This is a genomic window from Candidatus Accumulibacter sp. ACC005, assembly GCF_907163215.1.
GTDB classification, from domain to species: domain Bacteria; phylum Pseudomonadota; class Gammaproteobacteria; order Burkholderiales; family Rhodocyclaceae; genus Accumulibacter; species Accumulibacter regalis.
Window position 1 is genome coordinate 458842 of record NZ_CAJQUB010000006.1, and the last position, 56837, is coordinate 515678.

Here is a 56837-nt window from a genome sequence, read left to right on the forward strand (position 1 = left end):
GTCAGCCTGCCGTCGCCGCTGCCGGGACGCGGCGCGTCTTTCGTCGCCACGCCGGCGACGCTGGTGCCGTCGCCACGCGGCGGCCGCGCCGCTTTGAACATGTCGACGATCAGTTCGGCGGTAATCGGCTTGATCTTGACGTTCGACGGTACCAGTGCGTCCCCCTGCTGGACCGGTAACATCACCGCGGACTCCTCGCGGTTGCTGTAGCTCTGGTTGCCCGGAACAAGGCTACAGCCAGTCATAGCAATGGCGGCAAGACCAATCAGGAGGCGCCGGATTCGATCCGGCACCGCAAGCGACAATTTCATGGGTAGCTCCTCGTTTCTATTCGTACGTGCTCTCGCCGACGCGTCCGGGCAACAAAGCGCCGCGAAGTGTACCTCGCGAGCGAAGGCGCCGCAAACGCAGCCGCCAGCTCTGCGCCGTGTCTTCCGATCCGACAGGTCAGAACGCAGCGCAAAACACGGCGCCGATGCTCTTGGTGATGGGGGAATCTCTGAATCACGCCCGCAGGATAACGCCGTTCGGGGTGATTCCGCGTGCTCTATTTCACGTCCCTAGGCAATGGCGGACGCCACTGCTCGGCCTGTTCAGCCGAGTTTCGTGACCCAGGGCTCGACAGCGGCTTCGATCAGACGCAGCGCTTCCGCGTGCGCTTCGTCCCCACGCCGATAGGGATCGGGGATTTCGGTATTTGTCCAGTGCCCGAGCAGGAAGGTCTTCCCGCGCGCAGCGGGGTCCAGCGCCAGAACCGCGTCGCGATGATGTGGTTCCATTACCAGCACCAGTTCGGCCCAGCGCAGGAGTTCGCGGGTCAACTGGCTCGCCCGGTGCGCGCTGAGGTCAACGCCGCGCGATTGCATCATCGAGCAGGTCGTCTCCTCGGCGGGATGATTGACCAGCGCACCGATACCTGCTGACTGAGCCTCAACGGGTCGACCGACCTGCTCGATGCGTTGGCGGAGAAAAAATTCGGCCGCCGGGCTGCGGCAGATGTTGCCGGTGCAAACGGTAAGAATTCGATTGAACACCTCAGCCCCCCATCACGCCGGAGGAATGCTGACTTCGAACCCCACTCCGCTGGGGCCCAAGGTCCCACCACCGCGCTCCATCGAGTAGAGAAGGGTGCTGCGCGCAGAGCGCCGTTCGCGGCCACGTTGGCCAACCGTGGTGCCGCCTGCCGGAGGACTGCTGCGCAGGTCGTTCTCGCTCTGGCGGCAAATGAACAGGCGAACCTCGACATCGCGCTGCCCAAGCAGGTGTTTCTTGATTGCCGATGCGTCACGCTGAACTTTGCCGATCAGGCGCTCATCGCCATTCACCGGAACGTGCACCACGCAGTAAACGTTGCGGCCGTCGCTCGCGGCGCGGTCTGTCTGGTAGACGCTCAACTGGTAGTCATAGCTGGTGGCACTCAACTGCTCACCGATCAAGGCAAGCAGCTCGGGGAACTTCTCCTTGCCAACGTAGCCGACAAAAATGCCGCGGACCTGAACCGAAGGAAGGCCAAAGGCACGATTGATCCGGCGCAGTCCGGGCACCAGCCGCCATGGGCGCAGGATGACCAGGAAGTAAGCGACAAAGACACCCACGAATAGCCAGAACATCAGATACTCGGGAACCTCCAGCAGCAGGCCACCGACGCCCACCAGACCCAGGAAAAGCTGCGCGAAAGCGGCAAACGCGACGACATCGCAGACCCGGTAGCCGGCACGAACGAAGAGGTGGTGCAAGTGATGACGGTCGGGTCGGAACGGCGACTTGCGCAGCCAGATGCGGCGCAGCATGACGCCAACCGTATCCATCAGCGGCAGCGCAAACAGCCACAGAGCGGTCACCGGGGTCATCGCTGGCGAGTCGCCCTGCGACAGGGCGATGAACAGCCACGCAAACAAGAAACCGAGCACCATGCTGCCGTTATCACCGAGAAACACCCGCGCCCGACTGTTCCCCGGATAGCGCAGGTTGTAGTACAGGAAGCCGGCAAGGCCGGCGATCAGCGCGACGATGAGAACCGCATAGGCGCTTTGGCCCGCGATAAGGGCCACCATCCCGGCAAGCACCAGGCTGACCAGGCTTATCGAGCCCGACAACCCGTCGATCCCGTCGATCATATTGACGGCATTGATCAAGCCGACGGTGGCGAAAACGGTCAGTGGGATGGACAGCAAACCAAGCTCGAACTGCACGCCGGGAAGAAGCTCTCCGAAAGACAGCAGTTCGACCCCACCAAAAAACACCATTGACAGGGCGACGGCCGCCTGAACGACAAAGCGCAGCTTGAAGCTGAGGTGCACAATGTCATCGGCAAAGCCGGTCAGAAAGAGGATCAGCGCACCAATCAAAATGCCCTGCAGGGGGGAAAGGGCAAGACCGCCGAACAAGGGGTCAAGGAGAAGGAACAGGCTGAGCAGGACGGCAACGATGCCCACCCCACCGACGAATGGCGTGCTCGCCTCGTGCTGCTTGTGCCCCCCCGGGCGGTCCACGATCCCCAGGCGATCGGCCAGGTCCGCACCCAGCCGGATGGCCACACCGGAAATCAATAAACAGGCGCAAAACAACAGGGCCAGTTCCATGGCCACCTCCACGACTCACTATTTCCTGCCTGCGCCTTGGCCCTGCGTCAAAATCAGCATGCCCAGGCGGGGACGTCACAAACCGATCAGCCCCAGACAAGAAGAGCCCTTGCGGGCTCTTCGACCACAATCAAAGAACACTCTCTCACCGAGAAGCGTTCAACCGTTATCACACACGGCGACGACGGCTCAGGCACAGACCGAGCAGACCGATGCCGAGCAGAGCCAGCGACTCGGGCTCGGGAACCTGCAAGCGGTATGAACCGCTGAAGGAGTGGAACGGGTCCGGCGCAGAATAGCCCGTCGGCGTCGCCGAGAAGCCATACAGGTACTGCCACGATGCGCCATCGACTTGCACCTTGACCACCTCACTGACCTGTGCGCCATCGGCAACCGGCGCGAGATCGTCAGCCGTTCCGGGAAGCGCCGCATTGACGGCAGCGACCAGCGCGTTCAGGACCGGACTCGCATTGAGAAAGCCATCGAGGCCGACGTAGATCGTTCCGTTGGCAGAGGTATCGACGTACGAAACGTTCGGATCGCTGACGCGTCCGTAGCCCGCCGTACTACCGAGGAAGATACCCGTCAGGGCGGTGAGTTGGGTTCCGCTCAGAATCTGCCCGACCGAGGCGAAGGCGTCGGTAATGTAGCGGGTCGCCAGCGCATTGCCGTTCGCGGTCCAGTCGGTCAGAATCAGGCTGCTCATGACCACCTGATGTGCGCCGACCATACCGGTCATGGTCGTGACCGGGCCCCCAAGCTTGGACAGCTCGACGTTTCCGTTGCCATTCAACACAAGCTGTGCGTCAGCCGGGGTCTGAGGGCCGGTGTTGGTGATTACACCCGGTGAGGTCTCACTCCAGACGGTATAGACACCAGGCCCTGCAAATGGGACTGGGTCAAGCACTATTGAGACGGCTGACGCGCCGGCCGACGCCACCAAGGCCGCTACGGCCAGGGCGATCTTTGTCTTGCTGCAAAATGCTTTCATAAGAGACTCCTTTGACATCGAGTACCAGCCCTTGTCGGAAACCGGTTGATGAGGGTTGAATGGACTTAACAAGTCTTGGTTTCTGGGATGCCACACAGGCCCGCGCCTGCTTCCCTCGACAAAACCTGACTCGGTACACATAAAGCAAATTTCATGCCAAAAAACGAATGTCTATAAAATCCACCACTTAGCCTGTCCCCGATCGGAGACCAAGAGAATCGTGTAAAAAAACTCGACACTTGGCGTGTCGCGACGACCCTCTCTTCAGGTGAAGTATAGCAGGCGACAGGGAATGCCCTGGCCGGAGGCGGTCTTCCGGTCGCCCGCTCGCGGCGCGCCGGCAATCGGACACGGCATTGCGCGCTTGCCGCGACTGCCGACGCGATCAGTGGGTGGCCATGATGCCATTGCGGCTCGCCGCACGCCCTTGCGCGCTGTCCGCAGCGCACTTGCGAGCACGCCGGACAGCGCGCTATAGTTGCGGCGCGAAGGGGAGAGGGCGGCAAGGCAGCCGCCGCCGAAGGCGCAATCCACCCGGAAACGCTCAGGCAAAAAGGACCGTTCGTGCAAGGAACTCTGGAGAGCGGCGCGCGCCTGTCGGTGCAGCGCCCACCGATGGGGCGTGCGGCGGCGACCACCTTGCCACCGCAAAATCTCTCAGGTACATGGACAGGGGGGTGAACTCGATGCGAGTTCGCCCCCTTTTCGTTTCTGGAATCAACCTTAACAATCTCTCACAAGGGTTTGATACGATGCAGAAAACCGTCCTCAACGAAGACCATCTCAGAAGCGGCGCAAGAATGGTCGATTTCGGCGGCTGGGAGATGCCTCTGCACTACGGCTCGCAGATCGAGGAGCACCACGCGGTGCGTCGCGACGCCGGCATGTTCGACGTTTCGCACATGTGCGCGGTCGATATCGGCGGCGCCGACAGCGCGGCTTTCCTGCGCCGCCTGATCGCCAACAACATCGACAAGCTGCAGGTCGCCGGCAAGGCGCTGTACAGCGCGATGCTCAACGAAGCTGGTGGCGTGATCGACGACCTGATCGTCTATTACCTCGACGAGAACCGCTACCGGGTGGTGATCAACGCCGCCACGGCGGCGAAGGATCTGCGCTGGATGGCTGCCCGCCTCGCCGACTGGCAGCTTGCCGCAACGATCACGCCACGCCGCGAGGGTGCCGACGCCCTGGCCATGATCGCCGTGCAGGGACCGAACGCGCGCCAGAAGGTCTGGCAGGTCTTGCCCGACTCGCGTTCGGCGTGCGAATCGCTGAAACCGTTTTTCGCCGCGCGCAGCGGCGACTTCTTCATCGCCCGCACCGGCTACACCGGTGAAGACGGTTACGAGATCACGCTGCCCGCCGGGCAGGCGAGCGAACTGTGGACAAGGCTCGCCGCTGCCGGCGTCCAGCCCTGCGGCCTCGGCGCCCGCGACACGCTACGCCTCGAAGCGGGAATGAATCTTTACGGCCAGGACATGGACGAAAACGTTTCGCCGCTCGACGCCGGCCTGGCGTGGACCGTCGACCTCGTCAACCCACGCGACTTCGTCGGCAAGGCCGCGCTCGTCGCCCGACCACAGCAGCAGCAATTTCTCGGCCTGGTGCTCGCGGAGCGCGGCGTCCTGCGTGCGCACCAGAAGGTTATTGCCAGGCAGGGTGCTGGTGAAGTCACCAGCGGCAGCTTCTCGCCAACGATGCAGAAAGCGATCGCCCTGGCCCGCCTGCCGCTCGCCGTCGCCGTTGGCGACAGCGTTGAGGTGGCGATTCGCGACAAGCTGCTCGCGGCCCGGGTCGTCAAGCCTTGCTTTGTGCGAAACGGAAACATTCTTGTTTGATTTCCAATTGTTAGTCGTTAAATTTCATCTAATTTGTCAGGAGTGGAAATGAATACCCCCAGCGACCTCAAGTACACCAGGAATCACGAATGGGTCCGCGTCGAAGCCGACGGAACGATCACCGTCGGCATCACCGACCACGCTCAGGAGCTGCTTGGCGACCTCGTTTTCGTCGAACTTCCGGACGTCGGCGTCGAGTTTTCCGCCGACCAGGAGGTGGCGGTGGTTGAATCGGTCAAGGCCGCATCCGACGTTTACGCACCGGTGACCGGAAGCATCGTCGACATCAACCCGACCGCCGTGGAGACCCCGGAAGTGGTCAACCAGGACGCCTACGCTGCCTGGCTGTTCAAGATGCAGCCCGCCGCTGCCGGTGACCTCGATACGCTGCTCGACGCCGCCACTTACCAGCAACTCGTAGACGCCGCCTAGGCAAATCGCATCGCCACCGGAAAACGCCATGGACGCCACGCCCCCGCAGCAACCCTTTCAGCCCGCCGATTCCCCGACACTCGCCGAACTCGAACAGCGCGACGATTTCGTCGCTCGCCACATCGGTCCCTGTGCCAGCGAAACCGTTGCCATGCTGGCAAGCATCGGCGTGTCCAGCCTCGAGCAGCTCATCGATCAGACGGTCCCGGCAGCGATTCGCCTGCGCGCACCGCTGGCCCTCGCCGAACCACGGCCCGAGCGTGAAGCCCTCGCGGCGCTACGGGCGCTGGCCGGCCGGAACCGTGTCCAGCACGCGATGATCGGCCTTGGCTACGCCGACACCCTGACCCCCGCCGTCGTACTGCGCAACGTGCTGGAGAACCCTGGCTGGTATACCGCGTACACACCCTACCAGGCGGAGGTCGCGCAGGGTCGACTCGAGGCGCTGCTCAACTACCAGCAGATGGTCATCGACCTCACCGGTCTGGAACTGGCCAACGCGTCGCTGCTCGACGAAGCGACCGCCGCTGCCGAAGCGATGAGCATGGCGCGCCGGGTGAGCAAGTCCGGATCGAACCGCTTCTTCGTCGATTCGGGCTGTTTCCCGCAGACGATTGACGTCGTCAGGACCCGTGCCGAGTATTTTGGCTTCGACCTCGTCTTCGGCACGCCGGAAGTGGCCGCGCAACAGGAGGTCTTTGGCGCCCTCTTCCAGTATCCGAACGAACGTGGCGAAGTCAGCGACCTCAGCGGCCCGATCGCGGCCGTCAAGTCGCGCGGCGCCGTCGTGGCCGTCGCTGCCGATCTGATGGCGCTGGTCCTGCTGCGCTCGCCGGGCGAAATGGGTGCCGACGTTGCCCTCGGCTCCTCGCAACGCTTCGGCGTCCCACTCGGCTTCGGCGGTCCGCACGCGGCGTTTTTCGCCACCCGCGACGAATACAAGCGCTCGGTGCCCGGCCGCATCATCGGCGTCTCTATCGACCGCCGTGGCAACAAGGCGCTGCGCATGGCGCTGCAGACGCGCGAGCAGCATATCCGTCGCGAAAAGGCCAACTCCAACATCTGCACCGCGCAGGTCCTGCTGGCCAACATCGCCGGCATGTACGCCGTCTATCACGGTCCGCAAGGCTTGCGCACCATCGCCAGCCGCATTCACCGGCTGACCGCCATCCTCGTCGAAAGCCTTCGCCGTGCCGGAATCAAGGTGGCGACGCGGCATTTCTTCGACACCCTGTGCGTTGACCTCGGCGGACACGCCCTGAGCGCCTACAAGGCGGCCATCGATGCCGGCTACAACCTGCGCCAGGTCGCTCCCGGAATCCTCGGGATCGCGGTCAACGAAAAGACATCGCAAGCCGACATCGCCACGCTGATCAAGCTCCTCGCCGGGATCAACGCCGACCTCGGACCACTCGACGAGCAACTGCGCCACGACGACCCCGGCCTGCCGCCAGCCTTCCTGCGCAGCGACGCCATCCTCACGCACCCGGTGTTCAACACCCACCACACCGAACACGAGATGCTGCGCTATCTCAAGAAGCTGCAGAGCAAGGATCTGGCGCTCGACCACTCGATGATTTCGCTCGGCTCATGCACCATGAAGCTCAACGCCACCAGCGAGATGATTCCGATCACCTGGCCGCAGTTCGCCGACATCCACCCCTTCGCGCCGCTCGACCAGGCTGAAGGCTACCTGCAGATGATTGGCGAACTCGAGGAATGGCTCAAGGTGATCACCGGTTTCGACGCCATCTGCATGCAACCCAATTCAGGCGCACAGGGCGAATACGCCGGTCTGGTGGCCATCGCGCGCTATCACGCCAGCCGCGGCGAGACGCAACGCAAGGTCTGCCTGATCCCGCGCTCGGCACACGGCACCAACCCGGCCACGGCACAGATGTGCGGCATGCGCGTGGTCGTCGTCGATTGCGACGACTCGGGCAACATCGACCTCGGCGACCTCGCTGCCAAGGCGGCGCAGCACGCGACCGCCCTCGCCTGCCTGATGATCACCTATCCGTCGACGCACGGCGTCTTCGAGGAATCCGTCCAGGAGATCTGCGCCACCGTGCACGCCCATGGCGGCCAGGTCTACATGGACGGGGCCAACCTCAATGCCCAGGTCGGCCTGACTTCACCGGCCCTGATCGGCGCCGACGTCAGCCACATGAACCTGCACAAGACCTTCTGCATCCCGCACGGGGGTGGCGGTCCGGGGATGGGGCCGATCGGCCTCAAGGCGCATCTGGCACCGTTCATGGCCAACCACAGCGTGCAGCCAGTCAGCGGACCGCACCAGGGCCAGGGCGCCGTGGCTGCCGCCCCCTGGGGATCGGCGTCGATCCTGCCGATCTCGTGGATGTACATCGCCATGATGGGCGGCAGCGGACTGACGCGCGCAACGCAGGTCGCGATTCTCAACGCCAACTACGTCGCCAGTCGCCTCCGCCAGCACTACCCGGTGCTGTACACCGGCAGCCAGGGCCGCGTGGCGCACGAATGCATCCTCGACATCCGCCCGCTCAAGGCAGCCACCGGCGTTTCCGAGACCGACATCGCCAAGCGCCTGATGGACTACGGTTTTCACGCGCCGACGGTCAGCTTCCCGGTTGCCGGAACGATGATGGTCGAGCCGACCGAGTCGGAGTCGAAAGCCGAACTCGACCGCTTCATCGCCGCGATGATCGCCATCCGCGAAGAAATCCACCAGATCGAACTCGGCCACTGGCCGAGCGACGACAACCCGCTAAAGAATGCGCCACACACCCAGGCCGACATCGTCGACAGTGACTGGAAACGACCGTACAGCCGCCAGCGGGCCGTCCTGCCCCTGCCCTACGTCGCCGAGAACAAGTTCTGGCCGAGCGTCAATCGGGTCGATGACGTTCATGGCGACCGCCACCTGTTCTGTTCCTGCATTCCGATCGACGCGGTGGACGCGGAGGAAGAAGCGACGAGCTGAGGCAGGCAGCCCGAGCCAGGGTCGCCCAACTTCAAGCCGGGCACGGCGACGCCTGATGCTTGCTTCTCAACACGGCAGGCCATCGGGCCACAGGCAGACACCGACTGCCTTCGCGCCGCCGGTCAGCGGTTCGAGTCGCCGCGCCAACTCGGCCGGCGAGGTCCACCAGGTCGCGTCGATGCCCGCGAAAGGCCCGATGCCGGCAAGGGCGTTCTGTACCGCCGCACCACAGAACAGGGGCAGCGCGCTGTCGGCCTCCGGCAGACGCGCGACGACGTCTGAAAACTGCCGCTCGGATAGCGTAAAGCGATAAATCTGTATTCTCAGGCCATCGTCCATTTGATAGGCAACGTAGTCGGCAAGGCTGACCCGCTGCCAATCGGGCGATCTGGCGCGCACGTTCTTGTAGCTCCCGGCCGGATCGCTGAGGCGCTCACCGGCGAAAATCCCGGCGTGATTGCCCAGCGCGGCATTGTTGTTGATGACCACGACCACTTCGTTGGCAGCCGGCTCGGCAAGCTGGATCTCCGTACGCAGGCTGTCCCACGAGCGCTCGCCGAAGCGGTGCCCTGGCTCACCGTTTTCCGCCCTGCTGGCGCAACCGCCGAGCAACAGTGCGAGCACCACGAGCTGCGCCACAAGCACTCGGCGCCCGGCACCAGGAACAACTTTCGCGCTATTCATCGGTCGACTTCGCTTCTCAGAGTTGCCGGATGAGCCAATGGTAAGAAGGGATGGCCCAGGTCGCAACAAGCAAAGGGCGTTACAGCGCAGGGCAGGCGTACGCACGGGTGGCGATTTCTCGGTACACTTCTCTTCCTCCACCGACTTTCAGACTCCGCCACTCCGCCACTCTCCAGGAGACGATGACCATGAGCGCACCGATCTACGAGTTCTCCGCCGAGCGCCTTGAAGGGGGCGTTCAGTCGCTTGCCGACTACGCCGGCAAGGTTCTGCTGATCGTCAACACGGCCAGCAACTGTGGCTTCACGCCGCAGTACGAAGGCCTCGAGGACATCTACCAGCGCTATCACCCGCGCGGCCTCGAGGTGCTGGGCTTCCCGTGCAACCAGTTCGGTGCACAGGAACCCGGCGAAGCCGACGAAATCGCCAGCTTCTGTCAGAAGAACTACGGCGTCGCCTTCCCGATGTTTGCCAAGATCGACGTCAACGGCGAGCACGCCCACCCGCTCTACCAGTATCTCAAGAAGGCCGCTCCCGGCCTGCTCGGCAGCGAAGGCATCAAATGGAACTTCACCAAGTTCCTGGTCAACCGCCAGGGCGAGGTGATCGAGCGCTACGCGTCGGCGACCGCGCCGGAGAGCATCGCCAAGGACATCGAAGCCCTCCTGTGAAACCTGCGCAAGCGACCTCGGAGCCCGGCCAGGCCTGCGTCCGGCAAGCGCTTCCGCCCCCGGTGACGCAAGCCGCCAGTGCCGACGCCTGACTTCAGCGCCATGCTGCGCTGGCCGAACGTACCGGCCTGCTACGGCTGGCTGTCGCTCGACCCGCGCGGGCGCTGGCGGATGCGCGGCGAAGCGCTCAGCCATCGCGGCCTCACCGATTTCCTCAATCGGCAGTACGCGCACGACGAGAACGGCAACTACTTCGTCCAGAACGGCCCGCAACGCGTTTTCGTCGCTCTCGACTACACGCCATGGGTTGTGCACCTGCCGGCACCGAATCGCCTCGAAACGCAGGTCGGCGAGACGGTCAGCGAACTGCGCGGCGCCGCCATTGACGAGGAAGGCAATCTGCTGCTCGAAATACCGCCCGGGATCGCGCTGCTCTGCGACCGCGACCTGCCGGCCCTGCTCCCCTGCCTGCGCCTGGCGGACGGCGCCGTCGCCGACGACGACGCCCTGCTCGCGGCCATCGCGCAAGAGCCTGGCGAGATCAGCGCGCTGACCCTCGTTTGGCAAGGGCAACGCGTTCCCGTGCGAACGGTGCGCCGCTGTGAAGTCGCGCAACGCTACGGCTTCATTGCCTCACCGCAGGAAGCACCGCCCGGAGCTGCGCCTTGACCCTGCGGCAGCTCGCGCTCGACGCGCTGCTGTTACCGGTCGCCGACGAAAAGTGCCAGGCGGTCGACAGTATCTTGCTGACGCCACCCTCTGCGCTGGGCGACGACGGCCAGATCGTCGCCGTGCCCGACACGCGCCGACTGGCGGTGGAGACGCTTCCCGGCCGCACGGCCCGGCCAGCGCTGGTGCCACCCGCACAACTCGCCAGGCGGCCGGTGAACAGCGTCGAAGGACGTGCCGCGCTGATCCATTCGCTGGCTCACATCGAACTCAATGCCGTCAATCTGGCGCTCGACATCGTCTGGCGCTTCGACGCCATGCCGGCCGACTTCTATCGCCAGTGGATCGGCGTCGCTGGCGAAGAGGCCCGCCACTTCTCTCTGCTCAGCGAACATCTGCAAGCGATGGGCTACGCCTACGGCGACTTTCCCGCCCACGACGGCCTTTGGGAAATGGCCGAGCGGACCAGCAACGATGTCCTGGCCCGGCTGGCGCTGGTGCCGCGAACGCTCGAAGCGCGCGGCCTCGACGCGGCACCGCCGATTCGCGACAAGCTGAAAAACGTCGGCGACCAGCGCGGCGCGGCGATCCTGGCCATCATCCTCGCCGACGAGATCGGCCACGTCGCCATCGGCAACCGCTGGTACCGCTGGCTGTGCACAGAACGCGGGCTGGACCCGGTGACCTGCTACGCCGAGCTCGCGCAGCGTTATCGTGCGCCTCGCCTGCGCGGACCTTTCAACCTTGAAGCGCGCCGCGCAGCGGGCTTCGACGAACGGGAGCTGGCAGCCTTGCAGGCGCCATGACGCGCCAACCGGGCGAGGCAGAATGACTGCCCCGGCGCCCTCTTTCGGCCTCGCGCTGCTGCTCACGACCCTGGTCGCCCTCGGCCCCCTGTCCACCGACCTCTACCTGCCCGCGCTGCCGACGCTCGCGCGCGTCTTCGGCAGCGACGCGGCCGGCGTGCAGCTGACGCTGTCGGTCTTCCTGGCCGGTTTTGCCGTCGGCCAGTTGTTCTACGGACCGCTCTCCGATCGCTTCGGTCGCCGGCCGCTGATGCTCGGCGGGCTGGCCATCTACGGCCTGGCCACCATCGCCTGCATCCTGGCACCGAGCATCGAGATGCTCATCGCCGCGCGCTTCGTACAGGCGATAGGCGCCTGCGCCGGACCGGTCCTCGGCCGTGCCGTCGTCCGCGACGTCTGGGGGGCTGCCGAGTCGGCGCGCATCATCGCCTACATGGGCGGGGCGATGGCCATCGCGCCGCTGCTCGGGCCGACGCTGGGCGGCTTTCTGACGGTACTCTTCGGCTGGCAGTCGAATTTCGTCATCCTGCTGCTGGTTTGTGCCGTCCAGGTCATTGCCGTCGCCCACCTGCTCCGCGAAAGCAACGTCCAGCGCAACCCGGGAGCGACGCATCCCCGTCAGCTGCTCGCCAACTTCCGCCTGCTGCTCGCCAACCGCAGCTACCTTGGCTACGTCCTCACCTTTTCCTTTTCGTACAGCGCGCTGTTCGCCTTCATCTCGGCGTCGTCGTTCGTGCTCAGCGAGAGGTACGGCCTGACGCCGGAGGTCTACGGGATGTGTTTCGGACTGGTCGTCGCCGGCTATGTCGTCGGATCTCTCGCTTCCGGCCGACTGGTCCGGCGCTTCGGAGGCGATACCTTGCTCGCTTTCGGCGCCTGCCTCGGCGCCGTCGCCGGCGCGAGCATGGCGGCCCTGGAGTTCTCGGGAGCAACGAGCATTGCCGCCATCCTCGCGCCGATGTTCTTCTGTACCGTGGCCACCGGACTGGTCATGCCGAACGCGATTGCCAAGGCACTGGCCCCGTATCCGGCCATGGCCGGGTCGGCGTCGGCGCTGATGGGTTGCGTGCAGATGACCCTCGCCGCCGTGGTCGGCATCGCCGTCGGACACGCGCTTCCGGGCGGTGGCGGGGCGCTGGCGGCGGGGGTGGCCATGTGCACGGCACTCGCGCCGCTGTCCTACCTGATGCTCATCCGGCCCCAGCGCAGCGCGTGAGTTGAGCCGCTTCGCCAGCCGGACGCCAGGACCGGTTTCGGCATAAGATAAGCGCCTGCCGCAACCCTTCGTCGACCTTTGGGACCACCCGCTTGCTAGCCAGAGAAACCACCCCCAGCGCAATCGTCAAGTATCTCGATCAGTACGTCATCGGCCAGGAAGACGCCAAGAAGGTCCTCGCCGTGGCCGTCTACTCGCACTATCGGAAGATCGCCACTTTCGCGCACGACAAGGGCGCGATCGCCAAGAGCAATGTCCTTCTCGTCGGTCCTTCGGGAACCGGCAAGACCTTGCTCTGCGACACCCTGTCAAGGATTGCTGAAGGTTCCCTTCGTCACCGCCGACGCGACTTCGCTGGCCCAGACCAAATACGTCAATGAAGAAATCGAGGCCATCCTGCAGGCGGCTGCTGGACAGAGCCGACGGCAACATCGAGAATGCCCAGCGCGGCATCGTCTTCATCGACGAAATCGACAAGCTGAAAGCGACCAACGCCCAGTCCGGGGCGATCTCCGGCGAGAGCGTGCAGCACGCGCTGCTGAAGATCATGGAAGGCTCGCCGGTCAAGCTCAAGGACAATCAGTACCTCGACACCAGCAATGTGCTGTTCATCTGCGGCGGCGCCTTTGTCGGCATCGAGAGCATCATGGCCAAGACCCATGGCTTCGGATTCATCGCCACCTCGGCCGACGACAACCAGAACATCCTCGATCGCCTGAACAAGCGGGTGAAACCAACCGACCTCTTCGAGTTCGGCCTGATTCCCGAGTTCACCGGGCGCCTGCCGGTGATCGCCAACCTGCATCAGCTGAGCAAGGCGATGCTGGTGCGCATCATGAGCGTGCCGAAGAACTCCATCTATCGCCAGTACATCGAGATCTTTCGTGGCGAAGGCGTCGACCTGCGCATCGGCCCCAAGGTCTTCGAGCAGATCGCCGAAATCGCCATCGAGTACAAGACCGGCGCGCGCAGCCTGCGCGGCATCTTCGAGGAGCTGATCACACCGATTCTCTACGTCGTTCCCGACCACCCGGAGATTGCCCGGGTTGAGATCGCCTCGCTCTTCGAAGACCCCCGCCTTGTCGGCAGGAAGTAGGCCTGCGCTGGCCGCTTCGTCGCTGCCGCCCGCCGGATCGCCTGGCGACACGCGTACGCAGGGCGGTGCCGCCTTGCCGCTGGTGCGTATCGTGCGTACTGCGCGCATGGTGCTTCTCGTCTATCTGATTGTTTTGGCAGGAATCAGCATGTTCCAGGACCAGCTCCTCTACTTCCCCGAGCGCGCCAGCGTTGCCGACATGGAGCGCGCGTCCGGCGGCCTGTCGCCGTGGCCGACGGCGTCCGACTTCCGCGGCCTGCTCGCCGAGCCCGACGGCGCGGTGCGCGCCACGGCGATCATTTTCCACGGCAACGCCGGCCATGCCGGCCGCCGTCAGTTCTACGTCGGCGCACTGAAGCGGCTCGGTCTGCGCGTCATTCTCGCCGAGTATCCGGCTTACGGCCCGCGCAGCGGCGACCTGGGCGAGAAGAGCCTGGTCGCCGACGCAGAACGGACGATTGCTCTCGCCCAGCGCAGCTACGGTGGACCGTTGCTGGTCATTGGCGAATCGCTGGGTGCCGGCGTGGCAGCGGCCGCCAGCGCCGCCCAGCGGGAGAGGGTCGATGGCCTCTTGCTGATCACGCCGTGGGACCGGCTCGAAGAGGTTGCCGCCCACCACTACCCGCTGCTGCCCGTGCGCTGGCTGCTGCGCGACCGTTACGACAGCGTCGCCCACCTGGCATCGTTCGGGCGCCCGGTCCTGGTCGCCGTCGCTGCCGGCGACACCATCGTCCCGCCCCAGTTCGGGCGCGCGCTCTACGCCGCACTCGCCGAACCGAAACGACTGGCGGTCATCGCCGGTGCCGAGCATAACGACTGGTTTTCTCGCCTCGACGACGCCTGGTGGCGACAGGCGGTCGACTTCCTGCTGGCGGACAAGGCGCCCTGACCAGGGCGCCATCAACGATCTGCGGTGGCCCTCGGTTTCAAGGCGGCGAGCAGGTCGAGCGGCAAAGGCAAGACCACCGTCGTTGCCCGGTCGCCGGCGACCTGGGTCATGGTCTGCAAATAGCGCAGTTGCATCGCCTCCGGCCGCTGTGCGAGCATCGTCGCGGCTTCCAGCAGTGCCGCTGCCGCTTCCTTTTCGCCTTCGGCGTGGATCACCTTCGCCCGCCGCTCGCGCTCGGCCTCGGCCTGACGGGCGATGGCCCGGATCATCGACTCGTTGAGGTCGATATGCTTGATCTCGACGTTGGTCACCTTGATTCCCCACGAGTCGGTCTGCGCGTCGAGGATCTTCTGCACATCGAGATTGAGCCGTTCGCGTTCAGCCAGCATCTCGTCGAGTTCGTGCTTGCCGAGAACGACGCGCAGGGTCGTTTGCGCGAGCTGCGAGGTGGCCATGAGGAACTGCTCGACCTGGATGATCGCCTTTTGCGGGTCAACGACGCGGAAGAAGACGACGGCGTTGACCTTCACCGAGACGTTGTCGCGCGAGATCACGTCCTGCGGCTCGACGTCCATGGTCACCACCCGCAGGTCGACGCGCACCATCTGCTGAATGCCGGGGATGACGATCACCAGTCCCGGCCCCTTGACCTTCCAGAAACGGCCGAGCTGGAAGACCACACCGCGCTCGTACTCGCGCAGAATGCGCAGCGAGGCGATGAGCAGAATCAGCAAGATCGGCACCAGGACGCCGCCCAGTCCGAGGTTGAGTTCGAAGATCATGGTGTTTCTCCTTTTGCTGAGGAAGAGTCGTCGTTTGCCTGCACTTCGAGAGTCAGACCATCGATGGCGCTGATGCGCACGTGCTGGCCCGCGCGCAGCGGGCCGCTGGCGCGCACGCGCCAGCGCTCGCCGTGCACCTGCACCCAGACCTCGTCGCCGTCTACCGAGGCGATCTCGCCGCTGGCGCCGATCATCTCCTCGCGGCCGCTGACCACCGGCGCGCGGCGTGCACGCAGGGCCATGCTGCCGCCGAGCAGGATCAACGCCGCGGAACTGGCGGCCAGGCCGAAGAGCAGCGGCAGCGGCACACCCAACCCCGGCACATCACGATCGAAAAGGAGCAGGCCACCGGCGATGAACGCGGCAACGCCACCGACCCCGAGGACGCCAAAGGTCGGCGTCAGTAACTCGGCGGCCATCAAGCCGATACCCAGTACGATCAGCGCCAGGCCGGCGTAGTTGACCGGCAGCATCTGCAGCGCAAACATGGCCAGCAAGAGACAGATCGCGCCGACCGTGCCGGGAACACCGAAACCCGGCGATGAGAACTCGAAGATCAGGCCGTAGATGCCGATCATCATCAGGATCAGCGCAAAGCTCGGGTTGGCGATCACCGACAGCAGCCGGTGCCGCGCATCGGGTAGCACCTCCCGCGTCTCCAGACCGCGCGTGGCCAGCGTCAGCCTGCCGCTCTGCATCTGCACGCTGCGACCGTCGATCTGGCTCAGCAGATCGGGAAGATCGGCGGCAACGGCGTCGATGACCTTCTCGCGCAAGGCTTCGGAAGCGGTCAGGGTGACCGCTTCGCGCACCGCACGCTCGGCCCACTCGGCATTGCGACCGTGCTGCTGCGCGAGGCCGCGGATGAAAGCCGCAGCGTCGTTGACCTGCTTGGTTTTCATCGCGTCGCCGGCGAGCGGTGCTGCCGCCGGAGGGGGTTCGGAGGCCGGAACGGGCCTGGAAGGAGGCTCGGAAGCAGGCTTAGAAGCGGGCGCGGCTGCCGGCGCCGGCAACGAGGGCGGCGGCTCCGGGCGATTCGGCGTGCCTCCCGGCAGTCCGATGGAGACCGGCGTCGCGGCACCCAGGGTCGTCGCTGGCGACATCGCCGCGAGGTGACTGGCGTAGAGGATGTAGGTGCCGGCGCTCGCCGCCCGCGCGCCCTGCGGGCTGACGTAGGACACCACCGGCACCGGCGAGGCGAGAATGGCCTGGACAATCTGGCGCATCGCGCTATCCAGCCCACCCGGCGTATCGATCCGCAGGACGACCAACGGCGCACCCTGGTCGCGCGCGTGCTGCAGACTGCGCACGACGTAATCGGCGCTGGCCGGACCGATCGCGTCCTGGACGGTGAGCACGATCACCGGCGCAGCCGGCGCAACGTCCGGGCCGCTGCCGGCCATACCCGGCAGCCCCGACATCGCCAGCAGCACCAGCAAGCACAGCAGCCGTGGCCAGGTGCCGCGACCGCCAACGATGGACCATCGTCCTGCGGGACGACTGAACAGCGCCTTCATCCGTTTCCCCTTTCAGGATTGGAATGCCGCAATTGCCCTCACCTCAAAGTAGCCCAAACACCTGCCGCACGCTTTCTTTTCTGCATCACGCGAGCGTCGCCAAGCTGCGCTACCATGGCACACAAGCACCCGCCGGGCGCGGTCCGGCCTTGCGCAGGGGTGAGGCTTTCCTTGGCCAGACAGGAGGATGACGAAATGATTCTCGAACAAATCGCCACTGGCGGCTGCCAGTCCTACCTCGTCGGCTGCAGCGACAGCAGCTCGGCGGCCCTGATCGATCCGGAAATCAGCCAGATCGACCACTATCTGGCGCTCGCCGCCCGCGACGGCCTGCGTATCCGTTACCTGATCGACACCCACACCCATGCCGACCATTTCTCGGCAACCCGGCAACTGGCCCGACAGTTGGCGGTACCGGTACTGATGTACCGAACGAGTGCCGCGCCCTTCGTCGATATGCGCATTGGCGACGGCGAAATGGTGATGCTCGGGCGGCTGCGCCTGCAGGTGATGCACACGCCCGGTCACACCAGCGACTCGATGTGTCTGCAGATCGAGGACAGCGTCTTCACCGGCGACACCTTGCTGATCGGAGGAACGGGACGCACCGACCTGCCCAGCGGCGATCCGGAAGCCCTCTACGACAGCCTCTTCCAGCGCCTGCTGAAACTCGAGCCCAAGGTCAGGGTGTTCCCGGCGCACGACTACAAGGGCCGGCAAAGCTCGACCATCGGCGAGGAAATCGCCAGCAACCCGCGCTTGCAGAAGCGTGACCGTGCCGCCTTCGTCGACATGATGCGCGAGCTCAACCTGTCGATGCCCAGGCATGTCACCGAGGCGCTGCGCACCAACATGAGCGGTGGCAAGTCGGTCGCCCAGCTGCTCGCCGAGGCTGCTGCCCGAGTGCCGTTCATGTCCCTGCCCGAGCTCAAGGCGCGCGTCGAAGCCGCCGACGAGGACTTGATCGTCCTCGACGTACGCGAGCGCGAAGCCTACGAGAGCGGCCATGTCCCCGGCGCCCGCCTGCTGCCGCGCGGTCAGCTCGAGTTGCGGGTCAACCAGGAGCTGCCCGACCCGACGCGGCGCATCCTCACCTGCTGCGAACTGGGTCAGGTGTCGACTCTCGCGGCAGCGACCCTGCGCGAGATGGGGTTCCCGCACGTGGTGGCCCTCGACGGCGGCATGAAAGCCTGGCGCGTGGCCGCCTATCCGTTGAACTCGGGAGCGGAGCCGTAGGTCAATCGAGGGTGGCAAGTCGACCACGGGCAAAGGCAGTGGCGCACAGGCGGCCATCGCTGGCGCTTCCCTCCTTGGCTCTTTATTCGCACTGTTACCTCCGCCTTTTTTCCCACGCACAGCAAGAAGGAGCAAACCATGGGCCTACACATAGGCGACGAAGCGCCGGACTTCACTGCCCCGACCACCGAAGGCACGATTCATTTCCACGAATGGATCGGTGACAGCTGGGCCATCCTCTTTTCCCACCCCAAGGATTTCACCCCCGTGTGCACCACCGAGCTCGGCTATCTCGCCCGGCTCAAGCCGGATTTCGACAGCCGCAACACCAAGGTCATCGGCCTGTCGATCGACAGCGTCGAAGATCACCTGCGCTGGGCCGACGACATCGCCGAAACCCAGGGCACGGCGCTGAACTACCCGCTGATCGGCGATACCGAGCTGGTCGTCGCCAAGCTCTACGACATGATTCACCCCAACGCCAGCGGCAACGCGGCGGGGCGCACGGCGGTCGATAACGCCACCGTTCGGTCGGTATTCCTGATCGGCCCGGACAAGAAGATAAAAATGACCATGACCTATCCGATGAGCGCCGGACGCAACTTTTCCGAAGTCCTGCGAGCGCTCGATGCGATCCAGCTAAACGCCAAGCACACGGTGGCCACGCCGGTGAACTGGCGTCCGGGCGAAGACGTGATCATCCCGACGTCGGTGTCGGACGAAGCCGCCAGGGCCAAGTATCCAAGCGGCTGGAAAACGCTCAAGCCTTACCTGCGCGTCGTCACCCAGCCCAAATAGGCCGGGCGTAGGCGACTTGGCGGCCGGGAACGCCGAAGACGCGACCGCGCTGCCGGCAAGCACCGGCAAAGCCGTCAGGCGCCCGGCGCAGCCAGCCAGCGACGCAGCCAGGCACTGCCGGCGTCAACGGCAACCGAAAGGACGAGCATGGCGGCAATCACCGTGCTCGCCTGCGCGTAGTGAAAGAGCGACAGCTCGACGTAGAGCAGTTGCCCCAGGCCACCGGCGCCGACGAAACCGAGAATGGCGGCCATTCGGATATTCATTTCCCAGCGGTAGAGGGAGTAGGCGATGAGCTGCGCCGATACCTCCGGCAGAGTGCCGTAGAGGAAGGCGGCAGCGGACGGCGCGCCGGCTTCGAGCAGGGCGTCGCGAGGCCGTGGCGGCGCGTTCTGCAAGGCCTCAGCGAACAGGCGCCCGAGCACGCCACTGGTATGCAGCGCCAAGGCCAGAATGCCGGCAAACGGACCCAGCCCGGCCGCCAGCGCCATCAGCGTCGCCCACACCAGTTCCGGCACCGAGCGCAGGGCGTTGAGCAGAAAACGCGTCAGCTGCTCCAGGCCCTGCCCGTAGCGCCCCGACGCCGGCAAGGCCAGGAGCAGGCCGGCTAGCGCCGCGAGCAGCGTCCCCAGGGCGGAAATGGCGACCGTTTCCAGGGACCCCCAGGCGACTTTCGCCAACCAGCCGGACGAGAGATCGAGCGGGAAGAAGGCACGAAAGTAGTCGGCCATCGACGCCAGCGCCGCGCGGCTGAGCAAGGCGGCAAGGCCCAGGTCAAGCCAGACATAGCTGGCCAGCAACGCACTGCCGAGCAGCAGCAACCACGCCAGCGCCCGTGGGCCGACGGCCAGAGCGCCGGCGCGGGCAGCGCCGTCGCCCAGTTGCCGGCGCAAGAGGCCGGAGAGCGCGTCTGCGGCGAGCACCAGGAGCAGGAAGGTGAGCAGGATGCTTGCCGCCTCGCCGCCGTTGAGCATGCGCATCGACTGATCCATGAGCTGGCCGAGCCCGCCGGCGCCGACAAAGCCCATGACCACCGAAGCACGCACCGCGCACTCCCAGCGATAGACGGTGTAGGAAGTCAGTTCCTGCGCAGCACCAGGGAGCAGGCCGTAGCACAGCGCCTGCAGGCGGCTGCCGCCGGCTTCGAGCAGCGCCCGCGCCGGCCGGCTGTCGCCGGACTCGAGAATTTCGGCATAGACCTTGGCCAGCATGCCGCCGTAGGTCAGCCCCAGCGCGAGAACGCCGGCGGCCGGCCCAAGGCCGAAGACGCGTACGAAAAGCAGCGCCCAGACCAGCTCGGGGAGGCCACGCAGGACGACCAGCAACATGCGCAGGGCCGCCCGCAGCCACTCGCCACGGCGCCGCCCCGCTCCCGGACCGAGGCGTGAAATCGACAGGGCCTGCGTCGTGGCCATGGCCAGCGGCACGGCGAGGACGAAGGCCAGCGCCATGCCCGCGCTGGCGATGGCCAGCGTTTCGAGCGTCGCGCGGCCGAGATAGGCAAGAAACTCGCTTCCGCTTGCAGGCGGCAAAAAAGCGGCGAGAAAGCCGCCCATGACGCGCAGGTTCTGCGCTTCGAAGAGGATCCACGGCCGAAATTCGCCGACCACCGCCAGCGGCCAGAGGATGACCAACGCCAGCAACGCAGCGGCGACCCGCCCGGGCGCTGCCGGGTCGCGCGGGTGCTTCACCGCCAGCAGGTGCCGCGCCGTGGCCCACCCGCGGCAAGCGGCAACGCAGGCGTTGCCGGCTCGCCAGCGAGCAGCGGCAAGCCGCCGCCTTCGGTGGCGTAGAGCGCGCTCAGCAGCGTTTCGTCGACCTCGGCGACCGGGCGGTCGAAAGCGATCCGCCCGTCGCGCATGCCGACGATGCGCGGAAAACACGACAGCGCCAGGTCGACGGCGTGCAGACTGGCGACCAGCGTCGCCCCGCGCGCCGCGGCGTCACTGCTCAACACCTGCACGGTGTGCAGCGCCAGCGCCGGGTCGAGGGCAGAGACCGGCTCGTCGGCAAGGACCAGCTGCGCTTGCTGATAAAGCACGCGGGCAATGCCGACGCGCTGCAGTTGACCGCCCGAGAGGCGGTCACAGCGATCGAAAATCCGTTCGCCGAGGTCGAGTCGCGCCAGCGCCGCGCGTGCGCCGACGATATCGACGGGATAAGCCAGCGAGGCGATTCCCTTCCACCACGGCCACTGCCCGAGGCGGCCGGCGAGAACCGCGGTCACCACGCGCTGCCGCAGGGGCAGCGGGGGTGCCTGATGCGCCACGCCGATGCGCGCGCGCAAGCGACGCAGCTCGGCCGCCGACAGCGTCCACGGATCGTCGCCGTGCAGATCGATGGACCCCCTGCTCGGACGCAGGGCGGCACCGATCAGGCGCAGCAGGGTGGTCTTGCCCGCCCCCGAAGGACCGACGATGGCGAGCTGTTCGCCGGCCTGAACCGCCATGGCGACCTCGCGCAGGGCGACGAAGCCGTTGCCGTGCGTCAGGCCGACGTCATGCAGGCGAAACAAGCGGACTACTTCAGCAGGCCAGCCGCTTTCGCTGCCTGCTCGATGCCGGCGTAGTTCTCCTTTTTCGTCGGGATGAACTTCGTCGCCCTCTGCAGGGCGAGAATCTCGGCGTGCTCCGGGTTACTGGCGTCAAGCTTCAGGAAAGCCGCCTCGATCTTCCTGATCAGCGCCGGATCGAGATCGCCGCGCACGGTCCAGTTGTAGTCGAAGTACGGCGGCGTCGTGGCGATCACGCGCACCTTCGCATCGACCTTCTGCTGCTCGACCAGCTTCGCCCAGACCGATGCATTGAGCACCCCGGCGTCGGCCTTTCCCGAAGCGACGAACGCCACCGTCGCGTCATGCGCGCCCGAGAAGGCGACGTTCTTGAAGTCGCTGTCGGCATTGATGCCGTCCTGCATCAGGAAGTAGCGCGGCATCAGGTGGCCGGAAGTCGACGACGGCGAGCCAAAGGCGAAGACCTTGCCCCGGGTGTCGGCCAGTGTCTTGATGTTCGGGTCGGCGGTAATGAACTTGGAGGTGAACCTGGCGTCTTCCTCGCGCTGCACGATCGGGAGGGCCGTTCCCTTGGTGCGGATGTTGGCCTGCACGAAGGTAAAACCGCCAAGCCACGCCAGATCGAGCTTGTCGCTGGCCAGCGCTTCGACGACGGCCGCGTAGTCGGACACCGGAACGAAGGAGACCTTCATCCCCAGCTCCTTCTCGAGATACTTGCCGAGCGGCGCGAACTTGCGCTGCAGTTCGGTCGGCGCCTCGTCGGGAATCGCCGAGACGCGCAGCACGGCGTCAGCAGCCGCAGCGGTGTTGAAAAATAAGCTGACGAGGGCGCAGACAAGCGCGCTCTTGAGCGCCAGGCGGCGCGAGAAGTGGACCATTGGAACTCCCTGTAAAGACCCGCCACGGCACGGAGTGGGCCGCAGCTTGAACGCGGCCGGCGTCGAAGCGCGGCCGCTAGCAAGAATCAAAGCGGTACCTGGACCGCCGGCGGACTATAGCCGGGCGCACACGATCAGGCAAGCGAGGACGTCCGTCCCCTCACCGACGAACTTCCACGGTCGACGCGCCGGCGAGCGCGACGCAGCGGGCGGCCAGGATTTCCGTGGGGTCGAGAAGTACGATCGATCGCCGTACGGCGACATCGATGGCAATCAGCGGTAGTTCGGTACAGCCGAGAATGATCACTTCGGCACCCTTGCTGGCCAGGTGGTCGATCGCCGTCGCCAGATGGTCGCTGCACACGCCGGAGGTGAATCCCGCCTTGACCCCCCGCTCGCCGTAGATCGCCGCCATGACCAGATCCTGGACCGCGTCGTCGGGAACCAGCAGGCGCAGCCCTGCCGCCTCGGCAACGTCGCGATACACGCCGCTGCTCACCGTTCCCGAAGTCGCCAGCAACCCCACTCGGCCGACGGCAGGCATCTGCGAGCGGATATGCTGAACCACTTCGGACAGCATGTTCACGATCGGAATTTCGAGGTAGGGCTGGATGCGGTCGACGAAGGCGTGCGCCGTGTTGCAGGGGATGGCCACGGCGTTTGCGCCACCCGCTTCGAGCTGCTTGCAGGTGGCCAGCAGCGAGATCGTCGGGTCAGCGCCGCTGCCGATCAAGTTGGCGGTCCGATCGGGAATCTGCGGATTCTGCTCGACCATCATCTTGATGTGGTCCTGGTCGCGCGCAGCGCCGGTCAGGCGCACGACCTTGTGCATGAAATCGACCGTCGCTGCCGGCCCGACGCCACCCACCACCCCGAGTTTGAACTCGCGCACCGGCGGCGCCGCTTCGCAGCCCAGCGCATACTCGGCATAGACGAGATTGGAATCGACGACCGGAACGGCAAGCAGCGGGCGCAGCGAGTCGATCAGGACCGACACTTCGGTCAGACCGGGGACGATGATCTGCGCACCGCTGGCAACCAGGCAATGACAGGCCTCGGCGAGGAGTTCGACGCACTCGCCGCCGTGGTGTCCCGCCCTGACCCCGCTGGGGCCGTAGATGGCACGCATCAGCTTGTCGGACTGCACTGCCGGATGCGGGTAGACGATCTGGTATCGGGAGCCCAACTGGCGCTCGAAGATTGCCGATTTCTGCACGTAGGTCGAAGTCAATACGCCAATCGTCTGCAGCGCCGGATGCTCGCGCGCCAGCCACTCACGCAGGGCGTCAAAGAGGCTGATCACGCGCATGTCGAGCTCGGGCGTGATCTCGCTCAGGAAGGTGTGCGACACAAAGCACGGCACCAGGGCGGTGTCGATGCCGCGCGCCTCCATGTCCTTGAGCGTGTTGTAGACGTAGAACTTGCGCCGGCCTGGATTGTAGTTCTCGTCAGCAATGCTTGGCCCGCTATCGAAGTGCCGCTGCTCGAAAGCGATGTCGACGTCACGCATGTCCGGCCTGCGCTGAGTCGCGCCAATCATCTTCAGCAGCAGGTCGGCGCCAGCGACGACCCCCAGGCCGCCGACCACGCCATAGCGGTGTTTACCCAGGGTCTTGCTGTCATTGGTCGCCGCGAATCGCCGCTTGCTCATCTCGTACCTGAAAAAGGAAGGCTGGAGCGCGCAGAGGGAGCGGAGACTACCGGTGCCCCCTCCGGCCGCTCAATTGGTGGATTGTGAGGACGGCGCCGCGACCGCTTCCCTGCCCGCTTCCGGGGCGCCGACGACATCGGCGTCGGCGCGCAGAACATGTGCTCGGTTGAAGACCGTCTCATCGAGTTGGCCCTCGCTGCGGGCAACCACGCAAGCGACTGCGCAGTCGCCGGTCACGTTCAGCGCCGTACGGGCCATGTCGAGGATGCGGTCGATACCGGCAATGATCGCCACCCCCTCCAGCGGCAAGCCGACCGAGGTCAGCACCAGAGAAAGCATGATCAGGCCGGCGCCGGGGACCCCGGCCGTCCCGATCGACGCCAGGGTGGCCGTAAGGATGATCGTCAGGTACTGGCTGGAATTCAGGTCCAGGCCGTAGGCTTGCGCGATGAACACGGCGCAAACTCCCTGATACAGGGCCGTACCGTCCATGTTGATGGTCGCGCCGAGGGGCAACACGAAGCTTGAAACGCTACGCGAGACCCCGAGGTTGCGCTCGCAGGACATCATCGTCACCGGCAGCGTTCCCGAACTCGAAGTGCTCGTGAAGGCGACCATCATCGGTTCGACGGCGCCCTGGAAATAGCGTACCGGATTGAGGCCGGCGACGAACCTGATCAGTCCGGCATAGACGACCACGGCGTGGATGACACAGCCGACGTAGACCATGGCAATCACTTTTGCCAGCGGGGCAAGAACGTCCATCCCGTAGGTACCGGCAACCCAGGTCATCAGTGCGAAGACGCCGTAGGGGGCGAAGGAAATGACGATCGACGTCAGCTTGTAGATCACCTCGGCGGCCGATTCGAAGAAGTTGCGCACATGCTTGGCAGCGTCTCCGGCGAGCGTGATCGATATACCGACAAAGATGGCGAAAACGATGATCTGCAGGACGTTGCCTTCGGCAAAGGCCGCCATCGGATTCGTCGGTATGAGGCCGAGAATCGTATCCACTGCCGTGGGCGCCTCCTTGGCCACGACGGCCTTGCCAGCGCCGAGGTCGATTCCCACACCCGGCTCGAAGACCGTCGCCAGAACGAGGCCGATGGTGATTGCCACCGCCGTCGTGCCGAGATAGAGAGCGATGGTCTTCAGGCTCAGGCGGCCCATGGTCGACAAATCGCGCAGCGACGCCACGCCGGTGACCAGGGAAACGAAGATCAGCGGCACGATCAGCATCTTGATGCCACGGATGAACAGGTCGCCAACCGGCTTGATGCTTTTGGCAAGGTCCGCGTTGCCCGTCTGATTGAGCACCACGCCAAAGACCAGGCCCAGTGTCAAGGCGATGAAAATCTGTTTCCAGAGCTGCATGCCCGTCCAGAATGCGAACATCCCGCTGCGGGCGCGTGTCGGTGAATTCCCCATCGTTTCCTCCTGATCTGGGCTCGGGACGTCCGAGCCATGGTTAAGTTGCCGTATCAGCTGACCCAAAACGCTGCCGGACCCGCAGGGCCCAGGCGGGCAGCAGCTCAGTCACGGGACTCTGGCCCCGCTCATCGACCTCGACCGCACGTTATACGGAGCGCTCGACGCCTCGTCCAGTTCCATTCTTGAACAGCCCATGCAAACTTTGCATGGGACCGGCGCTTCCCGGTTAACATGGAGAAAACTGATCTCGGATGTGACGCCAAGAGCGGCGGAGAATAAACGGAGAATTGCATGGAAATAAACTGGCTGGAAGATTTCCTGACCCTGTCGATTACCCGCAATTTCTCGCGCGCGGCCGAGTTGCGCAACGTCACTCAGCCAGCGTTCAGTCGGCGAATCCGCAATCTCGAATACTGGGTCGGCGCCGTGCTCATCGATCGAAGCCTCTTTCCGATCAGCCTTACTCCGGCCGGAGACGCCTTCCGCAAGACGGCCCAGGAGACTCTGGACAACCTGCGCAACGGGCGCGAGGAGGCGCAAGGGCTGATGCCAAAGTCCGGGGAAATCGTCTCCATCGCTGCCTCACACACCATCGCCGTCAGCTTCTTCGCTGACTGGCACGCCGGGTTGCAGGCCAGCACAGGGGCAATCAAGGCGCGGGTCATTGCCGATAACGTCGCCGGCTGCATCGAAGCCTTGCTCACCGGACACTGCGACCTGATGCTGGCGTACAGCAGTGCTGCACTGCCGACGCTGGCCCAGATGAACCGCTACCCCTCCGCGCCGCTGGCCAGCGAGCGGCTGGTACCCGTCAGTGCGCCGGAAAGTAATGGCTCTGCGCGTTATGCCCTGACCGGCAAGGCGACACTCCCGTATCTCTGCTATCCGAGCAGCAGCTACCTCGGCCGCCTTACGGCGTCGGTGATCGATCGCGAGGATCTCGCAGCAAGGCTGGATTTTCGCTACGAGTGCTCGATGTCCGACGTGCTCAAGAGCGGCGTCCTGGCCGGCGCAGGAATCGCCTGGATCCCCGAACTCGCCGTGCGTAACGAACTTGCCGCCGGCTCCCTTGTGCACGCGGGCGACGACCGCCACACGGCGCAACTGGGGATCTCGCTCTATCGCCAGGCCGAGCTCAGCCGTCCCGAGGTCGAACGCATCTGGAACGTCTGCGTCGGCGCGGCGGCGCGCTGATGGCCGAACCGGCCGGACATTTCCCTGTCGAACGCCCCATGCAGATGCAGCATCGACAATTCGCAAACAGCATCACCCCGAGGCGCTCTGCAGACGACAATAACCCGTTCTCTCAACCGGAACCCTACCATGCCCTCTTCCATGACTCGCACCGAACACGATCTGCTCGGTGACCGTGAAGTCCCCGCCGACGTCTATTGGGGTATCCATACGCTGCGCGCCATTGAAAACTTCCCGATCAGCGGCCGGACGATCAGCAGCTATCCCGAACTCATACGCGCCATAGCGCTCGTCAAGCGCGCGGCCGCGCGCGCCAACCAGAAACTCGGCCACCTCGACGACCGGCGCGCCGACGTCATCATGGCCGCGTGCAAGGATATCGAGGCCGGAAAGCACCACGATCAGTTCGTTGTCGATGTCATTCAGGGCGGCGCGGGCACCTCGACCAACATGAACGCCAACGAGGTCATCGCCAACCTCGCCCTTGAGAAACTGGGCCGCGCCAAGGGCGACTACGAAGAGCTGCACCCGCTCAACCACGTCAACATGGCGCAGAGCACCAACGACGTGTACCCGACCACCCTCAAGCTGGCCATCGTCTTTGCCATCAAGGACCTGCTGGACGCCATGAGCGCGCTGCGCGACGCTTTCGAGGCCAAGGCCAACGAGTTCGCCGACGTGCTGAAAATGGGACGCACCCAGCTGCAGGACGCCGTGCCGATGACCCTCGGCCAGGAATTCATGACCTATGCGGTGATGATCGCGGAAGACAGTACGCGCCTGCACGAGGCCATCGCGCTGGTGCAGGAGGTCAACCTCGGGGCAACGGCGATCGGTACGGGGATCAACACCGACATCCGCTATGCCAAGCTGGCGACCAAACTGCTCTCCGAATTCGCCGGCGTACGCCTGGTTCCCGCGCACAACCTCATCGAGGCGACCCAGGACACCGGCTCCTTCGTGCAGCTCTCAGGCGTTCTGAAACGCGTCGCCTGCAAGCTCTCGAAAGTGTGCAACGACCTGCGCCTGCTCTCCAGCGGACCGCAAGCCGGGCTGAACGAAATCAACCTTCCCGAGCGGGCCGCCGGCTCGTCGATCATGCCGGGCAAGGTCAACCCGATCATCCCCGAGGTGGTCAACCAGATTGCCTTCGAAGTCATCGGTAACGATGTCACCATCACCATGGCTTCCGAAGGCGGGCAACTGCAGCTCAACGCCTTCGAACCGATCATCGGCCACTCGCTGTTCAAGAGCATCGAGCACCTCGCCGCCGGCTGCCGGACGCTCACCGAGAACTGCATCAAGGGGATTACCGCCAACCGCGAACTGCTCGCCGAGCGGGTACGCAGTTCGGCCGGACTGGCCACCGCGCTGAATCCCCACATTGGCTACCAGAACGCCACCTGGGTGGCGCGCGAGGCCCTGCGCAGCGGTCGCAGCGTCACCGAGCTGGTGCTGGAGAAAGGCCTGATGACGCGCGAGGAACTCGAAAGGGCCTTGCGCCCCGACGTCCTTACCGCACCCCGCGTCAGCGGCGACTGAAAGCGGCGCACCCGGTGCGCCCGCGCCTCTGATCATCGCCCGCGATCGCGGCGGCACCCGGAGATTCCGGCAGCGGGGCGATGCTCGCCTCGTTCCGGCGCCGGCCCTGTGCTCGCCGCCACCCTGCCGACCGCTCCGCAGCCGCCGCTTTCGCGCCGCTCTGGCCGAGTAGCGGCGCCTGCTCGTTCCCGCCCTGGCCGCCCTGGCCGCACGCCGCCACCTTCGCGCGCAAAAAAACAGGAAATCTTTCACGCCCCGCCCGAAAAATGCCGTGCCGTGCACGCGACCTGAGTCGATTATTTTCCCTGATTTGTCGGAAAATTTTACAGCCCGCGGTACACGACCACGGGCGGATTCCCACACGCACCTTTCAAGACCTTGTTTTTCAATGAATAGTGAATCTCGACATAAACTGGCACGACTTATGCTTTGTATTCTCATGCAGAAACTGCGTTTATGCCCCGCCCGCGGAGCATCCACCTCAGAAAATCACCACCGCTGAAGACCCGTTTCGGCGTTGCCCATGATCCAGCCAAGGAGGCACCATGAAAACCCCAAGCATCAAGAAACTCGCCATTGCAGCCCTGCTGATGGCGGCCGGAACGCAAGGCGCACTCGCCGTGCCGCTGTTGAACGGCTTCGGCGGCGATCGCAATTACGGCGATCTCGCCATGCTGGCCAACGATGACGGCTCGTCGAACTTGATCAACCTGCCCTTCGACGTCAATTTCTTCGGCAATAATTACAACCAGTTCTATATCAACAACAACGGCAACATCACCTTCAATTCTCAGGTAGGCTCATTCACCCCCCAGGCCTTCCCGATCTCGAACCAGCCGATGATCGCGCCGTTTTGGGCAGACGTTGACACCCGCGGCCAGACCGGCGGCCCTCCTTTCAGCAACAACGTTTATGTCGCTTCGCCCAATGCGAATACCGTGGTCGTCACCTGGGACCAGGTGGGCTACTACAACCGGAACGTCGACAAGATCAATGACTTCCAGCTCGTCCTGCGCAACCGGGCCGAGACGGGCGCCGGCAATTTCGATGCCGACTTCCGCTACAACATCCTGCAATGGACCACCGGCAGCGCGAGCGGCGGCGTCGCCGGACTCGGCGGTACCCCGGCACAGGCGGGCTTTGACGCCGGCGACGGCACCAACTTCTTCGCCTTGCCGGGTTCGTTCACCAACGACGTTCTGCAACTGGTCAACACCAGCAACGTTGCTCTCGCCTCGCCGGGATTGTGGACCTTCGCTTTTCGCGATGGCGGCACGCCGCCCAACGGATCAAGCGCCAGCAACCCGCTCTTGCCGGTGGCCACTGCGAACGGCTGGGACTTCAACTTCAACATCGTCTTGAATCAGCGCATCTTCATTGACCCGATCGTCGCCACCGGCTACGACTACCTGGTCAGCTCCGGCCCGCTGTTCGCGTCGGTCTTGCTGCCAAATATCGGCGATGGCCTCTTTGACCTCTATCTGTGGGACGGCAGCAACTGGTTGCTCGACGGGGTCCTCGCCGCCGGAATCGAGCATTTCTTCGGCGGTCTCGGTGTCGATCGCTTCCGTATTCTCGGGATCGAAACCAGCGCCATGCTCGACCCCCTGGATCCCCTGGCTTTCGTCACCGGCCTGACCTTCGCCAGTACCGGCAACGTTCAGATGAGCCAGAACGCCGTGACGACCAACATCCCGGGTACCCAGATTCCGGAGCCGGCTTCACTCGCCTTGCTGGGCCTTGCCCTGGCGGGTCTGGGTGCCTCGCGCCGCCGCAAGACTGCCTGATCGCTTCATCGCAACACGGAAAAGCCGACGCCCAGCGTCGGCTTTTTTTCGCCTGACGGAAAGCAAGCGAACGAAGCGCAAGCGAAACGGGCGAAGGGCGCTGATGTAGTGTTGCACGCTGGGTGGAACATGGACATCCCAGCCACCACAGGGGTTGCGCGCTGCTGTCTGGCTTGCTGAGAGTCTCGTCGGGAAAGGCGGCAACACGTCAGCCCGCTCGTCATTGCGAGGAGGCGCAGCCGACGCGGCAATCCAGTTCCATCCTCTTGCTATCTTCCACCGCATCGACCACGCGAACAGCAAAACCTCTGGATTACCGCGTCGGCTTCGCCTCCTCGCAATGGCGGTGTGTGGGGCATGAGCGCCGGGGGTGGCGACGAGGGCCGCCCCGGCGGAGCATGCGAATTTCAGCCACCACGGGGTTTTCGCCCTGCTTTCAGCAGTCGCAAAAGTCGCATCAAGAATGAAACACTACACCAGCGCCTTCGCTCAAACCGCCGTCAGCGGCCAGAAAATGGGGATCAGCACGCTCGCCGTAAGCCAGACCAGCAGATTGAGCGGGATGCCGAGGCGGGCGAAATCGGTGAAGCGGTAATTGCCGGCGGTGTAGACCAGGGTATTGGTTTGGTAACCGATCGGCGTTGCGAAGCTGGCGCTGGCGGCAAACATCACGGCGACGACGAAGGGGCGCGGATCGACGCCCAGATGCTCGGCGATGCCGATCACGATCGGCGTGAACAACACCGCCACGGCATTATTGCTGATGAACTCGGTGGCTATCGAGGTGATCAGAAACACCAGCGAGAGCATCATCCACGGCGACAAACCACCGCCGACGTCGACCAGCGCGCTGGCCAGCAATCGGTCGAGCCCGGAACCGTGCATGGCGATGCTCAATGCCAACATGCCGAAAATGAGCACCAGAATCGGCCACTCGATCGACTTGTAGGCCTCGTCGGCGCGCAGGCAACCGGTCGCCACGACGACCACCGCGCCGATGATCGCCAGCCCTTCGATCGGCATCACGTTGAACGCCGCCAGCGTCATCACGCCAACGATGGTGGCCAGCGCAATCGGTGCCTGGCGATGATTGTTCGCCGGTGCGTGCCCCTCGGTGATGGCAAACAGATCGCCGTTCTCGCAGAAGCGCTTGACCTGAGCCAGCGTTCCTTCGACGAGCAGGACATCGCCGAACTGCAGTTGAAAGTCGTCGCCGATGTCGGCAATCGAGGCGTTCTTGCGATGCACGGCGACCAGGTGGATGCCGTAGCGGGCGGCGAGGTCGAGGTCGCGGATCGGGCGCAGGACATAGCGTGAGGTCTGGCCGACGATCGCCTCGACCATCAACACGCCACGCCGGCGCAGCGTTTCCAGGTCATGCCGATCGGTCACCTGCGCCTGTACCCCCATCAGATCGGTACTGCTGCGCAGATCCATCATCGCACTGCTGCGGCTGTGAACCACCAGGCGGTCGCCGACCATCAGTGCGGTCTCTGGCGATGGCGCGGAGCACTCGTCGTCGCCGCGAAACAGCTTCAGCACCTTGATCGTGCCGTTGGCCAGGCGCGCCTCGTGCAGGGTTTGTCCGGCCAGGTGCGAGCCCTCGGGCACGAACAGCTCGCTCATGAACAGGCGGTCGCCGCTGCCGGTGAACTGCTGCGTCAGCGTTTCGCGCGCGGGCAGGAAGCGCGGCGCCAGCCAGAGAATCAAGGCACAGGCGATCAAGGCAATGACGATGGCCGGAGCACTGACCTCGAACATCCGGAACGGCGCGAGCCCCTGCTGACGCGCAACGCCATCGACGAGGATGTTGGTCGAGGTCCCGACCATGGTGATCATGCCGCCGAGAATGGTCGCGTACGAGAGCGGAATGAGCAGCCGCGATGGCGCGACGCCGTATCGCCCGGCGATCGAGATCACCGCCGGAATCATCACCATCACCACCGGCGTATTGTTGATGAACGGCGACACCAGCAAACCCACGGCGAGCATGGCCAACAGCAGCCGACGCTCGCTGCGGCCGGCCATCGCCCCCAGCCAGTCACCGAGACGATCGACGCAACCGGTCTTGCTCAGCGCCCCGCTGATGATGAACAGGCAGGCAATGGTAATCGGCGCGCTGTTGCTGAAGACGCTGAGCACCTGCTTCGGAGACAGCAGGCCGAGGGCCATGAGCAGGGCCACTGCGCTCATCACCGCGATATCCGGCTTCAGCCATTCGCGTACGAAACACGCAAACAGGGCGATCAGGGTCAGGCCGACGATCACGGCGTGGAGGGACTCGGGAAGCGGCATCGACGGGTCTTTGCAATAGATGGAGACGAACCGGGCGCGCCAAGGTAGCGCAAACTCCAAAGACTGCAAAAGAATAAAAAGTTCGCCGGTTATGCGTTCTCAGTCTATTCGCCGCGACCGGAGATCACCGGAGCGGCACCGCCACCGCGCTGTGCGGGCCGCCTGCGCGTGCGCCGGTACATCGGCCGGCGCCGAGCGACCGCGTCACCGTTTTCTTCTCGCCGCCATCAGCTCGTGCAGCGTTCGCGCTGCCGGCTTCATCGGCGTGCGGCTGACTGTCCAGCCGCCCTGCATCGGCGGGGTCAGCGCACGGAAACGCGTCGCCAGCCAGCCGAAGGCCCGATACAGCGCCGGGCGCGTGTACAGGGCTGCCCACCCCGACCACACGGCATCGACCAGGCGGCTCTTGGCGGCGCCCTGACCGCGCAGCGGTGCGTGTCCGGGACGCGCATCGTGCTGCGCCTCCTCGCGCAGGCGGACCAGCAGCTCGGGAATCGGGATGCGCACCGGGCAGACCTCGCCGCAGGCACCGCAGAGACTGGACGCGGTCGGCAGGACGTGGGTGGCATTCAGTCCGAGCATGTGCGGCGAGATGATTTCGCCGATCGGACCGGGATAGGTCGTGCCGTAGGCGTGGCCGCCAATGCGCGTATACACCGGGCAATGGTTCATGCACGCGCCGCAGCGGATGCACTGCAGCGTCGAGCGCAGCTGTTCGTCGCTGTAGGCCTGCGTGCGCCCATTGTCGACCAGCACCAGGTGCATCTCGCCGGGGCCGTCCTTCTCGCCCGGCTTGCGCGGACCACTGATCATGTTGAAGTAGGTGGTGATCGCCTGCCCGGTCGCCGAGCGGGTCAGCAGGCCGAACAGCGGCGGTACGTGGTCGAGCTTGTCGACCACTTTCTCGATGCCGGTGATCGCAATATGCACCTCGGGAACGGTGGTGCACATGCGCCCGTTGCCCTCGTTTTCGACCAGGCACAGGGTACCGGTTTCGGCGACGGCGAAATTGACGCCGGACAGGCCGACCTCGGCGCTCATGAACTTCTCGCGCAGCACGGCGCGGCCGATGCCGATCAGCTCGTCGACCGATTCGGTGTAGCCGGCGCCGGGCACCTTGTCGGCGAACAGGCGGGCGATCTGCTGCTTGGTCTTGTGGATTGCCGGCATGATGATGTGCGAGGGCTTCTCGCCGTCGAGCTGGACGATGTACTCGCCCATGTCGCTCTCCAGCGCGTCGATACCGGCGTCGGCCATGGCGTGGTTGAGCTCGACCTCCTCGCTGACCATCGACTTGCCCTTGACCATCAGCTTCGTCGAGTGACGCTGGGCGATGCCGACGATGATCGCGCAGGCTTCTTCGCCAGTCTCGGCCCAGTGCACCTGCACACCGTTGTCGGTCAGCTTGCGCTCGAGCTGTTCGAGCAGTTCGGGCAGCCGCGCCAGGCTGTACTTGCGGATGTGCTCGGCGAGCGAGCGCTGGCTTTCGAGCGCCGCGGCATCGGGAAACTGGGCGGCACGCTTGCCGATCAGGAAGTCCATCGCGCCGCGGAAGCTCTTGCGCAGGTGGTCGTCGGCGACGGCGTCGGCAGCACGCTGCTTGAACTCGCTGGCCGGGACGAAATCGAGCGGCTGGCTGTTCATTGCATTTCCTCCCCATTGACCAGCAAGAGCACCACCAGCTCCTTCGGACCGTGCGCGCCGTAGGCCAGGGTGACCTGGATGTCGGCGGTCTTCGACGGACCGGAAACGAGCAGCGCATTGGTCGGCATGCCGTCGCTCCAGCGCTGCGCGTGCATGGCGTCGAAGAGCGTGTCGTGAAGCTGGTCGGCGTCGAGCAGCGCGAAATGGATCGGCGGTACCAGCGACATCAACCGCGGCTCGCTGGCGTCCGGCCAAACGATCAGCGTGCCGGTTTCGGCGATACCGCCGCGGGTCGAGGTGAAGCCGGCGTCGGTGTCTTCGAAGAGCTCCTTCTTCCACTCGCCGAGCGGGCGATCGTAAGGCTTGAGCCCGGCGATGCCGGCTGCCTTCAGCGCTTCGGCGTGCACGCTCGCTTCGCCGTGGAGGAGCGAGCGCACGCCCTTTTCTACACAGATCTGGCGCAGCTCTTGCGGCCAGTTGGCGCGTCTCACGCGGACGACCTCGCCGCGCCAGAAAGCCATTTTCTCGCAGAACAGCTCGATTCTCGACGCCCGCGTGCTGGGCGGCGCCGAGGCGTTGACCGCCGCGTAGAAAGCAGACACGTCGGGCGCCAGCGGCGCCTCGCCTTGCGGCGCGGCGCGCAGCCGGCGCAGGATGTTGTCACGCGCGCTCATCGCTGCCCCCCTTCGCCGCCCGTCCTCTGCCACAGGAAAGTCGCCAGGTGCTGGCCTTGAAAACCGTCCCGCCGTTTCTGCAAGGTGTGGTTCAGGCTGAGCATGCAGCCGCAATCGGCGGACAGGAAAGTCTCGGCACCGGTCTCCTTGAGCGCGTCGACCTTGTCGCCAGCCATCGCCGAAGAGATCGCCGGGTGTTTCAGCGAGAAGGTGCCGCCGAAACCGCAACACTCCGATTCGTGTTCGTGGATCACCACTTCCACCGCCGCCAGCTGCGCCAGCAGTTCGCGCCCGTGCTCGTGCGTACCCATCTCGCGCCGCGCCGCGCATGAGGTGTGCAATGCAACACGTGCCGGCCCACCCCGATCAGTCAGACTGACCCTGGCGACCTGCACCAGGAACTCGCTGAGCTCGAAAACCCGCTCGGCGAGCGCGCTGGCCTGCGCGTGCAGGCGCGCATCGTCGGCAAACATCTCCGGATAGTGGTGGCGCATGGTGCCCGCGCAGGAACCGGAGGGAACGATCACTGGCCAGGGTTCCGGAAAGAGCTGCAACTGCGCCAGGGCGACGGCGCGCGCCTGTTCGGGAAAGCCGCTACTGTGCGCCGGCTGCCCGCAGCAGGTCTGGTCGGCCGGAAAAAGCACCTCGATTCCCTCGCGCTCGAGCAGGTGGACGGCATTCATGCCCGCTTCCGGACAAAACATGTCGATCAGACAGGTGCCAAAAAGGTAGACCTTGGCCGGCTTATCCGGATAGTGGCGGCTGCCTGTTGTGTTCATGCTCGTCTCCTCTGCCATTGCCCAACAAAGTGGTAAGACCAATTTCACACCACTCTAATTGCGCCCCGCGCTTTTGTCAATCTACCGCCATTTTCGTGCCGTTGCACACCCCTGCTCCAGCCTTTGACGTTACACTTGCCTGATCTGATTGGCAAAGCGAAGAGGCCAGCAAAATATTCTCAGACTTCGCCAGGGAGAGAATTGGTAAGACCACTGCTCACCTGAAACAATTCTGGCGCGCGCGCCAAGGACCCCGACAAACTAACATGAATTATGCCAAGCTCACACTCCCGCGCATCCCGGATGCCGTCGCCCATCAGATCGAGACGCGCATTCTCGAGGGCTCCCTGAAACCCGGCGACCGCCTGCCCGCCGAACGCGAACTGGCCATCGAACTGGGTGTCTCGCGCCCGTCACTGCGCGAAGCCATCAAGAAGCTCGTCTCGCGCGACCTGCTCGTCAGCCGCCACGGCGGCGGCACCTATGTCACCGACAGGCTCGAAGCCAGCTTCGCGGATCCCTGGCAGCAACTGATCGATCAACACCCCTGCCTGCAGGAAGATGTCCTTGAATTCCGCTACCTGATCGAGGCGTCGGCCGCCGAACTGGCCGCGCGACGGGCAACCGAGAGCGACCTGGAACGTCTCGAACAGGCGTACGCGAAACTTGACGCCGCCTACGGCAGTGACGACCGCCATGCGCAGGTCGCTGCCGATGTCGCTTTTCACCTGACCATTGCCGAGTCGGCGCACAACGTGCTTTTCGGTCATCTGGTGGGGAGTGTCCTGCGACTGCTGCACGAGCATGTACGACGCAATCTTCGCGAGATCGCGGTCAGCGCGGAGACCGGGCGGCAACTGATGGCGCAGCATCTGGCCATCCGCGACGCGATTCGCGCCCGCCAACCGGAAACCGCCCGCCTGGCGGCGCAGACACACATCGCCTTCGTCCGCCAGCGACTCGAGGAAGCTGCCGATTCGGAGCAGCGACAGCAGCGCTCCCTGCGCCACTTCAGTTAAGGTGGCAACACGCTCGTCATCGCGAGGAGGCGCGCCCGACGCGGCAATCCAGTTCCATCCTCTTACTATTTTCCGCCGCATCGACGACGCGAAGAGCAAGACCTCTGGATTGCCGCGTCGGCTTCGCCTCCTCGCAATGACGGGGTGTGGGGCACGAGCGCCAGGGGTGACTACGAGGGCCGCCCCGGCATGGACCCTGCGAATTCCAGCCACCACAGGGTTTTCGCACTGCTTTCAGCAGTTGCCAAGAGCCGCATCAGGAAGGCGGCACGAGACTAGACCTTGGCGCGCATCAGGCGCGCCTTTTCACGCACCCAATCGCGGTCCTTGTCGGCTTCCCGCTTGTCGTATTGCTTCTTGCCCTTGGCGAGACCAATCTCGACCTTGATACGCCCGCGCTGAAAATGCAGGTCGAGCGGCAACAGCGTATATCCCGCCCGCTCGACCTGGCCGATCATCCTGCTGACCTGTTTGGCGTGCAGGAGCAGCTTGCGGGTGCGCACCGCGTCCGGCTTGACGTGGGTCGACGCCTCCATCAGCGGCGTAATGTGCATTCCGAAGAGGAAAACCTCGCCATTGCGGACGACGACATAGGCCTCCTTGATACTCGCCCGGCCAGCGCGAATCGCCTTCACTTCCCAGCCTTCCAGAACCAAGCCCGCCTCGACCTTCTCTTCTATGAAGTAGTCATGAAAAGCCTTCTTGTTGGCGACGATGCTCATGGTGCCTTTTCTCGGGAAATTGAAGGTGTGGAATGCTAGAATGTTTGATTCTACAGGATTGACGGAGTACGGCAGGGGATGGCCATGGTCAAGAAATCGGTGTTGATCGAACGTTCATCGCAGCAGATGTTCGACCTCGTCGACCGCGTCGAGGACTATCCGATGTTTTTGCCGTGGTGTAGCCAGACGCGCTGCGAGTTTCGCGACGAGCAGAAAACGGTCGCCACCCTGCACATCAGCTACCGCAATGTCAGCTCGCACTTCACCACCGAGAACGACAAGGAGTCGCCACAGTGGATGAGAATCCGCCTCGTCGATGGCCCGTTCCGTCGCCTTGACGGTCTGTGGCGCTTCAAGCCGCTGGCCGACTACGCGTGCAAGATCGAGTTCCAGCTGTCGTACGAGTTTTCCAGCAAGATGTTCGAAAAAGTCATTGGTCCGGTGTTCAGCCAGATCGCCAACACCTTCGTCGATGCCTTCGTGAAACGCGCCAACGAAGTTCACGGCTTGCCCCATGCCTGAACTGCTCGCCATCGACGTGATCTACGCCTTGCCGGACAAGCAGCAGCTGGTCAAGCTGCAGCTACCGGCAGGCAGCACCGTGCGGGAGGCGATTGACGCTTCGGGCTTGCTACAAAAGCATCCGGAAATCGACCTCGCCAGGAACAAGATCGGCATTTTCGGCAAACTCAGCAAAGCCGACGCCGTGCTGCGCGATCAGGACCGCGTCGAGATCTACCGGCCGCTGATCGCCGATCCGAAAGAAGTGCGCAAGCAACGCGCCGCCGAAGGCAAGGTCATGAAAAAAGGCGCTGGCGAGGGCGAGTAGCCGTCCTCACTTGCCGTGGTTTTCTGCCGTTTTGTGCGTCTCTTGTGCGTGTTTCGCGCGTCTTTCGCTCAGCGGCAGTTGGCCTGCACGTCCTGGCGCAGCTTGACGATCTCCTGCGCGCGCTGGGCGTCATCCAGGAAGTAGCGTTCGCCCCTGCTGTCACGCATCGCCACGCGCTCGCCCGACTCCAGCATCTGCAGCGAGCGACGCGCCTCGTCGCAGTGTTCCTTCTTCTGCGCAGCGACGAGCCGCTCCTTTTCGGCCTCTTCGGCGCCTTCCCGGGCTTCCTTCTGCCGCTTGCGAAAGTCCATCTCGCGGTCCGCCAGCGTCTTGCCGTTTGCGCCGGCTGCCGCCGGTGCCTCGGCTTCGATTTGCCGCTCGCCCTTGACCTTCCCAAGCGGCGGTCGGTCGGAAATCACCGTCTTGTTGTTTTCATCCTGCCATTGATAGATCTGTGCCTGCGCGGCGAAGGCGGCAAGCAGCGTGGCGGCAGCAAGAGCAATGCGCTTCATGGGCGGTCAGCGGTAAGGGAGCACGCTGTATAATACGTTTTTGTGACCTCGGATCAAAGGCTATGCGTTTAATCCAACGGGCGCTGACGTTCGACGATGTACTCCTCGTTCCCGCCCATTCTTCCGTAATGCCCCGCGACGTGACGCTCAAAACGCGTCTGACGCGCAACATCAGCCTCGATCTGCCGCTCGTCTCGGCGGCCATGGACACGGTCACCGAGGCGCGCCTGGCCATCGCCCTGGCGCAGGAAGGCGGCATCGGAATCGTACACAAGAACCTCACGCCCAAGGCGCAAGCGGCCGAAGTCGCCAAGGTCAAGCGTTTCGAATCGGGAATCCTCAAGGACCCGATTACCGTTTCCCCGAAAATGTCGGTGCGTGACGTGCTCGCGCTCACCAGCCTGCACAAGATCTCTGGCGTGCCGGTGCTCGACGGCCGGGTCGTCGTCGGCATCGTGACCAACCGCGACCTGCGTTTCGAAACCAATCTCGACCAACCGGTGAGCAACATCATGACGCCGCAGAGTCGGCTGGTGACCGTTCCCGAAGGGGCCACCGTCGAGGAAGGCAAGGCGGTGATCCACAAGCATCGTCTCGAACGCGTGGTGGTCGTCAACGACGCTTTCGAACTGCGCGGCCTGATCACCGTCAAGGACATCATCAAGACCACCGAACACCCGAACGCCAGCAAGGACGCCTCCGGGCGTCTGCGTGCCGGCGCCGCCGTCGGGGTCGGCCCGGGCACCGAAGAACGCGTCGAACTGCTCGCCGAAGCGGGCGTCGATGTCCTCGTCGTCGATACCGCGCACGGCCATTCGCAGGGCGTGCTCGACCGCGTCAAGTGGATCAAGAAGAACTTCCCCGACGTCGAGGTCATCGGCGGCAACATCGCCACCGCGGAAGCCGCGCTGGCGATGGTCGACCACGGTGCCGACGGCGTCAAGGTGGGAATCGGCCCGGGCTCGATCTGCACCACGCGCATCGTCGCCGGCGTCGGCGTCCCGCAGATCACCGCCATCCAGAACGTCCACGACGCCCTCAAGGACTGCGGCGTGCCGATGATCGCCGACGGCGGCATACGCTATTCGGGCGACATCTCGAAGGCGATTGCCGCCGGCGGCAACGCCGTCATGCTCGGTGGCCTCTTCGCCGGCACCGAGGAAGCGCCCGGCGAGGTCGAGCTTTTCCAGGGACGATCGTACAAGTCCTACCGCGGCATGGGCTCGATCGGAGCCATGGCCGCCGGCGCTGCCGACCGCTATTTCCAGGAAGAAACCGCCAACGTCGACAAGCTGGTCCCCGAAGGCATCGAGGGCCGCGTTCCCTACAAGGGTTCGGTGCTGGCAGTCATTCATCAGCTGATGGGCGGCCTGCGCTCGTCGATGGGCTACCTCGGCTGCCGGACGATCGCCGAAATGCACGAGCGGGCGACCTTCGTCCAGATCACTTCCGCCGGCGTCCGCGAGTCGCACGTCCATGACGTACAGATCACCAAGGAAGCCCCCAACTACCACGTCGATTGAGCATCGATCGACGATTCACGGGCGGCCACGGGCCGCCCGCTTCATTTGAGGCGCCGCCATGTCCCACCAGAGAATCCTGATCCTCGACTTCGGCTCGCAGGTCGCGCAGCTGATCGCCCGCCGCGTCCGCGAACAGCAGGTCTACTGCGAGCTGCATCCCTACGACGTCTCCGAGGCGTTCATCCGCGACTTTGCGCCGCAGGGAATCATCCTCTCCGGCGGCCCCAATTCGGTCTATGACGTCGACGATTTCAAGGCCCCGCAAGTGGTCTTCGAACTCGGCGTCCCGGTTCTCGGCATCTGCTACGGCATGCACCTGATGGCTGCGCAACTGGGAGGCAGCGTCGAAAGCTCGAGCAAGCGCGAATTCGGCTACGCCGAAATGCGTGCCCGCGGCCACTCGGCGTTGTTCAGGGGAATCGAGGATAGACGCAACGGCGAAGGGCACGGCCTGCTCGATGTCTGGATGAGCCATGGCGACAAGGTCACCACCCTGCCGCCGGGGTTCAAGCTGATCGGCAGCAACGAATCGACGCCGATCGCCGCGATGGCCGACGAGGAGCGCAGGCTCTACGCAGTGCAGTTTCATCCCGAGGTCACGCACACGCTCAAGGGCAAGGACATCCTCGGCCGCTTCGTGCGCGACATCTGCGGCTGTGGCCATGACTGGAACATGCCCGACTACGTCGGCGAGGCGGTGGACAGGATTCGCGCTCAGGTCGGCCACGAGGAGGTCATCCTCGGCCTCTCGGGCGGCGTCGATTCGTCGGTCGCCGCAGCGCTGATCCAGCGCGCGATCGGCGACCAGCTGACCTGCGTTTTCGTCGATAACGGCCTGCTGCGCCTCAACGAGGCCGAGCAGGTCATGCACACCTTTGCCCGCAATCTTGGCGTCAAGGTGGTGCATGTCGACGCCAGCGCGCAGTTCATGGGCCACCTGCAGAGAGTCTCTGATCCCGAGCAGAAGCGCAAGATCATCGGCCGCGAGTTCGTCGCGGTCTTCCAGGCCGAGGCAGCGAAGCTCGCCAACGCCAAATGGCTCGCGCAGGGAACGATCTACCCCGATGTAATCGAGTCCGCCGGCGCCAAGACCAAGAAAGCGCATACCATCAAGAGCCATCACAACGTCGGCGGCCTGCCCGAAGAACTCAATCTCAAGCTGCTCGAACCGCTGCGCGAGCTGTTCAAGGACGAAGTCCGCGAACTCGGTGTCGCCCTCGGCCTGGCCCACGACATGGTCTATCGCCACCCCTTCCCCGGCCCCGGCCTCGGCGTGCGCATCCTCGGCGAAGTGAAGGCCGAGTTTGCCGACCTGCTGCGCCGTGCCGACGCCATCTTCATCGACGAGCTGCGGGCCGCCGGCTGGTACGAGAAAACCAGCCAGGCCTTTGCCGTCTTCCTGCCGGTCAAGTCGGTCGGGGTCATGGGCGACGGTCGCACCTACGAATACGTCGTCGCCCTGCGCGCCGTCGAAACGCAGGACTTCATGACCGCGCAATGGGCCGAACTGCCGCACAGCCTGCTCGGCAAGGTGTCGAGCCGGATCATCAACGAAGTGCGCGGCATCAACCGGGTGGTGTACGACATCTCGGGCAAGCCGCCAGCGACGATCGAGTGGGAATGATCACCCGTCTGGCAACGGCAGGAAACAGCTGGCGATTCGTGATCTTAACTTATTGTTTATAAGTTCGTTTCTATTTTTTGTCTGGCAGCAACTGGCAGCATCCGGCATCATCAAGCGAGACTTATTGATGGTCCGAGAAATGGTATGAACTTTCGATGGTTCATTGTAAACTGGTTCATACCATCATCTGTACAGCACGTAGATGATGGTATCAATTCTATATAACATACTGATTGTTAATAGAATTTGTACGCAAAAAACTAGTTTTTCAATGATGGTATCGGAGGCCGGCAAAAAAATGCTGACAGACACGAAATTGAGGAATCTGAAGCCCGCGGAGAAGCCGTACAAGCTCACCGACCGGGATGGCCTTTACGTAACTGTACTTAGTACAGGAACCGTCTCCTTCCGCTACAACTACCGCATCAACAACCGTCAAGAGACACTCGTAATCGGTCGCTATGGTCCGGCCGGGCTGACCCTAGCCGAAGCCAGGGAGCGCCTTACGGAGGCCAAGAAGGCTCTGGCGTCCGGCCGGTCTCCGTCTCGCCAGAAGGCGCGCGAAAAGCTAAAGACCAACGAGGCAGATTCTTTTGGCGGATGGGCCGAACTCTGGCTCAAGAACCACCCGATGGCGGAATCGACGCGCGATATGCGGCGATCAGTCTACGAGCGCGATCTCAAGGCGCCTTTCGGGCGACTGAAGATGGCGGAGGTTTCGCACGAGGACTTGCGGAGTCTGTGCGACAAGATAGTCGCACGAGGCGCTCCGGCCACCGCGATCCATGCCCGCGAAATCGTGCAACTGGTGTTTCGGTATGCGCTAGAGCGCGGCCACCGCTACGACAACCCCGCAGAGTTGGTGCGACCAACCTCGATTGCCCGCTTTCAGCCCAAAGATCGGGCGCTATCATCGGAAGAGATTGGGCTACTTTACGAGTACCTTGAGCGTGTTTCGACAGCTCCCACCTTCCGCTTAGCTGTAAAGCTCCTGCTATTGACCATGCTGCGAAAGTCGGAGCTCACGGATGCCGTGTGGACCGAAGTCAACTTCATGGATGCAATATGGATAATTCCGGGCGAGCGCATGAAACGAAGGAATCCCCATGTTGTTCATCTTTCTCGGCAGGCACTAGATATTTTCGTGGCGCTCAAGACTTGTGCCGGCGGATCGCGATATGTCCTGCCGTCTCGGTATGATCAGGATAGCCCCATGAGTAAGGCAACATTGAACCGAGTCACTACCCTCGCTTACCGGGCAGCTCAGAAAGACAACAAGCCGTTGGAGGATTTCTGTATTCACGATCTACGCCGGACAGCCTCGACGATCTTGCATGAGGCTGGCTACAACACCGACTGGATTGAAAAGTGCTTAGCTCATGAGCAAAAAGGTGTTCGCGCCGTCTACAACAAAGCAGAGTACGCAGAGCAGCGACGCGCTATGCTGCAGGACTGGGCCGACATGATCGACCGCTGGACTATCCGGCCGGAACGCCAGGGGCGACCGGCTGGATTGCCGCCGCCTTCCGAGCATCAATCCACTGCTCCACTTCCTGCAAGTCCCATGCAACCAAACGCGTAGTAATGGCAAAGCGGCGGGGAAATTCTCGACGTTTTTCCATATCGAGGATCGTTCTTTCCGATAGCGGAATCATCTGGAGCAACTGCTTACGGTTGATCAGAGTCTTCCCCGGTGTTGTCATTTCAGCATGGCTCAGCTCACGGGTGTTCATTCTTGCGTTCCTTGTGCTCCGTTTCGCGCTCGCAACCGCGCACATGGCGACAATAGCCGCGCCCTTAGTTAATCCAGAGATTGTTGCGTTGGCTGGCCCTCTAACGGTGCTGACTTAGCTACTCCCGTTCGTTCCTTGAAAGGCACCCGGTAGCGTTGCGATCCGCGGTCGGTTTGTTGTAGCCCCGGCGACTCACCCGAAAGCACGCGCGACGCCGCTTCAAGGTCGATCCCTTCACTCGGTGGCTGCCCGTCACGGCACAGATTGAGTTCGTAGCGAACGGCCAGTGGAACCCGCTTGCCATCCTTCGTCGGCACGTCGTCCTGGATCAGCGTCGCCTCCAGGCGAGCACAAGCAGCCGTGGCAAACTTGCTCAATGTTCTGACCTGAACCCGCAGCGGCGAAGACGACCGCGTCTGCCCTTTGAAGAACTCCGCCATTCGCCCACTCAGGTCGCCATCGGACCGCCCATCGGGCGCATCGATCGCCGCGATCAGATGTTGCTTCAAGTCCGCAGCAACAACGTCTCTGGTGCCCAGCAGACCCAGCACGGACAGCGCCAGCGCAAGGGTTTTCGGAGGTGCTTTCATCGAATCTCCCTGAGGGTATGCACGCCATCCACCTGTCCGAAGGCCTCGCGTCCTTGCCCGGAAAAAGAAGCCTGCTCAGTCATTACCGGTTGTAGTAGCTATTGACGCGTTGCTCGACGGTGCCGCGGACGTTCTGCCCGATCGACGACGCCGTGGGTACGCGCACGCTGGCCGTGACTTCGGCGATGAACTCACCCAAGTCGATCTGGGAGAAATCGAGCCGTTCGAACTCCGCCGGAGTGAATCCGGAACAATCCGGATGCCTGCCGCTTCCCCAGCTCTTGCCGATCTGTCCCCTGCCCTGTTCGTTGATCAACCGGGCCAGGCGAGAGTTGAAACAGCAATACGACTGGGTCTGTTCGATGCACGTCCGGATGATCGGCACCCGGGCCGAACAGAAGGAGCCGACCGCGACGCAGAGATTGGCATCCCGGTGCATGGCCAGCAGTTGCTCGGCCTGGTCACACGAGAGCAGGTCCGAGAGCAACTCGAGAGCCACCGCCACGGCCAAGGAGTAAGGGTCGAAGTAAAAATTGAAGCTGCCCAGCGACCCGATGGAAAAAATCGGTCCGGCGAGCAGGCCACTGGTCATCGTCCCCGTGGACAGGGTCAGCCCATAGAAACTGAACGACGGCTGGAAATTCGTCGGCGTGAACAGCACCTCTGACGAGATCATCGCCTTCGCGCCCGCTTCGAGATAGCCGGCGTACTGCGGATACATGAAATCGAAGACGTACTTGCTGCCGGCGTTCACCGCCAGCTGACCTCCCGCGTACGCCCCCTGGATCGCCGCCGACATCAGCGCGTTGTTGCTTTTCGCCGTACGACCGCCGCCCTTCTTGCAGCAGTTCACCAGACCGAAGAGCCGCTTGCGACACTGCTCCGTGACGCCCGTGAACAGCCGCTGATCGCCGCCATAGACCCCGGCTTCGCGTGCCGCCTCCAGCGTGGCGAGGACTTTGCCGAAATCCTGATCGGCGGGATGGCTGGTGTCGAAACAGCCACCGCCCTGACAGAACGCCGCCTGATCGCAGACCGTGCGCTGCGTCTGAACCGCCGGCGAGGTCTGGCACGAGTAGCTGCGTTCGCTCAGGTCGCAAGCGCCCGAGGGCAGGCGGTCGACACAGTCGCTGCCCACCTGGGTGCATCCCCGGTCGATCAGCTCCTGGCAGTCATCGCTCAGCGCCGTCGCGGCACAGGTGTAGTCCTCGGACCACGCCCAGCAGGAATCGCCCGCACTTAGGGCCCCTTCCGGAAGGGGCGAGACGGTGTCCAGGCAGACCTGCAGGCCGTTGATCGTCTTGCAAGGCGTGTTGTCCGTGCAGGTGTGCGCGGCATGGACGCAATTGCTGCTTTCCGCCAGCGAGGTACAGCCGCTGGTGTCGAGTGTGTTCGAGACGATGGTGTACGAAGTGTCGAGTGGCACGACCGTCGGCGGGTTGGTCGATGCCGTCACGTTGGTGCACTGATACTGGCGCGTGTATTGATTGCACGACCCGTCGAAGGCCGTGCTGTCGCAGGTCGAAGTGAGCAGCGTACAGCCCTCGGTCGCCTTGATCGCCGCGCAGTAATCGAGGGGGTCGTCGGCAATGCACGAATAGTCGTCCTGATAGCGCCAACAGCTCGCCGTCGAGTTCAGCCCGCCTTCCGGCGGCGTCACGCCGGCCAGGCAAACCGTCGCCCCGCTGGCATCCAGCTTGCATGGCGTCGAATCGACGCAGGTATGCGCCGCCAGCCGGCAGCGTGCGTTCTGCGCATAGCTGCTGCAGGCACTGGCGTCGGGAGCGTCGGTGAGCAGCGTGTAGCTATTGCTCAACCGAAGCGTGTTGCTGGGCTCTCCCTGATCGGTGCCACACTGAAACGTCTTCGTATAAGTGTTGCAGCTCCCATTGAATGCGGTATCGCTGCAGCTCGAACCGATCTGCCCGCAACCGGCCGTGGCCAGTGCGGCACAGTAGTCGATGGCCTCGGGCTTGATGCAGGTATAGGTGTCCTGGTACTCCCAGCAGCCGCCAACCTGTGCCAGCGTCACTACGATGCCGGAGATCGTCTTGCTCGCGGTGCTATCGACACAAGTCGAACTCGCCAGCCGACAATCGCCGGCGGTCGCTTGTCCCGCGAGGGTGATGACGAACGACATCGCAAGCAACGCCTTCATCACTGCGCTCGCTGCTGCAAGCTGGCGCACTCGCTCGACCGCCAACTGCCGACCGTCGTGGACATCGGCAGCTGCAACGCCGCCCCGGTGCCGCTGCCACCGGCCGAGTTGCAGCCGGCACTGACGTTGCGCACCGACGGCGTACAGGTGGTCGCGCTGCAGCTGACGCTGAAATAGACGTAGAGATGGCAGCCGAAACCGAGATCGCTGACGTAGTGATCGCTGACCGATTGACCGGGCGCGACCGCCACCGGGAAACGGCCGTAGCTGCCATCCCAGGAATAGCCGAGTGTCTGGTAGTCGAAGCGATTGGCGCCGTCGCTGGAACGGTAGGGCTCCACTTCGTACGATCGACCATCGCTACCGCAAAAGATGTTCATCGCCATGTACGGATCGACGCAGCGGCCGCAATCGACAAACGCCGCGCGGCCGAGCCAGACACCGGGGGAGCACTGGCCAAACCCGACGGTGACGGAAACCCCTCGCCGACAGCTCAGCGACTCGTAGCCCTGCACCGTCTGATTGCACTGGTAGCGGTAACGCGTATCGACGGCGATCTGTTGCCCTATGAAGCACGAGGCATTGCTCACCGACTGCATCTGTTCGACGCACTGGTAGCGATGATGCTGATCGACGCTGATCTGGCGCGCGGTCGAACAGAACGCGCTGCTCACTGGCCGATAGTCGTTGCACGTTTCCTTGCTGAACGACGCGGGCTGGGTCTCGGTCACCACCCGGCACTGCTCGGCAGGATTCACGGCGGTAATGCCGGTTGCGCCCATCGTCGGATTGCGGGTCAACACTCGGGCACGACTGATCAGAGGATCGTTGGCGCGATCGATCGAGAACGCCGGTCGCACCGCCGGGTTGCGGGCCACGAAATTGACGGCGTCACACTCCTGCCGCCGGTAGGAGTCCACTTCAGGCGCCTGGCTGGCGCAGTCGATGATCTTGGCCGTACCCGGCCCCGACAACTGACCCTGCCCCGCCTGGAAAACCTGCGATTGGGGAGTGTTCAATCCGAAGCCGGGCACCGTCGTGGCGCCGGTGCCGTTGCCAATTGCCTGGAAGGCGCTGTCGATCGTACCGGCGCCCAGCGCTTTACCCTCGGCAAACGCGCTGCTCGCAGCATCGCCTTGCGCCCAGACACGGCTTGCCAGGAGCAACGCAAGGACGACGACCCACCGCTTGCTCATGGCCGCGTCCCCGAGAGTCTCGCCGCGTAGCGGCGCGCCACATCGGCCCACGCCGGCGCCTGTCGCTCGATCAGATCAAGCGCGTAGTCCTGAGTGACATCGCCGTCGACGCGGATGAAGCTCGACCCCGGGGCACAGCCGTCTTCGCCGATCTTTGACGCCTGGCCGGACCGCGCCAGTACCAGTGCCGGCACCTGCCGTACCTTGAACTGCTTGAAGGCCGGTGGATGAATGATCGCCGTGACCTTCCGGTCGCCGACCAGTCGCGCGATCTCCTCACCCATGCGCGTGAGGGAATTCCCGTGAAGTCCGCGCAGGACCAAGACGGCGCCGGATTTCTCCGCCTGGCCGACGATTCGCTGCAGCGTTTCCTTCGGCAACGAAAAGGAAACAAACACCATCAACTCCGGGACATCCTTGCCCGCTGCCGAGCTTGGTGGGGCCTGGCGGTAGGTCTCGGCCATCCGGGCGATATCGGGCCCCGTGGTCGCGGGCTGTGGCAGCCTGGTCGGATCGGGAACCGTTGGACGGCCAGTGGCCTTCGGCACCTCGACGGCGTCCAGAAGAGAACCCATGCGCTCGCGGGTAGCCCGCAGCTCGCTGTCCGAGGGTCCTACGCCTTGAGCCAGCGCGCACGTCACCGGCCCCCCCCAGGCGCCGACGCCGAGGCAAAGCACCGACAGCAGGATCCGCGGTCGCCTGCTCATGGCCTCAGAACGCGCCTTGGCAACAGTTCCGTTTGCGGAAGACCATGTACGCGAAATCCTCGCCCTCGAAGGGAAACTCGCGCCCGGCGCCCCACAGGATCGTCGATCGCCCCAGCGGCTGGCAGCATTTCCCCGATAGCTGAACGGTCTGAGGAATCGGGTAGAGCATGTGATACTTGTAGCCCGTCTTGTCCATGATCGGCTGCGGGTAGTAGCCGCAGAGTCCGTCCTCGCCGGAGGCCGCCCACATCAGCCCTTCCCGGTGCATCTTGGCGATCAGTCGGGTCATTTCCAGACTCGATGCCTGGACGCCTCCGATATGGGCCTGCACGTTGCCATTCAGCGGATAGAGGCTGCCCTGGCAGCCGGCACACCAGAACAGGGTATTGAGCGGAAAGCCGGCGGTGGCCGCTGCGCAATCGGCGGCACACGCCGCGCGGGCCGCCAGGTTGCCGAACAGCGCGACCTCGGGGTTGAGAATGAAGGTCAGCTCGTCGTCGTGCCACATCGGGTCCAGTTCGGTGAGATAGGCGACATCGAAACCGCCCTGCTCCAGACAGGCATTGTCGAAGATCGCTTCCAGCCAAAAGATGACCGGATCGACGTACCAATGCACCTGATAGAAAGACGAGGTCGACGTGCTGTCCTGGCTGAAACGCGAACCGCGCGGCGCATCGAAGCCGGGATCAAGCTCGAGTCCGCCGAGACTGGTCAGGCAGAACGGGCGACGCACCACATCGACTCGCCTGACCGGCTCCCAAAAGCTCACCTTGAAACCCACGCGCAATTGGGAGGGGCACGCACAAAGCGGTGAGCCACCGGGATTCGGCGTGTCTTCCTGTCCCATGGACAGCAGATCGAGGCCACCGAAGCGGATCGGCAGCATGCAGCGCCAACAGATATCGGTGATCGGATTGGCGAAGCGGCCAGTGCAGGTCGGCGATGCCAGGGCAGGCCCGCTACGCCCAATCGCCACCGCCAAGAAGAACAACAAGAGGCACTTACGGACGAACTTCATCGACCCTTAGCCTCTTGCCATCCTGACTGACCACCGCCGGCACCTGACGAATGCCGAGGCGGCGGCTCAAGCTACCGCCCTGGTCGTAGAAGACGCGGCGTTTCCACGAGCGCATTAGCGCCAGGGGCTCACCGGCGACCAGGATGGGTTTGGCGCCCCCCTCGGGGCTCGCCAGCGCCTGTTGCGCAAAGGCGACCTGGCGGCGATCCCGCCCGTCAAAAAACACGAGCCGTTCGCGAAGGGAAACGTGGTCGAGGGGATTCACCCTTAGTCCGCGCGCGAAAAGGATCGCGCCGTCGGCATTACGGATGTCGTGGTCGAGGATCCACGTCGGGTCGATGAAGAAGCGGCGCCGGGTGACGGTGGCCTTGAGGCCGTCGACGGGTCTGGGTTTCTCGACGGCAGCAACGACGCGATCGCGGTGTTCGTTCTGTTTCCGGGCGAGTTCGCCAGTTTTCTCCATGTGTTTGAGACGTGACTCGATGACGTCCAGCAGATCCGGCTCTGCAATGTCGTAGGTCGGCCCGACGACACCGAGATCCTCCGCGTGCGCGATGGGCATCGAAGCGGCGAGCAGCAGGGCGAAGAACGGCAGTGGGGCTTGAATCGACATGGGAATCGATTCTGGTCTGCCGTCGGCGGCTGTGGATTTCGAAATGCGACTTTACGGGGCGCATTTCGCCTCGGCATCGGGCGATGATGGTTGCCGCGGCTACGCGCTCCGGTTCTGGCTGCCATCGCCAGCGGGCGGGACGGGAATTCGGTAGCAATGCGCCCGATTCCGCGTTTGACACAGAAACACGTCCGGGACGACGCTCCCCAGGCGCAGGATCTGCATCCTGGCCAACTGGAGTCGCTCGACCAACAGGGGTTCGGCCTGGCGGGAGGGAATCCAGGTGAAGTTCCCCTCCCGCTCTGATGTCAGGACGCCAGTTTTTACGCCGTCGCGCAAGGTGGCGACGATGCCCTGAATCAACTTCAGCCGCTCGTCTTCACCGGGTTTCTCGGTCTTACCCTGGCTCGGCCTGGACTCCTGAAGGTGTTGTGTAGCTGGCGGCGCTGCGGTTGCGGGTTTTGGCTGCAGTTGTCCGATGGCCATGAGCTGCTTGACCGCCGGCTGGAGGCGAATCACTTTCCACGGCTGACCGTGCTCGACCTTGATCTCGGTCACCTTCCGAAAAGGCGACAGCGGGTCGACCGTCAGCCAGTTTCGATGCGACAACTCGTCGAGAATCGCCTTGCCGTCCAGGCCACAGCTGCTGAGTGCATCCGGCCACTTCAGACACAATACGCCGGAGGGGTCGATGTGTATCAGGTGCTCGGCAGACTTCTTGCCCGCCTGAAGGTCGTGGGCAAGCGCCCGCAAGGCTTCGCCGACGGCACCGTCCAGCTGATCGCTGCCCGTCGCTGGCGGGTTGAAACTGGGCTCTGGGTTAGTAGGAGGCTCTGGCATCCGACGGACCGCAACGGAAACCGGTGACTCGATCAGCGGCGATGACCTCGGGGTCGGCAACTCAGGCGCCTCTGTTACGGGTTCGTCCTGCTCGAGAAGTCTTCCCGGAACGCAGGGCGGCGCAGGCTCGATGAGCAGCGCTACCTCACGAAGCCTGATCGCCGTCAGTCGGATGTTCGGGATTTTCTCGGCCAGCACCGCCGGGGCGATCACCCAGTAGCGATGGCCGTCGGCACGATCCTCGCGGACACTCGCCAACTGCCGTTCCACGAGCATATCGAGAAGACTGTTCGGCGTTCTCGGCAAGCCAGGAATCTTTTCCTGATGAATGAGGGCGGCGATTTCCTCGCCAGCGGCCGGCCAGACGAGGTAGAGATGCCCATCGATATGCCAGAGTCGCGAGCCCGGTTGATTGACTCCCCAGATTCCCTCACGAACCAGCCGGCGCATGATGTCCACCAGGAAGCGTTCGACCGGCAGGCCGATCTCGTAGCCGGTAAAGGCGACGCCAAGATTGCGCAAGTCGCGCTCGACGCTGGCCTGATCCGCGCGAATGACGAGATCGTGAATCGGATTCTCGGCGCTGGGTGAGCCGTTGATCGTTTCCATCATCCACAGCACCAGCTCGGTGTCAGCCGCGGCGATCCAGGCCAGACCCTGTGGGCTGATGATGCGTTCGGCAATCAAGGCGGAAATGGCCTGGTGCTTCTTGCCACGATTCTCGCGCCAATGCAGAAAGTAGCGATCCACCTGATGCCGGCAGGCCCAGGTGTAGAGGTCTTCGACGAAGGGGTTCCAGACCTGCGCGCCATCCCGGCTGGTGACGGCCAGGTCGGTGACCGGCTTGCCGACGTCGTGGCAAAGGGCGGCGAGGAATACCGCCAGATGCCACCGTGGTTGAAGTTCGCGGCGGCGGCGCGGCGCCTGCTCTCCGGGGAGAAGCACGCGATCGCCGGACTGGAGCGACCACAGGGCGACTTCGGCCGCGTGACGCAGCAGCCCACCGGCGCCGCGATGATGATGCGTCTGGCTGGCCGGCAGGAGGTGGGCATAGGAAGCAAAGCGACGCAGCGACTGCCGATAGAACTGCTCGAAGATTTCCGAAGACGCAAGGCCGGCTTCGCGGATTTGGCCGATCAGTTCCCGCTGCGTCTCGATGAGTTTGTCGGGGTGGGTTGCCGGCAGGCCCTTCATGAACGGCGGGTAGCGTGGAATCTCTTCGTCCATGGCCTGCTCCGACGGCGGGGTTACGGGAAGGCTTGCCGACGGTTTTTGGCCTTGGTTATCCTGCCGAATCGCTTTCCTGATCAAGCCGAACATCGGTCATCCCTCCCCTTGGCCCACATCCAGCCGGGTTCGGTGCAAGCCGCGCCGAATCGCGGGTACGCGGCGAAGACCCTGGCGTGCCTGATCGGGGTCGAGATCGAGGAGGTCGCAGATTGCGTGGAAGGAATTGCCGGCCGTGGATTGGTCATGAAAAATCCAGATCAGGGCGTCCCGCTGCACACCTTCGACAGTGCTTGCCGATTTCTCGGCCGATCGTGTGTTGCCCTTGGCATCTTCGATTGCTTGATGGAGGACGGCGATCCAGAGGCGCTTGGAGCGTTGGGCAACCTCGCGTACAGCGCAGTCGGCGAGGATTCCCCAAGACCCGATGCGTCGCACGTCAAAAGATCCGATGCGCTTTCCCGACGATCTGCTGCCGACTCACCCAGCCGGTCAGCCGATAGCGTGAATCAAGGCTGTCGGGATGCGAGCCGGAAACGTAGTAGCGCCCGTCGGGAATGACTCCGACCGGGCCAGTGTCCAGGGGCTCGCCGGTCCTGGCGCGCTCCTTGGCACGACCGACCGGCTCGCCATCCACCCGGAAATCTCGCCCTATCGCGGTGACGACGGAGCCGGGTAAGCCGATCAAGCGTTTGAGAAACAGGCTCCCGCGCGGATAGGGCCAGTTGGCCTCCCACCGGAAGGCGACCAGGTCCCCGCGCGCTGGCATGACGTCTTTCTCGACCAGGAAGAATATGCCCGGAAGGCTCTCGGTGAGGTTCAAGGTGACCAGATAGGCGCGGCCAAACGCCAAATGGGCGGCAATGACCCAAAGCAGCAGTGGAAACCAGCGTCCAAGGAGATCGAAAAAACGGATAGACATGGCCGCCACTGTATCGGCGCCGCAAGCCTCAGGATTTGGAAATACGCCCTGCGGTGACGCTTTTCGGCAGCAGGCGAATCGGGAATCCGTGCAGGCTCGGGCGGGTAACGAGCGTTATGCCGGAAGGTGCTTGCAGTTTTACGGACCCGTGAGAATCTGGAGCGGTAATCAACTGATTGGAGGTCTCCATGACTATCGCCGCTGCATCACAAACCAGCGCCATCTTCAGCACTTTGCCGCTATTGGCGCTGCTGCTATTCGTCATCGCCGTGTTCCGCTGGAATCGGCGATCGAAGGCAGTCACCAAACGCCAGCTCGATCAACTGGAGCAGCAGCTCAAGCTCATCAGAAATGAGATCTTGCTGGTCACCACGAACGCCGTTCCCGGCGAACGGACCGTCAGAACGATCGGCTACGTGGAGGCACTGTCCGAAACTGAGGCAGCATCCGACTGGGAGTACCGCCTGGCGGAGAAACAAGCGTTGTTGGATCTGGCACGCCAGGGGCTTGCCATGGGGGCCAATGCCATTGTGGGACTTCGCAAGAGCAATGCCCACTATGACCAGGCTGGATCGCAATGGCGAGTGTCGAGAGTCACCTACCAGGGAACGGCCGTCGTCGTGAACCAGAAAGTGCCGAGCGCTGAAGCGGCGGCGTGAACAGGGTGCTGCGCCTTCTGGCAACGACACGCGGCACGACGCCAAGGCCAGATTGATTGATCGCCGGACTGGCCGTCTCGAAGACGCGAGCGTGTCCTCGTGCAAGGCATGCAGTGAAGCAAGCGGTGCTCGGCCGGAGCGAAGGCGATCGTCGCCTGCGATCGCGGCGCGCACGGACCTCCGCTCGGCGACGATCAGTGTTGCTGCCTTCTCGAACCGCAGCTCACTAACCTGGCCTGCGCGCCCGAAGCTGTCGTGATGACAAACGACGTAAAGACCGTCAATATTCGAGTGGCGCTTGTCGCGAGATTTCGCTGGGGCGGTTCATCATCGGATCGACGATGGGCAACCAGACGGGAAGTGCCACGTTCATTTGCCGTGACGCTACTGGCAGTCAACGGGTGATCGTCGGATCTCCGATAATGGAGGTCCGCCGAACTGTTGGGCTAATGCAGCGCCAACGAGCGGTGTTTTCTTCCCAACGGGGGGTCAGCGGTGTCCAACGGTCACTGCCCTTTGGGCAGGCGGCGGCAAAGTTGAACGCTCAAAGGTTCGGGGGAATTCGGTATGAGCATCGGCGTTCGGATCCTGTTTTTAGACGGTGATCGGATCATCCGCGTGTCCCAGCGTCGCTTCGAGCGCCTCGTCGATCGCGACTTGAATGAAGCAATGCCCGAGTATGCGGGCCAACGGCTCCGCTGTGCGATGGTCTATGTGCAGCTTGCCGATCGCAAGCCCGTAGAGGTGGTTCGCATCGACTACATGGTGCTTCCGCTAGACCCGGAGGGGCGGGTCGACTCAGACCTTCAATCGCGCAAGATGATGCTGGCCGGGGAGATGTTCGGCTTCGGGATGACAGGCACCGCCGAACGGGTCGTCGACTTTGGGCCGTATCTGGCGGAGAAGCAGTATCGCGCTGAGTACAAATGGAAACCCACGGAGAACGAGGAGCGCGCCTTGGTGGACCTGGCGCTTGAGCACTGAGTGTTCGAGCTCTTGCGGTCCGGCGAGCAAGCCACGACGGGAAAAGTGCCTCGCGCAGCGCGTGTCATGAATGAAAGCTCAATGACCCGGTTGTTGCAGAGGCGACGATGAGGAAGGAGAAGAGAGAACAATGCAGGCCGGACATTTGGTATTTGCGTTTCTGTTGCTGGCAAGCATCGCTACCCGCGCGGAAACGTTGGTTGGCACGGTGGTGGGCGTGGCCGATGGCGATACCGTCACCGTTCTCGACGCTGACCATCAGCAGCACAAGATCAGGATCGGGGGAGTCGATTCCCCCGAAAAGGCCCAGCCATACGGGCAGCGCTCCAAGCAAAGCATGTCGGCGCTCGTGTTCGGCAAAGAGGTCGATGTCCAGTGGAACAAGCGCGACCGGTACCGCCGTATCGTGGGCAAGGTAATGGTCGCACCTTCCGACTGCCCTACCTGTCCCAAAACGCTGGACGCCGGCCTTGCGCAGGTCACGATGGGGCTCGCGTGGTGGTACGAGAAGTACGCGAAGGATCAGTCGGCCGAGGATGCGGGGCGGTATGAATTTGCGGAACACGAGGCACGCGCCAAGCGCGCCGGGCTTTGGGCGGACGCTTCACCGATCCCGCCGTGGGATTGGCGGAAGGCCCAACGCCGATGACTCAAAAGCAGTGGCCAGCGACGATTGACGAAGCGGTCGGCGTAGTGATCGCCACCCTGCCGGACGACGACAAAGCAAGCATTGCTTCCCTGTCGGAACCCGATCTCATCGGCTTGCACTTCGGTTTGGGGACGTGGATTCGCAACAACCTTGGTCTCCATTCGGGAAACGGACGGCTGCTGGAATCAACGGGCACGCGAAATGCCGATGATGCGTCCCTGGTGATCATAGAAGAACTTTGGCGTCGTCTGCGCGAAGACGTTCCGAAGGTCCATTGAGATGTGCGGTCGGTATGCCCTCTACGGTCCGACCTCCCGCATTCGGGAGCAGTTCGACCTTGATCACGAGTTCGACTTCGCGCCGCACTACAACATTGCACCGACGACAAAGGCGCTGGTGGTTCATTCGGGATCGCAAAGCGTGAGAGTTGCCAGCCTCTACCGATGGGGACTGATTCCGCTCTGGGCCAAGGACACCACCATCGGAGCGAAACTCATCAACGCCCGTGGGGAGACCGTCGCAGAGAAACCCGCATTCCGCAGCGCCTTTCGTCGCGGCAGATGCCTTGTGCCTGCCAACGGTTTCTACGAGTGGAAGTCCGTGCAGGAAACGGGTCATGCGGTAAAGCAGCCGTACTACATTCGGCCACGAGATGAAGGCGAGCTGTTCGGGTTTGCCGGGCTCACGGAACGATGGGTATCGCCCAACGGGGAGGAAATCCACTCGTGTTGCATCATCACGACCGCCGCCAATTCATTGATGATGCCCATCCATGACCGGATGCCCGCGATCTTGCCCGCCAACGATTACGACGAATGGCTGGACCCGGCCAACACCGATACAGAAACGCTGCGGGCGATGCTTCGCCCTGCCGAATGTGGAGACATGATCGCCTACCCAGTGACCCGGGCGGTCAATTCGTCCCGCAACGATTCCTCAACGTTCGTGGAACGTGTATGAACCAGCGCTTGCGACCTGCCATTTCCGAACCCGTGGTCTTGTTGTTCTCGCGCCAGCAGGTGGAAACCTGCGACGTTGATGAGCCCTTGGCATCTCTGCGCGAGCTGACGGCTGACCGAAAGGTTGCCCTTGAGTTCTGCGGTCGCGTCAGTCTGGTAATCGATGGTTACAACGACGACCCGCGCGAGCTTTTTGAGATTCCCGAGGTGCGAGCGTACTTGAAGCGTCTCGACCAAGAGTGGCCCTACTGGTTCTTCTTCCTCTCCCAGGCCGACGACTCAATCCAGATGCTGGAAAGCTGCCTGTGCGACACGATCGAGGTGATCCCCGGCGTGGCCTCCATCGATCTCGAGCAGATGGATCATGCGCTGACGCGCCACTTCGGCGCCATGAATCGACTGCGTCAGGAACTGAACCTGCCCGAAGAGATCTGTGGGCAGATCGCCGAAGGCGTGATCAGCCTAATCCACAACGCCGCGGTAGAAAGAATTGAGGGTGAGGACTACCGATAGCCGCGCGTTTCGGCATGCTTGAGCTTGAGCGCTTGCTCTTGGAAGAAGAATCGCCGTCAAGGGGCCGACGGAGGTCAGCTGTCGGCCCGGAAGAAACGGTCGCGACTTTTCTCAAAAGCCAACGTTGACCTGCAGCGATCAGCCGAAAGCGGTCATTCGGCTACGCACGTGACTTTCTTCGCCTGACCGACCGCTACGTGGCGGTAAGCAGCCGGTGGGCGCAGAATAGCGTCGGTCGGCAACCGGCCATCAAGAGACGTAGAGGCGGCGAAAAATCGCCC

54 protein-coding genes and 2 riboswitches (1 of these 56 running past the window's edge) are annotated in these 56837 nt (G+C 63.8%); of the genes, 27 read left to right on the forward strand and 27 right to left on the reverse strand.

Going from position 1 to position 56837, the window contains the following annotated elements; genetic code table 11:
- The 4 genes from QZ613_RS09175 to QZ613_RS09190 form a co-directional block, all read right to left on the reverse strand.
- A protein-coding gene (locus QZ613_RS09175; RefSeq protein ID WP_291902703.1) for a polysaccharide biosynthesis/export family protein crosses the window boundary here: on the reverse strand, positions 1–311 show its beginning. It extends 889 nt beyond the left edge of the window; the window shows 311 of its 1200 coding nt (coding positions 1–311); it begins with the start codon at positions 309–311; the stop codon falls past the left edge of the window.
- Positions 312–593: 282 nt separating this feature from the next.
- Complete coding sequence (locus tag QZ613_RS09180) at positions 594–1034, reverse strand: low molecular weight protein-tyrosine-phosphatase (protein ID WP_043569506.1); 441 nt, start codon at positions 1032–1034, stop codon at positions 594–596.
- A gap of 12 nt (positions 1035–1046) precedes the next feature.
- Positions 1047–2582 (reverse strand): MraY family glycosyltransferase, encoded by a 1536-nt coding sequence (locus tag QZ613_RS09185; protein ID WP_291902705.1) that lies wholly within the window; start codon positions 2580–2582, stop codon positions 1047–1049.
- A gap of 169 nt (positions 2583–2751) precedes the next feature.
- Positions 2752–3714 carry an NF038130 family PEP-CTERM protein gene (locus QZ613_RS09190; RefSeq protein ID WP_366144441.1) on the reverse strand — a complete coding sequence of 321 codons (963 nt, stop codon included), beginning with the start codon at positions 3712–3714 and terminating at the stop codon, positions 2752–2754.
- Positions 3715–4053: 339 nt separating this feature from the next.
- Positions 4054–4144, forward strand: a riboswitch (glycine riboswitch).
- 3 nt (positions 4145–4147) lie between these two features.
- Positions 4148–4248, forward strand: a riboswitch (glycine riboswitch).
- A gap of 77 nt (positions 4249–4325) precedes the next feature.
- On the opposite strand from QZ613_RS09190, the gene gcvT reads away from it, so the two are divergent.
- From gcvT to gcvP, 3 genes are read left to right on the forward strand one after another with little or no spacing between them, the layout of a single operon-like run.
- Positions 4326–5414, forward strand: coding sequence for a glycine cleavage system aminomethyltransferase GcvT (gcvT, locus tag QZ613_RS09195; protein ID WP_043569511.1), 1089 nt, complete (start codon positions 4326–4328; stop codon positions 5412–5414).
- 48 nt (positions 5415–5462) lie between these two features.
- Positions 5463–5846 (forward strand): glycine cleavage system protein GcvH, encoded by a 384-nt coding sequence (gene gcvH, locus QZ613_RS09200; protein ID WP_291868378.1) that lies wholly within the window; start codon positions 5463–5465, stop codon positions 5844–5846.
- Between the two features lie 28 nt (positions 5847–5874).
- Positions 5875–8808, forward strand: coding sequence for an aminomethyl-transferring glycine dehydrogenase (gene gcvP / locus QZ613_RS09205; RefSeq protein ID WP_291982075.1), 2934 nt, complete (start codon positions 5875–5877; stop codon positions 8806–8808).
- Positions 8809–8874: 66 nt separating this feature from the next.
- Here the strand turns inward: gcvP and QZ613_RS09210 are convergent, their stop codons facing one another.
- Positions 8875–9492 carry a hypothetical protein gene (locus tag QZ613_RS09210; protein WP_291868382.1) on the reverse strand — a complete coding sequence of 206 codons (618 nt, stop codon included), beginning with the start codon at positions 9490–9492 and terminating at the stop codon, positions 8875–8877.
- A 188-nt stretch (positions 9493–9680) separates the two neighbouring features.
- Between QZ613_RS09210 and QZ613_RS09215 the strand changes: the two genes are divergently transcribed.
- From QZ613_RS09215 to QZ613_RS09245, 7 genes are all read left to right on the forward strand, one after another.
- Positions 9681–10163, forward strand: coding sequence for a glutathione peroxidase (locus QZ613_RS09215; RefSeq protein WP_043569597.1), 483 nt, complete (start codon positions 9681–9683; stop codon positions 10161–10163).
- A gap of 78 nt (positions 10164–10241) precedes the next feature.
- Positions 10242–10832, forward strand: coding sequence for a DUF2946 family protein (locus tag QZ613_RS09220; RefSeq protein ID WP_291868387.1), 591 nt, complete (start codon positions 10242–10244; stop codon positions 10830–10832).
- Positions 10829–11638, forward strand: coding sequence for a ferritin-like domain-containing protein (locus tag QZ613_RS09225; protein WP_043569521.1), 810 nt, complete (start codon positions 10829–10831; stop codon positions 11636–11638). The genes QZ613_RS09220 and QZ613_RS09225 overlap by 4 nt, the downstream gene beginning before the upstream one ends.
- 22 nt (positions 11639–11660) lie before the next feature.
- Positions 11661–12854, forward strand: coding sequence for a multidrug effflux MFS transporter (locus QZ613_RS09230; RefSeq protein ID WP_291982077.1), 1194 nt, complete (start codon positions 11661–11663; stop codon positions 12852–12854).
- A gap of 92 nt (positions 12855–12946) precedes the next feature.
- A complete protein-coding gene (locus tag QZ613_RS09235; protein WP_291982079.1) occupies positions 12947–13234 on the forward strand; it encodes a hypothetical protein in 288 nt (95 codons plus the stop codon).
- Positions 13231–13950 carry an AAA family ATPase gene (locus QZ613_RS09240; protein ID WP_291982082.1) on the forward strand — a complete coding sequence of 240 codons (720 nt, stop codon included), beginning with the start codon at positions 13231–13233 and terminating at the stop codon, positions 13948–13950. Before QZ613_RS09235 ends, QZ613_RS09240 begins: the two co-directional genes overlap by 4 nt.
- Positions 13951–14056: 106 nt before the next feature.
- A complete protein-coding gene (locus tag QZ613_RS09245) occupies positions 14057–14839 on the forward strand; it encodes an alpha/beta hydrolase (RefSeq protein WP_291982135.1) in 783 nt (260 codons plus the stop codon).
- An 11-nt stretch (positions 14840–14850) separates the two neighbouring features.
- Here QZ613_RS09245 and QZ613_RS09250 read toward each other — a convergent pair whose 3' ends face one another.
- Entirely contained in the window at positions 14851–15621 is a 771-nt protein-coding gene (locus QZ613_RS09250; RefSeq protein WP_043569528.1) for a slipin family protein, read from the reverse strand.
- Positions 15618–17138 (reverse strand): nodulation protein NfeD, encoded by a 1521-nt coding sequence (locus QZ613_RS09255; protein WP_324593285.1) that lies wholly within the window; start codon positions 17136–17138, stop codon positions 15618–15620. Before QZ613_RS09255 ends, QZ613_RS09250 begins: the two co-directional genes overlap by 4 nt.
- Before the next feature lie 195 nt (positions 17139–17333).
- Between QZ613_RS09255 and QZ613_RS09260 the strand changes: the two genes are divergently transcribed.
- Together QZ613_RS09260 and QZ613_RS09265 are read left to right on the forward strand one after the other, a co-directional pair.
- The gene (locus QZ613_RS09260) at positions 17334–18374 is read left to right on the forward strand and encodes an MBL fold metallo-hydrolase (protein WP_043569530.1); all 1041 of its coding nucleotides are present in this window, start codon (positions 17334–17336) and stop codon (positions 18372–18374) included.
- A 138-nt stretch (positions 18375–18512) separates the two neighbouring features.
- A complete protein-coding gene (locus QZ613_RS09265) occupies positions 18513–19172 on the forward strand; it encodes a peroxiredoxin (protein ID WP_043569532.1) in 660 nt (219 codons plus the stop codon).
- Positions 19173–19246: 74 nt separating this feature from the next.
- Here the strand turns inward: QZ613_RS09265 and phnE are convergent, their stop codons facing one another.
- The 5 genes from phnE to QZ613_RS09290 all read right to left on the reverse strand — a co-directional run bounded on the left by phnE (position 19247) and on the right by QZ613_RS09290 (position 25641).
- The gene (gene phnE / locus QZ613_RS09270; RefSeq protein WP_291865606.1) at positions 19247–20863 is read right to left on the reverse strand and encodes a phosphonate ABC transporter, permease protein PhnE; all 1617 of its coding nucleotides are present in this window, start codon (positions 20861–20863) and stop codon (positions 19247–19249) included.
- A complete protein-coding gene (locus QZ613_RS09275; RefSeq protein ID WP_291865608.1) occupies positions 20860–21687 on the reverse strand; it encodes an ATP-binding cassette domain-containing protein in 828 nt (275 codons plus the stop codon). The genes phnE and QZ613_RS09275 overlap by 4 nt, the downstream gene beginning before the upstream one ends.
- A gap of 5 nt (positions 21688–21692) precedes the next feature.
- Positions 21693–22562: a putative selenate ABC transporter substrate-binding protein gene (locus tag QZ613_RS09280; protein WP_043569535.1), complete on the reverse strand. Its 870-nt coding sequence runs from the start codon at positions 22560–22562 to the stop codon at positions 21693–21695.
- 160 nt (positions 22563–22722) lie between these two features.
- Positions 22723–24213 (reverse strand): amino acid racemase, encoded by a 1491-nt coding sequence (locus QZ613_RS09285; protein ID WP_291982084.1) that lies wholly within the window; start codon positions 24211–24213, stop codon positions 22723–22725.
- 69 nt (positions 24214–24282) lie between these two features.
- Positions 24283–25641: a dicarboxylate/amino acid:cation symporter gene (locus QZ613_RS09290; protein WP_291865613.1), complete on the reverse strand. Its 1359-nt coding sequence runs from the start codon at positions 25639–25641 to the stop codon at positions 24283–24285.
- A 294-nt stretch (positions 25642–25935) separates the two neighbouring features.
- Here QZ613_RS09290 and QZ613_RS09295 point away from each other — a divergent pair, with 294 nt between their 5' ends.
- The 3 genes from QZ613_RS09295 (at position 25936) to QZ613_RS09305 (ending at position 30167) form a co-directional block, all read left to right on the forward strand.
- Entirely contained in the window at positions 25936–26838 is a 903-nt protein-coding gene (locus QZ613_RS09295) for a LysR substrate-binding domain-containing protein (protein WP_043569540.1), read from the forward strand.
- Positions 26839–26967: 129 nt separating this feature from the next.
- Entirely contained in the window at positions 26968–28380 is a 1413-nt protein-coding gene (gene aspA / locus QZ613_RS09300) for an aspartate ammonia-lyase (RefSeq protein ID WP_043569541.1), read from the forward strand.
- A 545-nt stretch (positions 28381–28925) separates the two neighbouring features.
- Positions 28926–30167 (forward strand): nidogen-like domain-containing protein, encoded by a 1242-nt coding sequence (locus tag QZ613_RS09305; RefSeq protein WP_291865364.1) that lies wholly within the window; start codon positions 28926–28928, stop codon positions 30165–30167.
- Between the two features lie 489 nt (positions 30168–30656).
- Here the strand turns inward: QZ613_RS09305 and QZ613_RS09310 are convergent, their stop codons facing one another.
- The 4 genes from QZ613_RS09310 to QZ613_RS09325 form a co-directional block, all read right to left on the reverse strand.
- Positions 30657–32462, reverse strand: a complete 1806-nt coding sequence (locus QZ613_RS09310) for an SLC13 family permease (RefSeq protein WP_043569544.1) — start codon at positions 32460–32462, stop codon at positions 30657–30659.
- Positions 32463–32666: 204 nt separating this feature from the next.
- Positions 32667–34106, reverse strand: coding sequence for a LutB/LldF family L-lactate oxidation iron-sulfur protein (locus tag QZ613_RS09315; protein ID WP_043569546.1), 1440 nt, complete (start codon positions 34104–34106; stop codon positions 32667–32669).
- A complete protein-coding gene (locus QZ613_RS09320; protein WP_291982087.1) occupies positions 34103–34780 on the reverse strand; it encodes a lactate utilization protein in 678 nt (225 codons plus the stop codon). The genes QZ613_RS09315 and QZ613_RS09320 overlap by 4 nt, the downstream gene beginning before the upstream one ends.
- Positions 34777–35559: a (Fe-S)-binding protein gene (locus QZ613_RS09325; protein WP_291865355.1), complete on the reverse strand. Its 783-nt coding sequence runs from the start codon at positions 35557–35559 to the stop codon at positions 34777–34779. Before QZ613_RS09325 ends, QZ613_RS09320 begins: the two co-directional genes overlap by 4 nt.
- A gap of 266 nt (positions 35560–35825) precedes the next feature.
- On the opposite strand from QZ613_RS09325, the gene QZ613_RS09330 reads away from it, so the two are divergent.
- Entirely contained in the window at positions 35826–36578 is a 753-nt protein-coding gene (locus QZ613_RS09330) for an FCD domain-containing protein (protein WP_043569554.1), read from the forward strand.
- Positions 36579–36853: 275 nt separating this feature from the next.
- On the opposite strand, the gene smpB is transcribed toward QZ613_RS09330, so the two are convergent.
- Positions 36854–37300 (reverse strand): SsrA-binding protein SmpB, encoded by a 447-nt coding sequence (gene smpB / locus QZ613_RS09335; RefSeq protein WP_043564809.1) that lies wholly within the window; start codon positions 37298–37300, stop codon positions 36854–36856.
- A 78-nt stretch (positions 37301–37378) separates the two neighbouring features.
- Here smpB and QZ613_RS09340 point away from each other — a divergent pair, with 78 nt between their 5' ends.
- Both QZ613_RS09340 and QZ613_RS09345 read left to right on the forward strand, forming a co-directional pair.
- Positions 37379–37822, forward strand: a complete 444-nt coding sequence (locus QZ613_RS09340; protein ID WP_043564811.1) for a type II toxin-antitoxin system RatA family toxin — start codon at positions 37379–37381, stop codon at positions 37820–37822.
- Complete coding sequence (locus QZ613_RS09345) at positions 37815–38129, forward strand: RnfH family protein (RefSeq protein ID WP_291982089.1); 315 nt, start codon at positions 37815–37817, stop codon at positions 38127–38129. The genes QZ613_RS09340 and QZ613_RS09345 overlap by 8 nt, the downstream gene beginning before the upstream one ends.
- Positions 38130–38197: 68 nt before the next feature.
- Here QZ613_RS09345 and QZ613_RS09350 read toward each other — a convergent pair whose 3' ends face one another.
- Complete coding sequence (locus QZ613_RS09350; RefSeq protein WP_043564815.1) at positions 38198–38641, reverse strand: DUF4124 domain-containing protein; 444 nt, start codon at positions 38639–38641, stop codon at positions 38198–38200.
- A 62-nt stretch (positions 38642–38703) separates the two neighbouring features.
- On the opposite strand from QZ613_RS09350, the gene guaB reads away from it, so the two are divergent.
- The 3 genes from guaB (at position 38704) to QZ613_RS09365 (ending at position 43370) form a co-directional block, all read left to right on the forward strand.
- Positions 38704–40164 (forward strand): IMP dehydrogenase, encoded by a 1461-nt coding sequence (gene guaB / locus QZ613_RS09355; RefSeq protein WP_043564817.1) that lies wholly within the window; start codon positions 38704–38706, stop codon positions 40162–40164.
- A gap of 58 nt (positions 40165–40222) precedes the next feature.
- On the forward strand, positions 40223–41788 hold the full coding sequence (gene guaA / locus QZ613_RS09360) for a glutamine-hydrolyzing GMP synthase (RefSeq protein ID WP_291982091.1): 1566 nt from the start codon (positions 40223–40225) through the stop codon (positions 41786–41788).
- Between the two features lie 298 nt (positions 41789–42086).
- Positions 42087–43370, forward strand: a complete 1284-nt coding sequence (locus QZ613_RS09365; RefSeq protein ID WP_291868512.1) for a site-specific integrase — start codon at positions 42087–42089, stop codon at positions 43368–43370.
- Here the strand turns inward: QZ613_RS09365 and QZ613_RS09370 are convergent.
- The 9 genes from QZ613_RS09370 to QZ613_RS09410 form a co-directional block, all read right to left on the reverse strand.
- A complete protein-coding gene (locus QZ613_RS09370) occupies positions 43267–43491 on the reverse strand; it encodes an AlpA family phage regulatory protein (RefSeq protein ID WP_291868514.1) in 225 nt (74 codons plus the stop codon). The genes QZ613_RS09365 and QZ613_RS09370 overlap by 104 nt on opposite strands.
- Before the next feature lie 98 nt (positions 43492–43589).
- Positions 43590–44111 (reverse strand): hypothetical protein, encoded by a 522-nt coding sequence (locus QZ613_RS09375; protein WP_291868507.1) that lies wholly within the window; start codon positions 44109–44111, stop codon positions 43590–43592.
- A gap of 82 nt (positions 44112–44193) precedes the next feature.
- Positions 44194–46269 (reverse strand): conjugal transfer protein TraN, encoded by a 2076-nt coding sequence (locus QZ613_RS09380; protein WP_291982093.1) that lies wholly within the window; start codon positions 46267–46269, stop codon positions 44194–44196.
- On the reverse strand, positions 46269–47465 hold the full coding sequence (locus QZ613_RS09385; protein ID WP_291982095.1) for a hypothetical protein: 1197 nt from the start codon (positions 47463–47465) through the stop codon (positions 46269–46271). Before QZ613_RS09385 ends, QZ613_RS09380 begins: the two co-directional genes overlap by 1 nt.
- Positions 47462–48172 (reverse strand): type-F conjugative transfer system pilin assembly protein TrbC, encoded by a 711-nt coding sequence (gene trbC / locus QZ613_RS09390; RefSeq protein ID WP_291982097.1) that lies wholly within the window; start codon positions 48170–48172, stop codon positions 47462–47464. Before trbC ends, QZ613_RS09385 begins: the two co-directional genes overlap by 4 nt.
- A 4-nt stretch (positions 48173–48176) precedes the next feature.
- Positions 48177–49190 carry a conjugal transfer pilus assembly protein TraU gene (traU, locus tag QZ613_RS09395; RefSeq protein ID WP_291982099.1) on the reverse strand — a complete coding sequence of 338 codons (1014 nt, stop codon included), beginning with the start codon at positions 49188–49190 and terminating at the stop codon, positions 48177–48179.
- Positions 49174–49803 (reverse strand): type-F conjugative transfer system protein TraW, encoded by a 630-nt coding sequence (gene traW, locus QZ613_RS09400; RefSeq protein ID WP_291982101.1) that lies wholly within the window; start codon positions 49801–49803, stop codon positions 49174–49176. Before traW ends, traU begins: the two co-directional genes overlap by 17 nt.
- Before the next feature lie 99 nt (positions 49804–49902).
- Positions 49903–51870 carry a MobH family relaxase gene (gene mobH, locus QZ613_RS09405; protein ID WP_291982102.1) on the reverse strand — a complete coding sequence of 656 codons (1968 nt, stop codon included), beginning with the start codon at positions 51868–51870 and terminating at the stop codon, positions 49903–49905.
- Positions 51871–52309: 439 nt separating this feature from the next.
- Entirely contained in the window at positions 52310–52792 is a 483-nt protein-coding gene (locus tag QZ613_RS09410) for a S26 family signal peptidase (protein ID WP_291982104.1), read from the reverse strand.
- A gap of 188 nt (positions 52793–52980) precedes the next feature.
- Between QZ613_RS09410 and QZ613_RS09415 the strand changes: the two genes are divergently transcribed.
- The 6 genes from QZ613_RS09415 (at position 52981) to QZ613_RS09440 (ending at position 56556) form a co-directional block, all read left to right on the forward strand.
- The gene (locus QZ613_RS09415) at positions 52981–53451 is read left to right on the forward strand and encodes a heavy metal-binding domain-containing protein (protein WP_291982106.1); all 471 of its coding nucleotides are present in this window, start codon (positions 52981–52983) and stop codon (positions 53449–53451) included.
- A gap of 567 nt (positions 53452–54018) precedes the next feature.
- Positions 54019–54435 carry a hypothetical protein gene (locus QZ613_RS09420; protein ID WP_291982108.1) on the forward strand — a complete coding sequence of 139 codons (417 nt, stop codon included), beginning with the start codon at positions 54019–54021 and terminating at the stop codon, positions 54433–54435.
- 130 nt (positions 54436–54565) lie between these two features.
- A complete protein-coding gene (locus tag QZ613_RS09425) occupies positions 54566–55084 on the forward strand; it encodes a thermonuclease family protein (RefSeq protein WP_291982110.1) in 519 nt (172 codons plus the stop codon).
- On the forward strand, positions 55081–55362 hold the full coding sequence (locus QZ613_RS09430; RefSeq protein WP_291982112.1) for a DUF6794 domain-containing protein: 282 nt from the start codon (positions 55081–55083) through the stop codon (positions 55360–55362). Before QZ613_RS09425 ends, QZ613_RS09430 begins: the two co-directional genes overlap by 4 nt.
- Before the next feature lies 1 nt (position 55363).
- Complete coding sequence (locus QZ613_RS09435; protein ID WP_291982114.1) at positions 55364–56044, forward strand: SOS response-associated peptidase; 681 nt, start codon at positions 55364–55366, stop codon at positions 56042–56044.
- Positions 56041–56556, forward strand: coding sequence for a hypothetical protein (locus QZ613_RS09440; RefSeq protein ID WP_291982115.1), 516 nt, complete (start codon positions 56041–56043; stop codon positions 56554–56556). The genes QZ613_RS09435 and QZ613_RS09440 overlap by 4 nt, the downstream gene beginning before the upstream one ends.
- The last annotated feature ends 281 nt before the right edge of the window (positions 56557–56837 follow it).

Coding starts and splice junctions, on each gene's coding strand:
- QZ613_RS09210 (WP_291868382.1), bottom strand. CDS start 9,492: ATGAATAGCGCGAAAGTTGTTCCTGGTGCCGGGCGCCGAGTGCTTGTG.
- traW (WP_291982101.1), bottom strand. CDS start 49,803: ATGTCGATTCAAGCCCCACTGCCGTTCTTCGCCCTGCTGCTCGCCGCT.
- QZ613_RS09345 (WP_291982089.1), top strand. CDS start 37,815: ATGCCTGAACTGCTCGCCATCGACGTGATCTACGCCTTGCCGGACAAG.
- QZ613_RS09190 (WP_366144441.1), bottom strand. CDS start 3,714: ATGTGTACCGAGTCAGGTTTTGTCGAGGGAAGCAGGCGCGGGCCTGTG.
- QZ613_RS09370 (WP_291868514.1), bottom strand. CDS start 43,491: ATGACAACACCGGGGAAGACTCTGATCAACCGTAAGCAGTTGCTCCAG.
- gcvH (WP_291868378.1), top strand. CDS start 5,463: ATGAATACCCCCAGCGACCTCAAGTACACCAGGAATCACGAATGGGTC.
- QZ613_RS09330 (WP_043569554.1), top strand. CDS start 35,826: ATGAATTATGCCAAGCTCACACTCCCGCGCATCCCGGATGCCGTCGCC.
- QZ613_RS09375 (WP_291868507.1), bottom strand. CDS start 44,111: ATGAAAGCACCTCCGAAAACCCTTGCGCTGGCGCTGTCCGTGCTGGGT.
- QZ613_RS09440 (WP_291982115.1), top strand. CDS start 56,041: ATGAACCAGCGCTTGCGACCTGCCATTTCCGAACCCGTGGTCTTGTTG.
- QZ613_RS09315 (WP_043569546.1), bottom strand. CDS start 34,106: ATGAACAGCCAGCCGCTCGATTTCGTCCCGGCCAGCGAGTTCAAGCAG.
- gcvT (WP_043569511.1), top strand. CDS start 4,326: ATGCAGAAAACCGTCCTCAACGAAGACCATCTCAGAAGCGGCGCAAGA.
- QZ613_RS09380 (WP_291982093.1), bottom strand. CDS start 46,269: ATGAAGGCGTTGCTTGCGATGTCGTTCGTCATCACCCTCGCGGGACAA.
- aspA (WP_043569541.1), top strand. CDS start 26,968: ATGCCCTCTTCCATGACTCGCACCGAACACGATCTGCTCGGTGACCGT.
- QZ613_RS09260 (WP_043569530.1), top strand. CDS start 17,334: ATGATTCTCGAACAAATCGCCACTGGCGGCTGCCAGTCCTACCTCGTC.
- QZ613_RS09255 (WP_324593285.1), bottom strand. CDS start 17,138: ATGAAGGCGCTGTTCAGTCGTCCCGCAGGACGATGGTCCATCGTTGGC.
- guaB (WP_043564817.1), top strand. CDS start 38,704: ATGCGTTTAATCCAACGGGCGCTGACGTTCGACGATGTACTCCTCGTT.
- QZ613_RS09340 (WP_043564811.1), top strand. CDS start 37,379: ATGGCCATGGTCAAGAAATCGGTGTTGATCGAACGTTCATCGCAGCAG.
- QZ613_RS09290 (WP_291865613.1), bottom strand. CDS start 25,641: ATGGGGAATTCACCGACACGCGCCCGCAGCGGGATGTTCGCATTCTGG.
- QZ613_RS09185 (WP_291902705.1), bottom strand. CDS start 2,582: ATGGAACTGGCCCTGTTGTTTTGCGCCTGTTTATTGATTTCCGGTGTG.
- QZ613_RS09285 (WP_291982084.1), bottom strand. CDS start 24,213: ATGAGCAAGCGGCGATTCGCGGCGACCAATGACAGCAAGACCCTGGGT.
- guaA (WP_291982091.1), top strand. CDS start 40,223: ATGTCCCACCAGAGAATCCTGATCCTCGACTTCGGCTCGCAGGTCGCG.
- QZ613_RS09415 (WP_291982106.1), top strand. CDS start 52,981: ATGACTATCGCCGCTGCATCACAAACCAGCGCCATCTTCAGCACTTTG.
- QZ613_RS09435 (WP_291982114.1), top strand. CDS start 55,364: ATGTGCGGTCGGTATGCCCTCTACGGTCCGACCTCCCGCATTCGGGAG.
- traU (WP_291982099.1), bottom strand. CDS start 49,190: ATGAAGTTCGTCCGTAAGTGCCTCTTGTTGTTCTTCTTGGCGGTGGCG.
- QZ613_RS09295 (WP_043569540.1), top strand. CDS start 25,936: ATGGAAATAAACTGGCTGGAAGATTTCCTGACCCTGTCGATTACCCGC.
- QZ613_RS09310 (WP_043569544.1), bottom strand. CDS start 32,462: ATGCCGCTTCCCGAGTCCCTCCACGCCGTGATCGTCGGCCTGACCCTG.
- trbC (WP_291982097.1), bottom strand. CDS start 48,172: ATGAGCAGGCGACCGCGGATCCTGCTGTCGGTGCTTTGCCTCGGCGTC.
- QZ613_RS09240 (WP_291982082.1), top strand. CDS start 13,231: ATGAAGAAATCGAGGCCATCCTGCAGGCGGCTGCTGGACAGAGCCGAC.
- QZ613_RS09410 (WP_291982104.1), bottom strand. CDS start 52,792: ATGTCTATCCGTTTTTTCGATCTCCTTGGACGCTGGTTTCCACTGCTG.
- QZ613_RS09365 (WP_291868512.1), top strand. CDS start 42,087: ATGCTGACAGACACGAAATTGAGGAATCTGAAGCCCGCGGAGAAGCCG.
- QZ613_RS09230 (WP_291982077.1), top strand. CDS start 11,661: ATGACTGCCCCGGCGCCCTCTTTCGGCCTCGCGCTGCTGCTCACGACC.
- QZ613_RS09265 (WP_043569532.1), top strand. CDS start 18,513: ATGGGCCTACACATAGGCGACGAAGCGCCGGACTTCACTGCCCCGACC.
- mobH (WP_291982102.1), bottom strand. CDS start 51,870: ATGGACGAAGAGATTCCACGCTACCCGCCGTTCATGAAGGGCCTGCCG.
- QZ613_RS09245 (WP_291982135.1), top strand. CDS start 14,057: ATGGTGCTTCTCGTCTATCTGATTGTTTTGGCAGGAATCAGCATGTTC.
- QZ613_RS09280 (WP_043569535.1), bottom strand. CDS start 22,562: ATGGTCCACTTCTCGCGCCGCCTGGCGCTCAAGAGCGCGCTTGTCTGC.
- smpB (WP_043564809.1), bottom strand. CDS start 37,300: ATGAGCATCGTCGCCAACAAGAAGGCTTTTCATGACTACTTCATAGAA.
- QZ613_RS09250 (WP_043569528.1), bottom strand. CDS start 15,621: ATGATCTTCGAACTCAACCTCGGACTGGGCGGCGTCCTGGTGCCGATC.
- QZ613_RS09305 (WP_291865364.1), top strand. CDS start 28,926: ATGAAAACCCCAAGCATCAAGAAACTCGCCATTGCAGCCCTGCTGATG.
- QZ613_RS09350 (WP_043564815.1), bottom strand. CDS start 38,641: ATGAAGCGCATTGCTCTTGCTGCCGCCACGCTGCTTGCCGCCTTCGCC.
- QZ613_RS09215 (WP_043569597.1), top strand. CDS start 9,681: ATGAGCGCACCGATCTACGAGTTCTCCGCCGAGCGCCTTGAAGGGGGC.
- QZ613_RS09325 (WP_291865355.1), bottom strand. CDS start 35,559: ATGAACACAACAGGCAGCCGCCACTATCCGGATAAGCCGGCCAAGGTC.
- QZ613_RS09425 (WP_291982110.1), top strand. CDS start 54,566: ATGCAGGCCGGACATTTGGTATTTGCGTTTCTGTTGCTGGCAAGCATC.
- QZ613_RS09420 (WP_291982108.1), top strand. CDS start 54,019: ATGAGCATCGGCGTTCGGATCCTGTTTTTAGACGGTGATCGGATCATC.
- QZ613_RS09430 (WP_291982112.1), top strand. CDS start 55,081: ATGACTCAAAAGCAGTGGCCAGCGACGATTGACGAAGCGGTCGGCGTA.
- QZ613_RS09320 (WP_291982087.1), bottom strand. CDS start 34,780: ATGAGCGCGCGTGACAACATCCTGCGCCGGCTGCGCGCCGCGCCGCAA.
- gcvP (WP_291982075.1), top strand. CDS start 5,875: ATGGACGCCACGCCCCCGCAGCAACCCTTTCAGCCCGCCGATTCCCCG.
- QZ613_RS09385 (WP_291982095.1), bottom strand. CDS start 47,465: ATGAGCAAGCGGTGGGTCGTCGTCCTTGCGTTGCTCCTGGCAAGCCGT.